The organism is Pseudidiomarina planktonica (assembly GCF_900177775.1).
Taxonomy (GTDB): Bacteria; Pseudomonadota; Gammaproteobacteria; order Enterobacterales; family Alteromonadaceae; genus Pseudidiomarina; species Pseudidiomarina planktonica.
Genome location: NZ_FXWH01000001.1, coordinates 805,357 through 863,027, shown reverse-complemented (window position 1 = coordinate 863,027; position 57,671 = coordinate 805,357). Strand labels below are relative to the sequence as shown.

Annotated in this window: 52 protein-coding genes, 1 tRNA gene and 1 riboswitch (2 of these 54 only partly in view); of the genes, 24 read left to right on the top strand and 29 right to left on the bottom strand. The window is 49.9% G+C overall.

Features of this window, described 5'->3' with window-relative positions; translation table 11 throughout:
- From CCE91_RS04030 to CCE91_RS04020, 3 genes are all read left to right on the top strand, one after another.
- On the top strand, positions 1-1,677 hold the 3' portion of the coding sequence (locus tag CCE91_RS04030) for a TonB-dependent receptor (protein WP_086433963.1). It extends 483 nt beyond the left edge of the window; the window shows 1,677 of its 2,160 coding nt (coding positions 484-2,160); the start codon falls outside the window, past its left edge; the stop codon is at positions 1,675-1,677.
- Between the two features lie 92 nt (positions 1,678-1,769).
- On the top strand, positions 1,770-3,905 hold the full coding sequence (locus tag CCE91_RS04025; RefSeq protein ID WP_159454932.1) for a S9 family peptidase: 2,136 nt from the start codon (positions 1,770-1,772) through the stop codon (positions 3,903-3,905).
- Positions 3,906-3,981: 76 nt separating this feature from the next.
- Positions 3,982-4,380: an acyl-CoA thioesterase gene (locus CCE91_RS04020; protein WP_086433961.1), complete on the top strand. Its 399-nt coding sequence runs from the start codon at positions 3,982-3,984 to the stop codon at positions 4,378-4,380.
- Positions 4,381-4,434: 54 nt separating this feature from the next.
- On the opposite strand, the gene CCE91_RS04015 is transcribed toward CCE91_RS04020, so the two are convergent.
- From CCE91_RS04015 to cysS, 3 genes are all read right to left on the bottom strand, one after another.
- The gene (locus tag CCE91_RS04015; protein WP_086433960.1) at positions 4,435-5,322 is read right to left on the bottom strand and encodes an MBL fold metallo-hydrolase; all 888 of its coding nucleotides are present in this window, start codon (positions 5,320-5,322) and stop codon (positions 4,435-4,437) included.
- A 145-nt stretch (positions 5,323-5,467) separates the two neighbouring features.
- Positions 5,468-7,009: a M17 family metallopeptidase gene (locus CCE91_RS04010; protein WP_086433959.1), complete on the bottom strand. Its 1,542-nt coding sequence runs from the start codon at positions 7,007-7,009 to the stop codon at positions 5,468-5,470.
- Between the two features lie 27 nt (positions 7,010-7,036).
- Positions 7,037-8,431 (bottom strand): cysteine--tRNA ligase, encoded by a 1,395-nt coding sequence (gene cysS / locus CCE91_RS04005; protein ID WP_086433958.1) that lies wholly within the window; start codon positions 8,429-8,431, stop codon positions 7,037-7,039.
- A 209-nt stretch (positions 8,432-8,640) separates the two neighbouring features.
- Here cysS and CCE91_RS04000 point away from each other — a divergent pair, with 209 nt between their 5' ends.
- From CCE91_RS04000 to CCE91_RS03980, 5 genes are all read left to right on the top strand, one after another.
- Positions 8,641-9,144: a peptidylprolyl isomerase gene (locus CCE91_RS04000; protein WP_086433957.1), complete on the top strand. Its 504-nt coding sequence runs from the start codon at positions 8,641-8,643 to the stop codon at positions 9,142-9,144.
- Positions 9,145-9,148: 4 nt separating this feature from the next.
- Positions 9,149-9,889 (top strand): UDP-2,3-diacylglucosamine diphosphatase, encoded by a 741-nt coding sequence (locus tag CCE91_RS03995; protein ID WP_086433956.1) that lies wholly within the window; start codon positions 9,149-9,151, stop codon positions 9,887-9,889.
- A gap of 7 nt (positions 9,890-9,896) precedes the next feature.
- Positions 9,897-10,673 (top strand): tRNA isopentenyl-2-thiomethyl-A-37 hydroxylase MiaE, encoded by a 777-nt coding sequence (miaE, locus tag CCE91_RS03990; protein ID WP_086433955.1) that lies wholly within the window; start codon positions 9,897-9,899, stop codon positions 10,671-10,673.
- 159 nt (positions 10,674-10,832) lie between these two features.
- Positions 10,833-11,435 carry a Yip1 family protein gene (locus CCE91_RS03985; protein WP_086433954.1) on the top strand — a complete coding sequence of 201 codons (603 nt, stop codon included), beginning with the start codon at positions 10,833-10,835 and terminating at the stop codon, positions 11,433-11,435.
- Between the two features lie 158 nt (positions 11,436-11,593).
- Positions 11,594-12,859 (top strand): dicarboxylate/amino acid:cation symporter, encoded by a 1,266-nt coding sequence (locus tag CCE91_RS03980; RefSeq protein WP_086433953.1) that lies wholly within the window; start codon positions 11,594-11,596, stop codon positions 12,857-12,859.
- Positions 12,860-12,903: 44 nt separating this feature from the next.
- Here CCE91_RS03980 and sohB read toward each other — a convergent pair whose 3' ends face one another.
- Positions 12,904-13,914, bottom strand: coding sequence for a protease SohB (gene sohB / locus CCE91_RS03975; protein ID WP_086433952.1), 1,011 nt, complete (start codon positions 13,912-13,914; stop codon positions 12,904-12,906).
- Positions 13,915-13,996: 82 nt separating this feature from the next.
- A complete protein-coding gene (locus tag CCE91_RS03970; RefSeq protein WP_086433951.1) occupies positions 13,997-16,420 on the bottom strand; it encodes a VolA/Pla-1 family phospholipase in 2,424 nt (807 codons plus the stop codon).
- A gap of 312 nt (positions 16,421-16,732) precedes the next feature.
- Between CCE91_RS03970 and CCE91_RS03965 the strand changes: the two genes are divergently transcribed.
- Positions 16,733-17,473, top strand: a complete 741-nt coding sequence (locus CCE91_RS03965; protein ID WP_086433950.1) for a YciK family oxidoreductase — start codon at positions 16,733-16,735, stop codon at positions 17,471-17,473.
- Positions 17,474-17,477: 4 nt separating this feature from the next.
- On the opposite strand, the gene CCE91_RS03960 is transcribed toward CCE91_RS03965, so the two are convergent.
- The 3 genes from CCE91_RS03960 to CCE91_RS03950 all read right to left on the bottom strand — a co-directional run bounded on the left by CCE91_RS03960 (position 17,478) and on the right by CCE91_RS03950 (position 20,173).
- Entirely contained in the window at positions 17,478-18,176 is a 699-nt protein-coding gene (locus CCE91_RS03960; protein WP_086433949.1) for a PepSY domain-containing protein, read from the bottom strand.
- On the bottom strand, positions 18,176-18,919 hold the full coding sequence (locus CCE91_RS03955) for a PepSY domain-containing protein (protein ID WP_086433948.1): 744 nt from the start codon (positions 18,917-18,919) through the stop codon (positions 18,176-18,178). Before CCE91_RS03955 ends, CCE91_RS03960 begins: the two co-directional genes overlap by 1 nt.
- A gap of 69 nt (positions 18,920-18,988) precedes the next feature.
- On the bottom strand, positions 18,989-20,173 hold the full coding sequence (locus CCE91_RS03950; protein ID WP_086433947.1) for an acyl-CoA dehydrogenase: 1,185 nt from the start codon (positions 20,171-20,173) through the stop codon (positions 18,989-18,991).
- Positions 20,174-20,346: 173 nt separating this feature from the next.
- Here CCE91_RS03950 and CCE91_RS03945 point away from each other — a divergent pair, with 173 nt between their 5' ends.
- Positions 20,347-21,294 carry a WD40/YVTN/BNR-like repeat-containing protein gene (locus CCE91_RS03945; RefSeq protein ID WP_126797166.1) on the top strand — a complete coding sequence of 316 codons (948 nt, stop codon included), beginning with the start codon at positions 20,347-20,349 and terminating at the stop codon, positions 21,292-21,294.
- Here CCE91_RS03945 and CCE91_RS03940 read toward each other — a convergent pair.
- The 12 genes from CCE91_RS03940 to CCE91_RS03885 form a co-directional block, all read right to left on the bottom strand.
- Positions 21,291-23,390 carry an aminotransferase class V-fold PLP-dependent enzyme gene (locus CCE91_RS03940; protein WP_086433945.1) on the bottom strand — a complete coding sequence of 700 codons (2,100 nt, stop codon included), beginning with the start codon at positions 23,388-23,390 and terminating at the stop codon, positions 21,291-21,293. The two genes, CCE91_RS03945 and CCE91_RS03940, sit on opposite strands and share 4 nt — an antisense overlap.
- An 18-nt stretch (positions 23,391-23,408) precedes the next feature.
- Positions 23,409-23,621 (bottom strand): (Na+)-NQR maturation NqrM, encoded by a 213-nt coding sequence (gene nqrM / locus CCE91_RS03935; RefSeq protein WP_086433944.1) that lies wholly within the window; start codon positions 23,619-23,621, stop codon positions 23,409-23,411.
- 45 nt (positions 23,622-23,666) lie between these two features.
- Positions 23,667-24,698: an FAD:protein FMN transferase gene (locus tag CCE91_RS03930; protein ID WP_234996256.1), complete on the bottom strand. Its 1,032-nt coding sequence runs from the start codon at positions 24,696-24,698 to the stop codon at positions 23,667-23,669.
- A gap of 8 nt (positions 24,699-24,706) precedes the next feature.
- On the bottom strand, positions 24,707-25,933 hold the full coding sequence (gene nqrF, locus CCE91_RS03925; RefSeq protein WP_086434820.1) for an NADH:ubiquinone reductase (Na(+)-transporting) subunit F: 1,227 nt from the start codon (positions 25,931-25,933) through the stop codon (positions 24,707-24,709).
- Between the two features lie 55 nt (positions 25,934-25,988).
- Positions 25,989-26,597 carry an NADH:ubiquinone reductase (Na(+)-transporting) subunit E gene (nqrE, locus tag CCE91_RS03920; protein ID WP_086433943.1) on the bottom strand — a complete coding sequence of 203 codons (609 nt, stop codon included), beginning with the start codon at positions 26,595-26,597 and terminating at the stop codon, positions 25,989-25,991.
- A 9-nt stretch (positions 26,598-26,606) separates the two neighbouring features.
- Positions 26,607-27,239 carry an NADH:ubiquinone reductase (Na(+)-transporting) subunit D gene (locus CCE91_RS03915; protein ID WP_086433942.1) on the bottom strand — a complete coding sequence of 211 codons (633 nt, stop codon included), beginning with the start codon at positions 27,237-27,239 and terminating at the stop codon, positions 26,607-26,609.
- Positions 27,232-28,020, bottom strand: coding sequence for a Na(+)-translocating NADH-quinone reductase subunit C (locus tag CCE91_RS03910; protein ID WP_086433941.1), 789 nt, complete (start codon positions 28,018-28,020; stop codon positions 27,232-27,234). Before CCE91_RS03910 ends, CCE91_RS03915 begins: the two co-directional genes overlap by 8 nt.
- Positions 28,013-29,215: an NADH:ubiquinone reductase (Na(+)-transporting) subunit B gene (locus CCE91_RS03905; RefSeq protein WP_086433940.1), complete on the bottom strand. Its 1,203-nt coding sequence runs from the start codon at positions 29,213-29,215 to the stop codon at positions 28,013-28,015. Before CCE91_RS03905 ends, CCE91_RS03910 begins: the two co-directional genes overlap by 8 nt.
- Before the next feature lie 2 nt (positions 29,216-29,217).
- Positions 29,218-30,558, bottom strand: a complete 1,341-nt coding sequence (locus CCE91_RS03900) for a Na(+)-translocating NADH-quinone reductase subunit A (protein WP_086433939.1) — start codon at positions 30,556-30,558, stop codon at positions 29,218-29,220.
- Between the two features lie 205 nt (positions 30,559-30,763).
- Complete coding sequence (gene fabV / locus CCE91_RS03895; RefSeq protein ID WP_086433938.1) at positions 30,764-31,942, bottom strand: enoyl-ACP reductase FabV; 1,179 nt, start codon at positions 31,940-31,942, stop codon at positions 30,764-30,766.
- A 95-nt stretch (positions 31,943-32,037) separates the two neighbouring features.
- Positions 32,038-32,361: a transcriptional regulator BolA gene (bolA, locus tag CCE91_RS03890; RefSeq protein ID WP_086433937.1), complete on the bottom strand. Its 324-nt coding sequence runs from the start codon at positions 32,359-32,361 to the stop codon at positions 32,038-32,040.
- 117 nt (positions 32,362-32,478) lie between these two features.
- The gene (locus CCE91_RS03885) at positions 32,479-32,985 is read right to left on the bottom strand and encodes a hypothetical protein (RefSeq protein WP_086433936.1); all 507 of its coding nucleotides are present in this window, start codon (positions 32,983-32,985) and stop codon (positions 32,479-32,481) included.
- Positions 32,986-33,162: 177 nt separating this feature from the next.
- Here CCE91_RS03885 and CCE91_RS03880 point away from each other — a divergent pair, with 177 nt between their 5' ends.
- Positions 33,163-34,596, top strand: a complete 1,434-nt coding sequence (locus tag CCE91_RS03880; protein ID WP_086433935.1) for a capsule assembly Wzi family protein — start codon at positions 33,163-33,165, stop codon at positions 34,594-34,596.
- A gap of 17 nt (positions 34,597-34,613) precedes the next feature.
- On the opposite strand, the gene CCE91_RS03875 is transcribed toward CCE91_RS03880, so the two are convergent.
- The 3 genes from CCE91_RS03875 to CCE91_RS03865 are packed head-to-tail and all read right to left on the bottom strand — an operon-like array spanning position 34,614 to position 38,020.
- On the bottom strand, positions 34,614-35,129 hold the full coding sequence (locus CCE91_RS03875; RefSeq protein ID WP_086433934.1) for a PqiC family protein: 516 nt from the start codon (positions 35,127-35,129) through the stop codon (positions 34,614-34,616).
- Position 35,130: 1 nt separating this feature from the next.
- Positions 35,131-36,765 (bottom strand): intermembrane transport protein PqiB, encoded by a 1,635-nt coding sequence (gene pqiB, locus CCE91_RS03870; RefSeq protein WP_086433933.1) that lies wholly within the window; start codon positions 36,763-36,765, stop codon positions 35,131-35,133.
- The gene (locus CCE91_RS03865; protein ID WP_086433932.1) at positions 36,758-38,020 is read right to left on the bottom strand and encodes a paraquat-inducible protein A; all 1,263 of its coding nucleotides are present in this window, start codon (positions 38,018-38,020) and stop codon (positions 36,758-36,760) included. Before CCE91_RS03865 ends, pqiB begins: the two co-directional genes overlap by 8 nt.
- Before the next feature lie 84 nt (positions 38,021-38,104).
- Here CCE91_RS03865 and CCE91_RS03860 point away from each other — a divergent pair, with 84 nt between their 5' ends.
- A complete protein-coding gene (locus tag CCE91_RS03860) occupies positions 38,105-39,499 on the top strand; it encodes an MBL fold metallo-hydrolase (RefSeq protein WP_086433931.1) in 1,395 nt (464 codons plus the stop codon).
- Here the strand turns inward: CCE91_RS03860 and CCE91_RS03855 are convergent.
- Positions 39,496-41,649, bottom strand: a complete 2,154-nt coding sequence (locus CCE91_RS03855; protein ID WP_086433930.1) for a TonB-dependent receptor family protein — start codon at positions 41,647-41,649, stop codon at positions 39,496-39,498. The genes CCE91_RS03860 and CCE91_RS03855 overlap by 4 nt on opposite strands.
- Positions 41,650-41,824: 175 nt before the next feature.
- Here CCE91_RS03855 and CCE91_RS03850 point away from each other — a divergent pair, with 175 nt between their 5' ends.
- The 3 genes from CCE91_RS03850 to CCE91_RS03840 are packed head-to-tail and all read left to right on the top strand — an operon-like array spanning position 41,825 to position 45,602.
- Positions 41,825-42,847: a Fe(3+) ABC transporter substrate-binding protein gene (locus CCE91_RS03850; RefSeq protein ID WP_086433929.1), complete on the top strand. Its 1,023-nt coding sequence runs from the start codon at positions 41,825-41,827 to the stop codon at positions 42,845-42,847.
- 33 nt (positions 42,848-42,880) lie between these two features.
- Complete coding sequence (locus CCE91_RS03845; RefSeq protein ID WP_234996255.1) at positions 42,881-44,518, top strand: ABC transporter permease; 1,638 nt, start codon at positions 42,881-42,883, stop codon at positions 44,516-44,518.
- Positions 44,505-45,602 carry an ABC transporter ATP-binding protein gene (locus tag CCE91_RS03840; RefSeq protein WP_198678010.1) on the top strand — a complete coding sequence of 366 codons (1,098 nt, stop codon included), beginning with the start codon at positions 44,505-44,507 and terminating at the stop codon, positions 45,600-45,602. Before CCE91_RS03845 ends, CCE91_RS03840 begins: the two co-directional genes overlap by 14 nt.
- Here the strand turns inward: CCE91_RS03840 and CCE91_RS03835 are convergent.
- Positions 45,579-46,538, bottom strand: a complete 960-nt coding sequence (locus tag CCE91_RS03835; protein WP_086433926.1) for a zinc transporter ZntB — start codon at positions 46,536-46,538, stop codon at positions 45,579-45,581. The two genes, CCE91_RS03840 and CCE91_RS03835, sit on opposite strands and share 24 nt — an antisense overlap.
- Before the next feature lie 89 nt (positions 46,539-46,627).
- On the opposite strand from CCE91_RS03835, the gene CCE91_RS03830 reads away from it, so the two are divergent.
- Complete coding sequence (locus tag CCE91_RS03830; protein ID WP_086433925.1) at positions 46,628-47,614, top strand: calcium/sodium antiporter; 987 nt, start codon at positions 46,628-46,630, stop codon at positions 47,612-47,614.
- Positions 47,615-47,675: 61 nt separating this feature from the next.
- Here the strand turns inward: CCE91_RS03830 and CCE91_RS03825 are convergent, their stop codons facing one another.
- Entirely contained in the window at positions 47,676-48,233 is a 558-nt protein-coding gene (locus CCE91_RS03825) for a TMEM165/GDT1 family protein (RefSeq protein WP_086433924.1), read from the bottom strand.
- 12 nt (positions 48,234-48,245) lie between these two features.
- Positions 48,246-48,429, bottom strand: a riboswitch (yybP-ykoY riboswitch).
- A gap of 98 nt (positions 48,430-48,527) precedes the next feature.
- Here CCE91_RS03825 and CCE91_RS03820 point away from each other — a divergent pair.
- From CCE91_RS03820 to CCE91_RS03800, 5 genes are all read left to right on the top strand, one after another.
- Positions 48,528-49,622: an MBL fold metallo-hydrolase gene (locus tag CCE91_RS03820; protein WP_086433923.1), complete on the top strand. Its 1,095-nt coding sequence runs from the start codon at positions 48,528-48,530 to the stop codon at positions 49,620-49,622.
- An 81-nt stretch (positions 49,623-49,703) separates the two neighbouring features.
- Positions 49,704-49,925 (top strand): bacterioferritin-associated ferredoxin, encoded by a 222-nt coding sequence (locus tag CCE91_RS03815; protein WP_086433922.1) that lies wholly within the window; start codon positions 49,704-49,706, stop codon positions 49,923-49,925.
- A gap of 40 nt (positions 49,926-49,965) precedes the next feature.
- The gene (gene bfr, locus CCE91_RS03810) at positions 49,966-50,430 is read left to right on the top strand and encodes a bacterioferritin (protein ID WP_086433921.1); all 465 of its coding nucleotides are present in this window, start codon (positions 49,966-49,968) and stop codon (positions 50,428-50,430) included.
- Between the two features lie 9 nt (positions 50,431-50,439).
- The gene (gene bfr, locus CCE91_RS03805; RefSeq protein WP_086433920.1) at positions 50,440-50,907 is read left to right on the top strand and encodes a bacterioferritin; all 468 of its coding nucleotides are present in this window, start codon (positions 50,440-50,442) and stop codon (positions 50,905-50,907) included.
- 29 nt (positions 50,908-50,936) lie between these two features.
- On the top strand, positions 50,937-51,980 hold the full coding sequence (locus CCE91_RS03800; RefSeq protein WP_086433919.1) for a mechanosensitive ion channel family protein: 1,044 nt from the start codon (positions 50,937-50,939) through the stop codon (positions 51,978-51,980).
- On the opposite strand, the gene CCE91_RS03795 is transcribed toward CCE91_RS03800, so the two are convergent.
- Positions 51,977-53,878 carry an acetate--CoA ligase gene (locus tag CCE91_RS03795; RefSeq protein WP_086433918.1) on the bottom strand — a complete coding sequence of 634 codons (1,902 nt, stop codon included), beginning with the start codon at positions 53,876-53,878 and terminating at the stop codon, positions 51,977-51,979. The two genes, CCE91_RS03800 and CCE91_RS03795, sit on opposite strands and share 4 nt — an antisense overlap.
- A gap of 132 nt (positions 53,879-54,010) precedes the next feature.
- On the opposite strand from CCE91_RS03795, the gene CCE91_RS03790 reads away from it, so the two are divergent.
- A tRNA-Ser gene (locus CCE91_RS03790) sits at positions 54,011-54,101 on the top strand.
- A 114-nt stretch (positions 54,102-54,215) separates the two neighbouring features.
- Here CCE91_RS03790 and CCE91_RS03785 read toward each other — a convergent pair.
- Entirely contained in the window at positions 54,216-55,493 is a 1,278-nt protein-coding gene (locus tag CCE91_RS03785; protein WP_086433917.1) for a DUF2254 domain-containing protein, read from the bottom strand.
- 219 nt (positions 55,494-55,712) lie between these two features.
- On the opposite strand from CCE91_RS03785, the gene CCE91_RS03780 reads away from it, so the two are divergent.
- Both CCE91_RS03780 and CCE91_RS03775 read left to right on the top strand, forming a co-directional pair.
- The gene (locus CCE91_RS03780) at positions 55,713-56,486 is read left to right on the top strand and encodes a ZIP family metal transporter (protein ID WP_234996254.1); all 774 of its coding nucleotides are present in this window, start codon (positions 55,713-55,715) and stop codon (positions 56,484-56,486) included.
- Positions 56,486-57,343: an SDR family oxidoreductase gene (locus CCE91_RS03775; protein ID WP_086433916.1), complete on the top strand. Its 858-nt coding sequence runs from the start codon at positions 56,486-56,488 to the stop codon at positions 57,341-57,343. Before CCE91_RS03780 ends, CCE91_RS03775 begins: the two co-directional genes overlap by 1 nt.
- Here the strand turns inward: CCE91_RS03775 and CCE91_RS03770 are convergent.
- A protein-coding gene (locus tag CCE91_RS03770; RefSeq protein WP_086433915.1) for an FAD-dependent oxidoreductase crosses the window boundary here: on the bottom strand, positions 57,340-57,671 show its 3' portion. 1,084 nt of this gene lie beyond the right edge of the window; only the last 332 of its 1,416 coding nucleotides appear in the window; its start codon lies off the right edge, out of view — the gene reads right to left on this strand; it ends in the stop codon at positions 57,340-57,342. The two genes, CCE91_RS03775 and CCE91_RS03770, sit on opposite strands and share 4 nt — an antisense overlap.

Genomic DNA, 57,671 nt, shown 5'->3' with positions numbered 1-57,671 from the left:
GTAGTTGATAACCGTATTGCCAAGCAGCCGCTGAGCGGCGTAACAGGTCGTTACGGGGTGAGTACTGATACCGCCGCCAACACTGAGAATGTGTATGGTGGAATCAACGCAGGTAACGGCAGTGTCGTATTACACTTAGACGGTTTTACCCGCACCAGCGACGACTACGAAGTACCTGAATTCACCAACAATGAAGGTGAAACCGGGGATACCGTGGAAAATACCTTTATTGATGCCAAAGGCGGCAACATTGGTTTAAGCCACGTAACCGAAACCTCTTATATTGGTTTTTCGTATGGCCGTTTGGAGCAGGAGTACGGTATTCCTGGTCACGCTCATCATGAAGAAGAACATGGCGAAGAAGAGCACGAAGGTGAAGAGCATGCCGAGGAAGAAGCAGGCCCGTTTGCTGACTTAACCCAAAACCGTTTTCAGATTTTGGGTGGCTGGAACTTTAACGACGGTTTTGTACGCCAGTTAGAATTAAAAATTGGTTATACCGATTACCAGCATAGTGAAATTGAAGATGGCCTGCCCGCAACTACCTTCACCAACCAACAACGCGAGTTGCGCTTAAGTGCTCGCCATCAGCCTATTGCTGGTTGGGATGGTGCCGTTGGCCTGCACAGTTTCGATAGCGATCAGGGTGCACTGGGCGAGGAAGCCTTTACACCAAGCTCAGAAACTACCAGACACGGCTTGTTCTGGCTGGGCGAGCAGAGCTTCGGTAACTATAACTGGCAAATTGGTGCGCGTTACGAAGACGTTGACGTAACTACCGCAGCCGGCAGTGAAACCTTCAATCCGTTCTCACTGTCCGCCGGCTTCACGCGTCCGCTCACCGACCACCTGAACCTTGCCGTGAACTTCAGTCACGCCGAGCGCGCACCATCAGCGAACGAGCTATTTTCCAACGGCGCTCATTTTGCTACCCGCACCTACGAGCTGGGACTTGGTTATGAGCTGCACGAGGAAGGCGAGCACGAGTATCATGTTGAAACCGCCCATCAGGCACCACAAATCGAGAGCTCAAACAATGTCGACTTAGGTGTGCACTACGAAAACGATGCGTTTCATTTGCAGTTTAATGTGTTCTACAACCGCGTGAATGACTTTGTATACGGTGCCAACACCGGTGTTGATAACGTTGACTTGCATCAGGAAGACGAACACACAGATGGCCATGACGAGCCAGGTCACGACGAACATAGTCATGACGATGCCTTGCCAGTTATTGCCTATGCGCAGGCCGATGTCGATTTGTACGGGTATGAACTGGAAGCGGCCTGGGACATAACTGATGCCTGGAAACTCAGTGCCTTCAGTGATTTCACCCGCGCTCATTTGCGTGATGGCGGCAACCTGCCACGTATTCCGGCACAGCGTATTGGTACTGATATCACCTATGCCGCAGCGAACTGGGATACCACGTTAGGAATGACCTACTACGGTGCACAAAATCGCGTTGCCGATAACGAAACAACTACGGACAGCTTTAACCTGGTTAATGCCAGCTTTAATTACTATCCGGGGTGGTCTGCGCGGCATCAACTAAGCCTGTATGTAAAAGCTGAAAACCTGACCGATGAGCTGGGCTTTGTGCATACCTCGTTCTTAAAAGACGATGCGCCAGTACGAGGACGTAATCTGACCATAGGTATTCGCGGTGAATTCTAGCGCGTCCTAACCACCTTTTACCGCAGTTCACAGCGGTATCAAGCCGGCTTTGATAAACTCACTATATGATTTATCAACGTCGGCTTTCTTTTATGTCGCTGCTGCGGTGGCCCCTCCTCTTTCTGCTGGCCTGTGTCAGCCTTAGTATTACTGTGCCTGCCGAGGCCAGTGAACAACTTGTGCTGGAGGACTTGTTTCAAGCGCCCGCGCTCGACAATCGCCCACCGCGCAAAATTCAGTTTGTGCCCAAAGCAGAACAAGTTAGCTACTTGCGTGGCAGTGCTGAACAACCGGACTTTCACTCGCTGTGGGTTTACGACATTCCTACCGCAGCCCATAAATTATTAGTAAGTGCCGACACCAATCAAAAAGCGGTTGCCGCTTATCGTTGGTCAGACGATGGCCGCCGGGTGCTAGTGCTCTTCAACGGTAAGTTGCATCTGCTCGACACCCAGTCCGAAACAGCGGAACTTCGTCAGCTAACTGGCTCCGAATATCAAGTTCGTGAAGCCCGTTTTTCACCACGCGGCGATATGATTTCATTCGTTCATAAGCACAACTTTTATACGGTAAAGGTAGCTTCCGGCAAGGTTACTCAACATACCTTTAGCGAAACCAATCAGCATAGCTACGCTAGCGCCGATGCAATCGCAACCACTGAGCTAGGTCGTGAACGCGGCTACTGGTGGTCGCCTGATCAAAAGTTCGTAGCCTTAACCAAAACCAATACGAGTGGCACAGAAGTTCAGCTCGGCGTGTTGGAGCTGGCCAGCAATACCCTGCGTGGGCTACCTTTAGCTGGTGGAAGTTCCGGCTATTTAATTAGCGTTGACTGGCTACCTGACAGCCAGCGCTTAAGCTATCAATGGCAAGCTCGTAATCAGCAGCAACTAGATTTGTGGTTGGCGCCGGTGGCGTCGGCCTTTGCCAAGTCAAATCAGGACGGATTCGAGCAACAACGTCTGCTGGTTAAAGAAACCAGTCCTACCTGGATTAACCTGCATCAGGATTTGTATTTCTTAAATGATAATAAGCACTTCATTTGGAGTTCAGAGCGCAGCGGCTTCAAACACATCTATTTGTATCGACTAGACGGTAAGTTGATTCGCCAGTTAACCAGCGGTGACTGGAGCGTAGATAGAGTCAGTGGTGTTGATGAAGCAACTGGCGTGGTGTATTTCACCGCTAATGAAAAGTCAGTTTTAGAACGGCATTTATACCGCGCTAACCTGAACAACAGCAACACTAGCCAACCCACTCGTTTAACCGCGCCTGACGGCTACCACCGAGTTCATTTCGATGAGCAAATGCGCAGCTTTATTGATTATTTTTCAAGTCCAACTCAGCCGCCACAGGTAAGCATTCACGGACCCACTGGACAGCGTATTGCCTGGCTACATGAAAACAAAGTGACCACCGGACACCCACTGGCACGCTTTGCTGATAGCTGGCAAACCCCCGAGTTCGGCACGCTGGAAGCGGCGGACGGCAGCCCCTTGTTCTATCAATTAATAAAGCCTCCGGCATTTAACTCACAGCAGCAGTACCCAGTGATCATGCAAATAGCGGGCAAGCCCGGAAAACAACAGGTACTGAAGCAGTGGGGTGATCATTTCCCGCAGTATTTGGCCCAGCAAGGTTATTTGGTGTTCACGCTGGATAGCCGCAGTAGCGGCTCACAGGGAAACGAGCTGGAAAGCGGTTTATACAAAAATTTAGCCACCCAGGAAACCTCAGACCACAGCGCTGCGGTTCGCTTTTTACAACAACAGAACTACGTGGATAGCTCTCGCATTGGCTTAATGGGCACGAACTATAGCGGTTTTGTAAGCCTACAGTTGTGGTTGCAGCACGACTCGCCGTTTGCCGCCGTGGCTGCCGGCAATCCGATAACTGACTGGCGCCAGCACAACCAGCATTTAGCCGAACGTTATTTGGGTCACCCAATAGATAATTCACAAGTTTATGCAAACAACAGTGTGCTTGATGGCTTTTCTGCTTTAACGGCTGAGCAAACAGCTGAACGGCCTTCGCTGTTACTGCATTACCGACTGGATGAGCCAACTATTGCTAGCAAGCATAGTACGGATTTGCTGAAGCTGTTACAGCAGCGCGGGGTGATGTTCGAGATGATGGCGTACCCTGAGTTTGATAGCGCCGCAGAACTTCATCAGCTACGTCTGCTTGAGCAATTTTTTGCTGATCACCTGCACCCTACCCGCGATTGATTAGCCACCGTCAGGGCAGACATTTTTCCGACACTTAGGTTATACTGACTGCATTCTCATTGACTGGAGTTTTGCTATGCGGTTTTTGTCACGTCGGTTAGTTATGCCGAACGATCTGAATTTTGCCGGCTCACTGTTTGGCGGAAGAATTCTGGAATGGATTGACGAAGAAGCTTATATTTTCGCCGCCTGCCAGCTCGATTCTAAAAGTCTGGTAACCAAACACATTGGCGCTATTAGCTTTGAAACATCAGCTTTTCAAGGTGACGTAGTTGAGTTTGGACTAGGCGTGAAAAAAGTCGGTCGCACTTCGCTTACCGTTACTTGCGTGGTGCGTAATAAGCACACCAAACAAAATATCTGTGTTGCTGACGACATTGTGTTTGTGCATATTGAGCCAGATTCACGTCAGCCAAGACCGCACAATAAAACCCGTGAGCAATTGGATAGCCTGAAACTAGAAGCGCCGGAATAATCCGGCGCCGATAGTTAAATCTAATTGAGTAACTGCTTCGCGCAAGCGTTGCAGTTACATTCCTGCAGTTGCGTCATGATCGCGATAAAGCGTTTCAATCCAGCGCTTTTCGGTAATAAAGTTCCACGACCAATCCTGCCACTTATCGCTTAAGCCTTGTTCAATCACCTCAGCTTCACTCAATCCCTTGGCTTTGGCCGCCACAACTTCGGCGCGGGTTGCTTTAATCATATCCACCAGACGTTGCCAATCTGATTTGTCAGACAGCGAACCGTGCCCTGGAATAATTTGAGTGTCATCGTCAATTTTGCTGATTACTGCGCTCACGTTATTGATATAACCATCAACGGTGCCGCCGGCGTTCAAGTCAATAAACGGAAACCGATCAACAAAGAACAAGTCACCGGCGTGAATCACATTCGCGCCTGGAAACCAGGTAATAATATCGCCATCAGTGTGACCATCCGGATAGTATTCAAGCTGCAAAGCGCCCTGCTCAGTTTGAATCGCCAATTGCTGAGAAAAGGTGATTTGCGGCAATCCGGCACGATCAAAATCTTCATTCGCTTGTAGGCGGTCATACACATTTTGCTGCGCTATCACGCTCACGCCTGCGGCCGCAAAGGCAGCATTACCGTCGGTATGATCACGGTGAAAGTGCGAGTTAATTAAGGTTTTAATCGGCTTGTCTGACAACTTGGCAATAGCTGCCGTAATTTTGTCTTTCAGCGGCGCATACTGAGCGTCAACCATAATGGCACCGTCAGCTGCGGTGAATACACCAATGTTGCCACCTGCACCGGTCAGCATATAGACATTGTCGGCCAGCTTCGTGGCCTCAATAGATACATTATCGTAGTTGTTCTGAGCAACCACAGGCGGTGCCATTAATAAGACACTGCTAACTATGATTGCGAAGGCCGCAGCCGTTCCTCGTACCATGGATGTTCTCCGGTTGGTTGTCACAAATAAAAAAAAGAGATGTGCTAGGTTATAGCCCATCTCTTGGTTTTTGGATGCATAACGCACCATATTTATTTTCTTACCGCGCTCTGGCTTATTCTCGCCCTGGCTGCGAAACCACCCGTTACTTATGCAAATAAGTGGCCGAGAAACACAACACTGGTGCCGCCGTCGGTTTGCCGTGCTGCCAGTCGCCGCCTTCCACACCACTACCGGCAATATCAACATGCACATAAGGCAATGGCTTGGCTGAATCCGAGCCATGATCTTGTAAGCCACCGGCGATGGTTAAGAATGCCATCGGGAACTGATGCCCACGCTTAGTGGTGGCCGACGAACCATTATTACTGGAAAGTACGTCATCGGCCGAGGTCCGCGAACGGATAATGTCGTAATCCTCACGGCGCGACCAGGAGATTTCGCTCATATCACCGAACTGCTCACCCACTTCGAACAAGCGTTCCGCTACCTTGGTTAACTTTGCCGGACCATTAGGAACCAGCGCAGAATAAGGTCCTTTCGCTAAAGCAGCGTGCCCGGTGAGCGTAGCGACGCTGTAAAACACCGGATTCGGATAATCATGCTGCTCCTGTCGGGTACGCAAATGCGACAGTAAGTCAGCCAGTACCAGGCGACCTTCAGCATCGGTATTACCAATACGGACTCGCTTACCACTGTGACTAACAATAATGTCGTCTGCCACAAAAGCTTCGGCACCAATACTATTACGCACGGCACCAATTTCAGCCACCACATTCAGGTGTTGAGGCTTCATTTCAGCAACACTTTTCACGAACCCTGCTACCGCTGCCGCACCACCTTTGTCGCGACTCATACCCGCCATGTGACCGCCTACCTTCAAATCCGCACCACCGGTATCGTAGACAATACCTTTACCGGCCATAAACAGCGTTTGTTCGGCGTGATCACCATAGTATTCCAACCGAATGACACAAGGACGGTGCCGCTCAACCTGTACCGAGGCGCGGCCAACTGCGTATAGCAGCGGGTACTCGTGCTCCAGTTGTTGGGTATCATCAATAACAGTTACTTTTACATCGGTATTGGCAAACGCCTGTTTGCAGTATTCGGCAAATTTTTTCGGGGCCATGCGTTCAGGTTCAGTACCCGCTAAATCACGCGCCACCCGACGCCCAGCTTCGGTTGCCTGCAACCATTTGGCGCTAACGTCAGTGGCGACCAAACCAACCTCTTTAATCGGCTCGAGTACATCTTCACCACGGGCTTCACGGCCCTCTAATGGCTCATGTAGCGCCTGACAAAATCCAAAAAAGCAGGCACTGGCTGCTTGGGTATAGCGCACATCGTCAGGAATACCGAACGGAATTAGTACCGGCTTTAACGCGCCAGCGTCACGCGCAATGGCAGCTGCGGCATGCGCGGCATCGGTAAAGCTGCGCACATCATCGAAGTCACGTAACAGCGGCCCGGTAGGCGCAAAAATCAATCGCCCACCAGCTACATCGGTGGTTAGCAATAGCGGCTGCTTACCAACGCGCTTGTCCACCTGACCAGCACGCTCAATAGCACCACTGAAAGGCTCCGGAATTTCCGCATTTGCATCGCCGATCAAGATAACGGCATCAAAATCGCCTGCTAAAGCGGCGTTCATTGACTCTATAATCGTAACTTGTGGTGTTGCCATAATAGGAAAATATCCTTCTTCAATAAGTTAAATTCGGCGCCAGCGAGTGCCCTGCGGGCCATCTTCAAGCTCAATCCCCATGGCAGTGAGCTCGTCCCGGGCAACGTCTGCCGCCGCCCAGTCTTTATTCTTACGCGCCTGATTACGACGTTCGATCAGCGCTTCAATAGCTGCAGTATCAACGTCAGTCGAATCTTGTTGCCCGCCACTTTGTTGTAAAAACTGCTCAGCGGGTTGTTGTAAGATGCCTAAAATCTCACCCAGTTGCACCAGTAGCCCGGCGAGCTGTTGGGCTACAAGTGGCGAGTCTGCTTTACAGCGATTCAGCTCACGCGCAATATCAAACAGTACCGGCAAGGTCTCAGGTACGTTGAAGTCATCGTCCATAGCCGCTTTAAAACGCGCGCGGAAAGGCTCAGCCAGTGCTTCGTCAGGCGTTGCTGAATCAACATCACGCAGTGCGGTATATAAACGTTCCAGGCCGGCGCGAGCCTGATCCAGGTTATCTGCCGAGTAATTCAACTGCGACCGATAATGGCTGGACAATAAGAAGTAGCGCACGGTTTCGGCATCGTACTGTTTGAGCACTTCGCGAATCGTAAAAAAGTTACCCAACGACTTGGACATTTTCACTTCATCAACCTGCACCATACCGCTGTGCATCCACACATTCACATAATCGGTTTGGTTGGCACAGCAGCTTTGCGCTACTTCATTTTCGTGGTGCGGGAACATTAAGTCAGAACCACCACCGTGAATATCAAAATGCGCACCCAGGTGACGTTTATTCATGGCCGAGCACTCAATGTGCCAACCCGGACGACCAGCACCCCAGGGTGATTCCCAGCTAGGCTCATCTGCTTTCGCCCGCTTCCACAACACAAAGTCCAGCGGATCTTCTTTACCCGCGGCAACATCAACCCGGGCGCCGGCCTGCAACTGCTCCAGATTTTGCTTACTCAAGCGTCCATAGGCTTTAAACGCCGACACATCGAACAACACGTCACCGGAATCAGCCACATAAGCAGCTTTTTGCGCCAGCAAGTCGTCAATCATTTGAATAATGTCGTCCATGTGCGCGGTTACGGTTGGCTCAATGTCAGGCCGGGTTAAATTCAGCGCATCAAAATCTTCATGCATAGCGGCTGTGTAACGCTCGGTAACCGCCCCAATAGATTCATTATTTTCCGCCGCCCGACGAATAATTTTATCGTCCACATCGGTAATGTTACGCACATAAGTCACGTCATAACCACTGGCGCGCAAGTAACGCACAACCACATCAAAGGACACGTAGGTACGCGCGTGACCAATGTGGCAGTAGTCATAAATAGTGACCCCGCACACGTACAAACCCACTTTATTCGGGGTAATAGGTTTAAACTCTTCTTTCTGCCGTGTCAGGGTATTGTAAATAAGCATTAACGGTGTGGCTCCCACTCATCTAAGCATAGCTGGTTCGAACTCGTTGTTAGCCGCTTATGATACCCAAATTCCATCACAGCGGCTACGTCCGTGCGTATTATGAAGGGCAGTAAAACCACAGAAAGGCTTCTGAGAGCGGCGCGCTAATGGTAAACTGCACGCATTCACCGATTTGATTCACTAAATTCAAACAACAGGATAAAACCATGCAAGTTACTCTTCACACTAATCACGGCGATATCACCATTAAATTATTCGCTGATAAAGCGCCAAAAACCGTTGCCAACTTCGTTCAATATGCAACCGACGGCTTTTACGACAACACCTTATTCCACCGCGTGATCAGCAACTTTATGGTACAAGGCGGTGGCATGACCGCAGGGTTAGAGCCAAAACCAACCCGTGATCCTATTGAAAACGAAGCCGACAACGGTTTGGTAAACAAAACCGGTACTGTGGCGATGGCGCGTACCAACGATCCACACTCGGCCACTGCCCAGTTCTTTGTGAACGTTGCCGACAACGATTTTCTGAACTTCCGTGCCGCCAACGCACAAGGCTATGGCTATTGCGTATTTGGTGAAGTGGTAGAAGGCATGGATGTGGTTGAGAAAATTCGTGATGTGAAAACCACGTCGAACTTCCCGCACCAGGACGTTCCGGTGGAAGACGTTGTGATTGAAAGCACCACGGTTAATAAAGACGCCTAAGCCAATGCCAGTGCGCTTTATTTCAGATTTGCATTTAAGTCCGGCACGGCCTGATATTACCAGGCTGTTTCTGGACTTTTTGCAATCCGATGGCCGGGCCAGTAGCGCGCTGTATATACTCGGTGATCTGTTTGATGCCTGGCTGGGTGACGACGACAATAGCGACTTCGCCACCAGCGTACGTAAGGGTTTAAAAGAGCTCACCGACTTGGGTGTGCCGGTTTATTTTATGGCCGGCAACCGCGACTTTTTAATTGCTGACCGCTTTGCCGACGAAACTGGTGTGGTACTGCTGGAAGAAGGTCATATAGCGCGGTTATATGAACGCCGCGCATTGTTACTGCATGGCGATAGTCTGTGCACCGACGACCACAGTTATCAGCGTTTTCGCCGTATTATCCGTGCCCCTGTTACCCGCGCTATTTTAACGCGACTGCCGTTGCGCTGGCGTATGGGAATTGCCAACAAGCTGCGTGCTGGCAGCAAGACCCAGCAGCCACTAACTGAAGCTAGCGCCCGTATTATGGACGTGAATCAAAGCGCCGTTGAAACAGCCTTAATAGATGCCAATGTCGACTTAGTGATTCATGGCCATACGCACCGACCAGCCATTCATCAGTTACAACTGCCAAACGGCGTTGCTGCACAACGTGTCGTGTTAGGTGACTGGTACGAACAAGGTAGTATTTTAGAAGTTCGCCGCGAATCGCTTGAGCTTATTAACCAGCCGTTGCCGAGTTTATAACCAACCTATGATTTCCAGCCGTACCGAAATAGACACCCTGACTCAACCTATTCAACGTTTTCTGGGCTGCCCGACACCGCCGCAATGGATTGAAGCGGCATGTCGTAGCGAGAACCTTCCGGTACTATTGGTTGACCATCTGATTTGTGAATTAAAAGCGGCGCAATCAGCGGTTTATATTTTACGTCGTTACGTCACCGACACTGAGTCGAGCAATAAACTGCTGGAATTGTTGAAACCCTACGAAGATTTCATTTATCGCAAGTTAGATAACAGTGAATTTCTGACTACCCAAAGCTTTTCGAAAAGCGATTTACTATTAGCACCAGCGACATCGGAACAGCAACAAATCATGATGGATAAAATGGTGCTGCTGATTAAAGAAGAACTTCATCATTTTCGCCAGGTGCTGGAGTTAATGGCACACTATCAGGTTCCGTACGAGAATATATCAGCTAGTCGCTATGCCAATGGCTTATTAAAGTATGTGCGTACCTCGGAGCCGGCCAAGCAAATTGATAAGCTTATTTGCGGCGCCTTTATTGAAGCGCGCAGTTGTGAGCGTTTTGCCGCGTTGGTGCCTCACGTTGACACGCGGTTAGCAAAATTCTACACCTCGTTGCTGCGTTCAGAAGCACGCCACTTTGAAGACTACCTGCTACTTGCCGAAGCGGTTGCCGGTGCCGACATATCAGCACGGGTTGCGTTGTTTCGCGCCACCGAGGCCGAACTCATTCAAAGCACCGACCACGAATTCCGGTTTCATAGCGGCCCAGTCACTTAACCGCGAACTATTACGGCCCTAATCAACCAGAACTTGATCCCAATCAAGCTTTACCGAAGCACCTGAATTACTAAAGCAAAGTGCTTGACTCCGTCGAAAAAAACACCAATATAGGTGCTATAACAATAATAAAACAACGATGTCGGAAGAGGTGTTGCTATGATTTTAAATCACATTTGGGGACTTTACGCCCATCCGCTGGAAGAATGGAAAACTATTGACCAGCGCCATGAAAGCTTTCGTTTTGCCCTCACTCATATTTTATTAATTGCCTTACTGCCCTGCGCTGCAGCCTACTATGCTTCAGCAGAACTGGGCTGGAGCATTGGCGCCCGCGACCCGATTTACCTGACGCAAGATAGTGCCGTAATGATGGCGGTGGCCATGTATCTGGGAATGATAGTGGCAGTATTTGCACTTGCCTATTTAATTCACTGGATGGCGAAAACTTTCGGCGCAACACCTACCTATACACAATCGCTTGAGTTAGCGGCCTACACCGCAACCCCTGCTATTATGTCTGGTGTTGCAGCGCTTTATCCGGAACTCTGGTTCGTTACCATGGCCTTCCTGGCTGGCGTGGCGTACTCGGTTTATCTACTTTACACCGGCGTGCCTATTTTAATGCACATCCCGGAAGAGCGCGGTTTTATATATGCCAGCTCAGTAGTTACCGCCGGCTTAATTATGATGGTGGTGTTAATGGTGGTATCGGCCATGCTCTGGACCAACGGTCTGGGCCCGTCTTATACCTACAGATAACCCACAGGTAGAAAAAATTCGTTCGAAAAAGGTAGCTCCGGCTACCTTTTTTTATGCCCGCAGTGTGCATTCACTGGCGCTTAGCGCTATGGCAACGACAGATTCTCTGGTAGGCTAGGCGAGTTTATTTCTATAACAACAATAGATTCAGGGTTCCTATGAGCACTTCAAAAAAACTTAGCCTGACCAATAGAATCGTCATTGGTATGGTTGCCGGGATCATTCTTGGCACCTTCCTCAAACTGGCCTTTCCTGAGAACGCAATTGTCGATGACTATTTAACCAATGGTTTATTCTATGCCGTTGGCCAAATATTCATCAAATCATTACAAATGCTGGTAGTACCGCTGGTATTTGTTTCATTAGTTGTTGGTACTTGCTCGTTGAGCGACCCCAGTAAGTTAGGCCGGTTAGGCGGAAAATCGGTCGGTTTATATATGATCACCACAGCTATTGCTATTACTACAGCCATTGTACTGGCTATGGTGGTGCAACCAGGCATAGGTATCGAGCTGACCGCTGAAACCTCTTTTGAGAGTGCCGAAGCCCCCTCGTTTGCGCAAGTGGTTGTTGATTTATTCCCGAGCAACCCGGTTGAAGCCATGGCTGAAGGCAACATGCTTCAGATCATTGTGTTCGCACTGCTGTTCGGTATTTCAATGGCGCTGGCAGGTAAAGGCGGCGACCGCCTCAAAGGCTTCTTCGATGACTTAAACGACGTAATTATGCGTCTGGTTATGATTCTGATGAGCCTGGCACCTTATGGTGTGTTTGCCTTAATGGCTAAGCTATTCGCCGAAATTGGCTTTGGCACCATTACCAGCCTGTTGAAGTACTTCTTGTTAGTACTATTCGTGTTACTACTGCACGCGTTGGTTACTTATCCGGTCATTCTGAAAACGCTGACCCGACTAAACCCAATCATGTTCATGCGCAAAATGCGCGATGCACAAATTTTTGGCTTTAGCACAGCCAGCAGTAATGCCACCATTCCGGTAACCCTGGAAGCTGTGACTAACCGCTTAGGTGTGCACAAAAGTGTTGGCTCTTTCACCGTGCCGCTTGGCGCCACCATTAACATGGACGGCACCGCTATTATGCAAGGTGTGGCCACGGTATTTATCGCCCAGGTTTATGGTGTTGATTTGTCCATGGGTGACTATTTAATGGTAGTGCTTACCGCCACGCTTGCCTCTATCGGCACTGCAGGTGTACCAGGTGTTGGGCTTATCATGCTGGCTATGGTGCTAAATCAGGTAGGCTTGCCGGTAGAAGGTATTGGCTTAATTATCGGTGTAGACAGATTATTGGACATGACCCGAACTTCGGTGAATGTAACCGGTGATGCCATGGTTAGTTGTATTGTGGCGAAAAGTGAAAATGAATTTGACGACGAGGTGTTTAACGACCCCGACGCCAAATAACACGTTATCAGCCACTAGCAAGTCAAATGTAGCGTTAGGCATGGTTACCCATGCTTAACGGCTACAAACTCCTTCAGGCTTCTTAGCATAGCCGTAGTATGGCGCCCAAGCCGTTCACCTAAACCTTTCTTGGTCTGATATTCAACTTTATAAATACGATACTCATCTACCCGCTTCAATAACCAGGCATCACTGGTAATTACTTCGTCAACGAGCTTCAGTTCAATAGCTTCCTGGCCCGTCCAGATTTCACCGGTGGCAACCTTATCAATATCCACTTCCGGACGGTGCTCTTTTACAAAGCTCTTAAACTGCTTATGAATATTCTCTAAATCATCTTTAAATTTCTGCCGCCCTTGCTCAGTGTTTTCACCAAACAGCGTCAGCGTTCGCTTGTATTCACCCGCGGTAAGTTGCTCAAAATCCACATCATGCTTTTTCAGCCAGCGGTGGAAGTTAGGTAACTGGGCAATCACACCAATAGAACCCACTATAGCGAAAGGCGCCGCATGAATTTCATGCGCAATACAGGCCATCATATAACCGCCGCTAGCCGCAACTTTGTCGACACTCACATGCACGCGTAAGCCGTGATCGCGTAAGCGTTGAAGCTGCGCGGCACCAAGTCCATAGCCATGCACCACACCGCCACCACTTTCCAGCCGCACGAACACCGCATCGTCGCTAGTGGCAACAGCTAAAACAGCGTTTACTTCGCGCGTTAGGCTGGCTACTTCATGCGCATCCATGCTGCCATGAAAATCAATCACGAACAGCCGCTGCTCAGGCTTGTCGGAACCGCCTTTTGCTTGAGCTTTGCGCTCTTTCTGAAGCTTTTTGAATGATTTCTTGCGCTCTTTTTTGTCCAGCAATTGCAACCGAATTTTGTCGGTCGTATCGCGTAAATCATTCGACAAGTTGCGAATATGCAACTCACCCTTTTCGTCCTTCTTGCGTTGCGCAGCATTGGCAATAACGCCAATGATAATAATTAAAGCAGCAACTAAAATAACTGCCTTTACTAAAAAGCCGCCAACGTCACTAATAAATTCCATAGGTACTCCAGTATCCAGTTAAACAGAGGATATAAAAAAGGCCAGCAATGGCTGGCCTTTCATTCTACGTTAAAAGCTGTGTTTATTCTTGAACCACAGTCTCATTCGTTACTGGTAACACAGTTGAATCGGTAGCGAACCAGGTAAATACCTGAGTTTGCATTTCCGTCGTTGCTTCAATTGAAGCCGCAGGGCTTACAATCGAACCGTGGTCACCAGCGGTGAAGCGAACGGCACCAGAAACTGGCGAACCGTCTTCACTAATCACGGTTTCAGAAACACCAGGCAGTTCCATTAAGCGGATTAGAGGTTCAGTACCTGCTAATGGTTTACCTGCTACTGCATTTGGAATGACTTGGTCAGGCAGTACTTCAGCGCCGTCACCAACTACTTCAATCAAGTGCACAGGGCTTTCTGAGGCGCGTACCACACTGGCGTAGTTAACCGGGTCACCCGAATCCACTACGGTTTGCGCGGCAAAGGCAAACTGCTCAAACAGACCATTTACGGTAGCCAGTTCAGTCGCACTTAGGCCTTCAATGAATTGGCCGTATACCTGAATCAGTAATCCGGCAAACTCATCAGAACCAGGCTCAATACCATTCGCTTCAGCAGCGGCATTTACTGCCGCTGCGAAGTCAGGCTCTGCTGCATACAACAGCTGGCTTTTCACTACTGGCTCGAACGAAGGTGAAGCCAACAGGAAGTTTGCAATGCTGCCACCAGGCATAGCCAGAGTACTAGCATTGGTTGCAAACAAACCATTTGCAGCGGCCAGCGGGCCTTCCATTGGAGTGTTAGTTACGCCAGTGAAAGCAGTACCAGCAATGGCACCCAAAGAATGGCCAACAAACTGCACGTCAGTACCATCAATTGGTGCATTGGAGAAGTTCAAACCAACGCGCAACGCTAGCAAGTCAGCAATTGACTGGCGTAAGTTGTCACGTGTGGTCAGCAAGCTACCCAGGTTCATGTATGCAGTAACATTACCATCAGCCGAGTCAGAAGCGTTGATAGCACCGAAACCGCGATCACCGTGTAACGGATGGTCGATAGCTACAGTTGCGAAACCAGCAACTGACAGCGCACCGGCAATACCAAACGCGTTCGTTTTGTCACCAGTAATACCGTGATAGAAAATAACTACCGGCCAACCATCGGCTGGTTCGCTGATATTAGGCTGACCTTGTGCAGTACGGATTGCATTCACCGTGGCTACGTCAGGAATAGTAATAACTGCCGGAACCGTTTGGTTTGCTGCGTTACCGTTTTGCTCAGCATCCGGAATTGGATTGTACTTAGTCAAATGACGTTCGTTATCAATGTTCGGGAAGTCATAACAAGCATTCGGTGGTAACAACAACGCAGGATTCTCAAGCGCAGCAGGGTCGATACCTGCTTCAGCCGGGTCAATCGCACCAGCACCGATAGCACCTAAAATAGACGCCGGGCTGTCACACGCTGCACGCCAACGACCGGTTAACGGCGCTGTTGGGTTTTCAGCGGTTGGCATAGGCAAGTAGTAAGGTAAGTCAATTTGACCGCCCCACAAACGTGCTGATGAAGCGGCAAGGTAAGCTGGGTTGCTTGGATCCGCTTCTAATGCACCAGCGCCTACTAAGGCGTCAGCTACCGTAATACCCTGGTCAGCAGCCATCAGTACTGGTGGTGCACCTGCACTTGCAGATTGCGCCAGGCCAGCTTTAATAGCACCGAACACGTCAGTTACTGACTGAGTGGTGAAGCTGGACGCGTAAGTTACCGTGTCGGTGTCAACACCGAACTCAGCTAAGGCCGCTTCATGGCTGTTAATCAAGCTTTGTAAACCAACCGCAGAGGCATCACCTGAAACCGGATCTGTGCTCGCTGGACGCTTCATTAGTGCGTAAGTTTGCGAAGGTTTCACATCGCGGCCCATTGAATCCTGAATATTGGTGGTTAATACCGCCAGATAACCAGTTTTCGCTTGCAGTGGGCGTAATGGAATAACAGCCACGCCGTTCGGGCCATTCGCAACCACAGTAAAGTCTTCACCATGCACCAGCTCTGCAGCGACCGCACAAGTAGCAGCCGGACTAGCGGTTGCACAAGCTTCAGGGGTACCTGCTGTACCGCCCATTACCGTTTGGAACAAGCGCACCGAACCGGCAGCTTCCAGGCTGCTTGGCTCAATAGTTACCAGCTCGCCGTTTTCATCTTCCGGCAAGGTAAAGGAGAAAGTTAAAGTGGAATGGGTACCCCAGCCATCTAAGCCATTAATAGCTACCTGCGGGTCGCCTGAATCAGACGGGTCCGCCACCGGAATATTTAAAGTTCCGTCAACGCTGCCACTTAGCAGAATGTTTGATGGCACTGGCACTTCGCCATTACTCGGGTCGAATACAACTCGCGTAGCATTCACAAAGTTTTCTTGTTGCAGTTCTGTTTCTGGCGCTTCATCGCCACTACCACAACCGACCAGACCTAGCGTCGCGCCTATTGCAGTTACTAGCAGAAGTTTTTTCATGAGGCTTCCCCAATCCTTGTTCGTGTTTTTATATGCGCGGAAAACCGCTGTAATTTGAACTAACAGTTTTGACCGCTTTTGTTCGCTTGTCCACTACTCTCTCATAACTGGTACGACAAGACGAACGAAATTAACAAAATTTTATACACCTGTCTGTAACAAGTTAAAAGGGTTTTTATATATTTTCCGTTAAGAATTATTATTCCAAAAGCTGAGAAATGACTATTTTTTCCGTAAACTAGGGGTAATCAACCACATCTACAATCCGAATTTGCTAAATTTGCATTGTGTTCAACCTAACAGCGAGACCTTATGCACATTCCAGAAATAAGCAGCAACGCATTACAAGACAAAGTTATTCTGGTAACCGGTGCGGGCGACGGCATTGGTCGTGAAGCCGCACTGCACTATGCCCGTCATGGCGCCAGTGTGATTCTACTTGGCCGTACCGTTAAAAAACTCGAAGCCGTGTACGATGAAATTCAAGCCGCTGGCGGCCCTGAGCCTGCCATAGTGCCACTGGATATGAAAGGTGCTACCAAAGCTCACTACCAGGGCATGTGTGCCACTATCATGGATCAGTTTGGGCGGTTGGACGGATTGCTGAATAATGCTGGTATTTTGGGTGTGTTGTCGCCCTTTGCTCACATTGACCACGACAGCTGGAACGATGTGATGCAAATAAACGTGACTGCGCAATTTATGCTGACGCAGGCTTTGCTACCGGCATTACAGGCAGCACCGAAAGCCTCTGTGGTATTTACCTCATCCGGAGTTGGCCGCAAAGGTCGCGCGTTCTGGGGGCCCTACTCGGTCAGTAAGTTTGCGACTGAAGGTTTGGCTCAGGTAATGGCCGATGAGTACGAAGGCAGCTCATTGCGGGTAAATGTGATTAACCCAGGCGCTACCCGCACCACCATGCGTTCGCGCGCCTATCCGGCTGAAGACGTGAACAAACTAGCGACACCGGCCGACTTAATGCCGCTTTATCTTTATTTAATGAGCGACGATAGTGCTGAGCTAAATGGCGAATCACTGGATGCGCAGGGCTAAGCTATTATGCTCTGCGGGACTTGCGGGTGCGCCACATGCGCCCGCTACGAACTTCCCGCACTAACAAGATAAAGCCAGACAACGCAAACCAGAACGCCAGTAAAGCGGCAGCCGTCATTAATAAATTATTGAAGTCGCGCTCACCAGTGTAATCCATAAAGTGCAACCGAAACATCCAGTCGCTTAACCACCAACTGCTATTACGGTGAGCCAATAACTCGCCCGAGGTAGCATCAACATAAGCTCGGGTTTCTAATTCATCAGCAAACTGCACCCGATAAACCGCACTCTGCTGACCAATCAACTCTTCTGGCGCAGGCAAATAGTCCACCCCAACAACTGCTGCTGACCCGGTGTACGAAGCTTCGGCAACGGCACGAGCTTGCTCTATCGAGGTTTGCCAAGGTTCGCCATTCGCTTGTAAATAGAGGTCGCCGTCCGGCTGTTGCAACACCCACTGAGGTTGCCCGGCAACCTCGCGCGCACTAACCCTGAGTAAATCAGCATGGTTTTTTAGCTGCGCCTGGCTCAGCGGTTGCAGTGGCTGGCTGATAGCACTTGTCGATACCGGCTGGAAGTAGTCATGGGCGGCTAAACTTTGATGCCCTTGCCAGCTAAAATAAAAGCCACTCACGCACCAGATAATTACCTGCAGCACTAACACTAAACTGGTCCATCGGTGTAACCAACGCAAGAACCGCATCAGGCACCCCCACTGAAACTACTGACACGCTTGTCAGCAGCCTTTCGAATTTTTTTGAAGGTAGGAATAAGCAACACGAAGCCGGTGACTATCAGCAGCATATTGCCAAAAATGAATGCCTGTAGCCACGGCGTGGTGATATCGCTGCGGGTGTCGTAATCCATAATGTGCAGCATCCACATGACGTCGAATAAACGCCAGTAGTCGTGCCTTTGGGTGAGCACAGCACCAGTGGTGGCACTCAAATACAAGGTGGTGCCCAGTGCATCAGCAAAATCTGCACGCCACACGGGTGCTTGCAACATACTCACTTCATCGGGAACTGCTGTGGTTAGTAGCGTTACATTATTCAGCTTACCGGTTCCGGTATAAGACATGTCCGCCAAATCGCGAATGTCCTGCTCGGTCAGCACCATCTGCGATAGCGTGTCCAGATTAACCAAATAGCTCTGATTGGGCTCGCGCACTTCGGCAACATAGCGCCAGCTGTTGCCAATGTGGCGATTTAACAGGCTAACTTCTTGTGCCGACGGGTAGGTTTGCTGAACCTGAGCTAAAGCAGCCAGTGGCGGCTCAACCCCCAGTGGCTGGTCAGTATTTTGAGTTAAGGCGGTGCCGTGAATAAAGGGCAACTGCACCCACACCATATAACTACCAGTTAAACTCCAAATCAGCAGTTGCAAGCCAAACACTAGTGATAACCAGTGGTGCCAGCGGCGAAATTTACTGTAGCGAATCATCATATAACAACTGTATTAGGCTCGATAGAAAATCATCCTAACCGAGCCTCTTTCCAAACACAATGCGACAAATCAGAAGAACGCTTGTAAACCAGTTTGAGCGCGCCCAAGAATTAAGGCGTGAATATCGTGCGTGCCTTCGTAGGTATTCACGGTTTCCAGGTTAATTGCGTGTCTGAGCACATGATACTCACCTGCAATACCGTTCCCACCGTGCATGTCCCGGGCAGTACGGGCAATGTCCAGCGCCTTGCCGCAGTTATTGCGCTTCACCAGCGAAATCATACTAGGGTCGAAACTGCCGTTGTCAATCAACCGCCCCACTCGCAGGCTCGCTTGTAAGCCAAGCGCTATCTCCGTTTGCATGTCGGCCAGTTTCTTCTGCACCAACTGCATTTGCGCCAGCGGTTTATTAAACTGCTTACGATCCAGCGTATACTGCCGCGCCGCGTGCCAGCAAAACTCAGCAGCACCCATGACTCCCCAAGAAATACCGTAGCGGGCCATGTTCAGGCACGCGAACGGTCCAGCCAGCCCCCGCACATCAGCAAAAGTATTTGCTTCAGGCACAAATACCTTATCTAACACAATTTCGCCGGTAATAGAGGCGCGTAAACTCAGTTTGTTCGCAATAGTGGGCGTGCTTAGGCCGGGCATGTCACGCTCCACCACAAAGCCGCGTATGTCACCCGAGCTGGTGTCCTTTGCCCATACCACCAGCACATCGGCAATAGGTGAATTGGTAATCCACATTTTACTACCCGTTAACTGATAACCACCTTCCACGGGCTTTGCCACTGTGCGCATGGCCGCCGGGTCTGAACCCGCATCAGGCTCAGTCAAACCAAAGCAACCCACCAGTTCGCCAGACGCCAAGCGCGGTAGTAAGCGCTCACGTAACTCCTCAGAACCGAACTTAAAAATGGGGTACATCACCAACGAGGACTGCACGCTCATAGCTGAACGATAGCCACTATCAACCCGTTCAACTTCACGCGCAATAAGGCCATAGGCCACATAACTCACGCCGGGGCAGTCGTAGCCTTCAATGGTTGCACCAAGCAAACCGGTGGCGCCCATTTTACGTAAAATGTCGCGGTCAAACTGGCCAGTTTCATTAGCCTGTGCAATACCGGGTTGCAGCTCGCGCTGGCAAAATTCACGGGCCGACTGCTGAATCATTCGCTCTTCATCAGTTAGTTGGTCCTGCAAATGCAGAATGTCGTCCCAGTTTGCATAGAGTCCACTTTTGCTCATGTTTATTCCTCGTCGCTATACCTTGTACAATCCATGATACACTAACTTTTATGTACTCTGGTGAGGGAAACAATAAGGTGATAGCGACTCTGTTTTTTCGGTGTGTAGCCGTTGTAAAATTTAGCTTTTATCTATTCCTGGTGAGTTCAACCGGCATTTATAGCAGCCAGCTTTTGGCTGCCGAATTAAGTGTTAAAGCAACTCAAAGCGAAGTGAGCTGGATTAGCATTAGCGCACCCAGCCGCGACACCATCTGGCTAGCTGGTAGCCAGGGTACTATTGGCCGCAGTACTGATGGCGGTGAAACCTGGAGTTTTTCTAAGCCGGGCAGCAACGAACTTGAATTTCGTGACATTGAAGCGCTGGACGATCAACGCGCCTTTGCTTTAAGTGTTGGTGAGGGTGGTAATTCGCGCGTGTATTACACCAGTAATGCAGGCCGCAGCTGGCAGTTACGTTATCGCGCCGATAGCAACTTGTTTATGAATTGTCTGGCGGTGGCACCCTCTGGTGAAGCTCTGGCCTTTGCCGACAGCTACAACGAACGCTGGCAGCTCATTCGCAGTGCCGATGGCCGCAATTGGTTGAACATTAGTAACGTGGTAGACAGCGGCCCCTTAAGTGGCGAAGGTGGCTTCTCGGCAAGTGGCAACTGCATTCAGTATAAAAACGATGTCTGGGCCATCGGCACCGGTAATGCGGTAACGGCGCGGGTGCTGATAAAACCTAAGTTTGGGATCCGTTTCAAAGTGATGAACACGCCAATGCTGGCCGGCCCTATGCGCGGCATTACGGCTATCTGGCCGCGCGCTGAAAACGATTTCTTCATTGCCGGGGGCGACTTAAGTGAGGCCCAGAGTCAGCCTCAAGTAATGCATTTCAATGCGGGTGAGTTTACCACTTTACCAACGCCGCCGTTGCAGGGGGCTATTTACAGTCTCAGTTTGAACGGCGAGCAACTGCTGGTGAGCAATCCTTCCGGTGCAGCCATTGGCTCGCTAACCGGAGAAAACTGGCAGAAGCTGACCTCAGAGAACGTTTGGGCTACCCAATGTACCGAACACCAACGCTGCTATTTAGCCGGTAAAAATGGGTATTTTGCTAGCTTTGAGCTGCCCTAGGCCAGCTCTTCCTGCAACAATGCCAAACCACCAGTTAAATGCCTTACTTTGGTAAAACCATGACGAACCAGCGCTTGTGCTACCGCCGCGCTGCGATGGCCTGACCGACACACGCATATAACAGTGCGGTCTTTGAGTTTGGCTCGTTTGTCGACAATAAACTGCGCCGCTCTGGTTAGAGGTACATTGAGTACCTCGGCAGCCACCGGCAAAGGTTGCATCAAATGTTCCTGCTGTTCGCGCACGTCAATAACTAAGGTTTCCGGCTGCTGTAATACGGAACGCTCGTCGTCTAAACCTAAATCAAGATCACCACGCTGAGCGCACTCACCAATAACTTCGCACCAGCGCAGTGCGAGCGCATAGTGCGCATCTATTGGTGGGCACACCACACTTTCTGATAACGTCAATTGGCTTAATTGCGACTGCGCCGCTACGGCCGTGTTGGTATTGCCAAAGGTAAACTCAATATGGTTCGGAGCATTTTGTGCAGACAGCACATAAGCCGGATTATCCTGCCCAATACGATACAATGTGCGCTCACCAATTTTTACCTGACTTAACCCTTCAGCTTCAGGTGCCGACTGTGGCCAACCATACTGATCACGAGCTTCGTCACAGCCACTCGCGCACAGCAATTGTGCCAACATGGGTCCGGTGCCCTCCTGATCCTGCGGTTGCGAAGTCACTATCGCCTGCACCCGGTAACCGCGGCATTGCACTAGATTCTCAAGTCGTTCAGCCAAGGGGGCCAGTGGGTCAATAATAATCAGTTGGCGGGCTGCCTTATCAATAATTAAATAGCAGCATTGATCGTCATAACGCCACTGCACTATGCCATTTAAGTCGGTGTCGCTATCGCTGTTCACATCGGTAGGCAGCAGGCACGACTGCTGCAACGCTTGCGCTGCCCTGCGAATACGCGAGCAAGCCGCAGCAATATCAGCCGCACTGGTGGCCGGCCCAAACGACAAACGAATTGCCGACTGACTGCGCCAAAAATCTAATCCCATAGCGTCCAGCACATAGCTGCCAGTGACTTTCGAGCTACAGGCCGAGCCTGAACTCACCCGAATATTAGCCGCATCAAACACATCCATGATGTCGCGCGACGACACGCCCTTCACTGAAAAGTTAAGGGTGGTGGCAACAGATACATCAAAGTCATTATTAAATACCAGCGTAGGAAACGCAGCTTGCAAAGCTTCCGCCAACTGCTCCCGGTAGCCGGCTAACTGGGCGTGTGAACTAAACCGCGGGCTATCTGCCAGTAGCATTTCAAACAAGGCGTGCAGTGCTGCAATACCAGGTAAATTTTCGGTGCCCGAACGTAGCCCTGACTCTTGCCCACCACCAATCATGAGCGGTGTAAAAGGGGCGCCTTTACGCACGTACATAAAGCCGATGCCTTTGGGTGCATATAGCTTATGCCCGCTGAAGGCTGCATAATCAATACTTAAGTTAGCGAGCTGCATATCCAGTTTGCCCAGCGCCTGCACACCGTCAACCAGCCAGGGTATGGTTGGGTTAACTGAGCGAATTGACTGCTCCAACGCTACTAAATCTTGCTGCACACCAGTTTCGTTATTCACAGCCATAGTACAAATCATGGCCGCGTCGGCTACATGCGCCTGAATGAAATCCTGATCCAGTAGTCCTTTGCTGTCGACCGGAATAGCCTTCAACTCAGCACCAAGACGTAGCACCTTATTCCAGTGCTCTAATGCCTGCGGTACCGCTTTATGCTCAGTGGCTCCATACAGCAACCAGCGCGGGTTCTTAGGTTGATTCTCCGGCGGGCAACAAATAGCACGATGCAAACTGGAAAGAACCGCCGTTTGGATTCCCTCAGTGGCACCACTGGTAAATAATACGTCACCATCTTGTACACCGATAACCTGACGCGCCAAGCGGCGGGTGGAATCTAAAATGTAGCGGGCTTTTAAACCGGTGATGTGACTACTGCTGGGGTTGCCGAAAATATCGCCCATAACATGGGTTACGGCCTGAGCTATCTCGGGAAGAACTGGGGTTGTGGCATTACAATCAAGGTAAAGCTCTGCGGCAACCGGGCGAATTTGAACCAACTTGACCATGCAGAGCTCCTAGTAAACTTAGTGAATACGATTTTCCTGCCAACTTTTTTCTTTGGCCATGCGTGCTTTTTTGTCATCACAGGGTTCATCGCAGTCACAGGCTTTTTCCATGCCCATAGAAGCGATACCACCACAGCTGCCAGAAATGGTCTTGCGTTGTAGCAGGTAACCTACTGACATTGCCAGCACCACCAGCAAGAATACAACAAAGACTAATAAAAATGTTTCCATAAAACCTCCTGCTACTACTTAGGACACGCTGATCAAAGTTTGGTTTCAGTCCACCGCAATTTCATCGAACGCAGGAGTAGTATACTCTTTAAATGCATCATCTTCACGCGTCACCAACATCACCGCCAGATTTTTCCGCGTGGCAAAGGCCAATGCTTCTTCAGTTCCCATCACTAACAATGCGGTAGCATAGGCATCGGCGTCCATGCAGGTTTCCGCCAGCACCGTTGCCGAAACCAGTTGATGTTGAATAGGCTTACCGGTGCGAGGGTCGATAATATGCGAGTAACGTACACCCTCTTCCTGATAAAAGTTGCGATAGTCGCCTGAGGTCGCCACCGCCATATTTTTAGGCTCTATAATACGCTGTACGGCACGCTCACTGGATACCGGCTTCTCAATAGCCACACGCCAGGGTTGGTCGCCTGCTTTGGAGCCTTTCACTCGCATTTCGCCGCCAATTTCGACCAGATAGTTATGTATTTCTAACTGCTCCAGCACCCGCGCCACTCTATCTACCGCATATCCTTTCGCTATGGTAGACAAATCAACGTACAGCTCAGGATGGGATTTGGTCAGTTGGTGGTTACTAACACTCAGGTGTTTATAACCAACCTGATCCTGCAAGTCTGCAATAGCTTCTGCCGAAGGCACCTGCTCCGGCTTCGCCTGCGGACCAAAGCCCCACAAGTTCACCAAAGGTCCCACGGTAACATCCAGCACACCACCGGTTTCTTCAGCAATCTCCAGCGCCCTTTTCACCACTTCTTCCAGGCTCCTAGACACTACAAAAGGCGTAATTTGACGTGACGCGTTAAAGCGCGATAACTCTGAGTTCGGATCGTAGGTCGACATTTGCGAATTGATTTGCGCGAGCAATCCGTCAATGTGCGCCTGTATTTCCTCAGGCACATGCTCAGGGTCACCACTGATAAAACTCACATGGTAAGTCGTACCCATGGTTTTACCGGATAAATTTGTTTGTTCCGGCGCTTGGCTACAGGAAACGAAAAAGGCCAGCCCAATAAGGGCCAGCCATAGTTTCAGTATTGCGCTTGATTGGATGAACTTAGGCACTGCCTTCGTTAGCCTCCAAAGTCATCAAGCATAATATTCTCTTCTTCCACACCAAGTTCGTGCAGCATATTGATAACCGCGGCGTTCATTACCGGCGGTCCACACATGTAGAACTCACAATCTTCCGGCGCTTCGTGGTCTTTCAGATAACGCTCGTACAACACATTGTGAATAAAGCCTGTGTCGCCTTCCCAGTTATCTTCTGGTTGCGGATCAGAAAGCGCTACGTGCCAGTCGAAGTTGTCATTTTCACGCGCTAGCATGTCAAAATCTTCAACGTAGAACATTTCTTTCTTCGAACGCGCACCGTACCAGAATGAAATTTTACGGTCGGTTTTAATACGACGCAGTTGGTCGAAAATGTGCGAACGCATTGGCGCCATCCCAGCACCACCACCAACGAAAATCATTTCAGCTTCGGTTTCTTTCGCGAAGAACTCACCGAAAGGACCTGAAATAGTTACTTTATCGCCTTCTTTTAAGCTAAACATGTATGACGACATTTTACCTGCTGGCAGGCTCAAGTTATTTGGTGGCGGAGTAGCTATCCGAACGTTCAGCATAATAATGCCTTTCTCTTCCGGATAGTTGGCCATTGAATAAGCGCGAACCACTTCTTCGTCTACTTTTGATTCAACATCAAAGAAACCAAAACGTTCCCAGTCACCGCGGAAGCGCTCTGCAACGTCAAAGTCGCGATACTTCACGTGGTGTGGTGGCGCTTCAATCTGAATGAAGCCACCGGCACGGAAAGGTACATCTTCGCCTTCCGGTAGTTGCACCACAAACTCTTTAATGAAGGTTGCCACGTTGTCATTCGACTTCACGGTGCAATCCCACTTACGAATACCGAATACCTCTTCTGGTAATTCGATTTTCATGTTTTGCTTCACGTTCACCTGACAAGATAGACGCGTGCCTTCGCGCGCTTCTTTCTTATTAATGTGGTCTTTTTCGGTAGGCAGAATGTCACCGCCACCCTCTTTCACTCTGACCGTACACTGGCCACATGAACCACCACCACCACAAGCTGAAGAAACAAATATTCCAGCGTTGGCTAGTGCACCAAGCAGTTTAGTGCCTGGCTGAGTAATAATTTTCTTGTCTTCATCATTGTTAATCAGAATTTCGACATCACCGCTTGGTACCAGTTTTGATTTCGCCGCCATAATAATGGCAACCAATACCAGTACGATTACAGTAAACATGCCTACGCCGAGAGCGATCTGAATGATCTCTTGCTGTTGCATCGACTGTACCTCTAGTTATCCCGTTCGACCAATTCGGAGCTTAAAGTGATACGCCAGAAAATGACATAAAGCCCAAACCAATAAGACCTACCGCCATAAAAGTTGCGCCTAAGCCGCGCAAACCATCGGGTACATCTGCATACTTTAATTTCTCACGCACCGCAGCCAAAGCAACAATGGCAAGCGCCCAGCCCACACCACTGCCGATGCCGTATACAACACTTTCAGCAAAGGTATAGTTACGCTCAACCATGAAGGCAACGCCACCGAAAATAGCGCAGTTCACGGTAATTAGCGGTAAGAAAATACCTAGTGCGTTGTATAGAGCTGGTACATATTTATCCAGAGTCATCTCCAGAATTTGCACCAATGCTGCAATCACACCGATAAAGGTCAAGAATCGCAAAAAGCTCAAGTCTGCATCAGGAAAACCGGCCCACTCTAGTGCGCCAGGAGCCAAAATACCGTGATAGATAATATTGTTCACTGGTACCGAAATACCCAATACCACAATAACGGCAACGCCCAGACCAAAAGCTGTGCTAACTTTTTTCGATACTGCTAAAAACGTACACATACCCAAGAAGAAGGTTAGTGCCAGGTTCTCTACAAATACCGATTTAATAAATAAGCTGATATATGCTTCCATGACGTTCCCCTACTCCTTCGGTTCGACTTGTTCAGGACGGAAGGTACGCAGTACCCAAATAATCCCGCCGATAATAAAGAAGGCGCTTGGTGGCAATACCAACAGACCGACCGGCTGATACCAGCCACCTTCAGACACTACTGGTAAAATTTGCGTACCAAACAGGCTACCTGAGCCGAATAGTTCACGAATAAAGCCAACTACCAACAACACGAAGGAATAACCTAAACCGTTACCAAGGCCGTCTAAGAACGACATGAACGGCGGGCTCTTCATTGCGTAAGCTTCAGCACGACCCATAACGATACAGTTGGTAATAATCAGTGCCACGAAAACCGAAATTTCCTTGGCCACACTGTATGCATAAGCGCGTAAAACCTGATCTACCACAATTACCAAGCTGGCAATAATGGTCATTTGCACAATAATCCGCACACTCGATGGAATATGGTTACGAATAATTGAGATAAATAAGTTTGAAAATGCCACCACGAAGGTAAGTGCAATACACATTACCAGGGTGTTTTCCATTTTCGACGTTACCGCCAGTGCCGAACAAATACCTAGTATTTGCAGCGCAATTGGGTTGTTCGCGAAAATCGGTCCAAACAGAACCTCTTTCATCTCTTTTGAGCTAGCCATTGTTCAGCTCTCCTTTGCGAATTTTATCCAACATGGGGCCATAAGCCTTGTCGCTGAACCAATATTGGATCAGGTTCTCAACGCCATTGCTGGTCAAGGTTGCACCCGATAAAGCATCAATATCATGCGCTTCGTCAGTAGCATTCTTGGTTACGTCAATTTGCACTTGCTCAAGCTGGTCACCGTAAACTTTCTTACCTTCCCAGTTTGCTGCCCAACGTGGATTTTGAATTTCACCACCTAAGCCCGGAGTTTCGCTGTGCTCGTAGAAGTTAATGCCACGTATAGTATTCAGGTCGCTATCCAGCGCCAGCAAGCCATACATAGTACCCCACAAGCCGTAGCCGCGAATGTGCACTACCAGAGTTTGCAGTTCACCTTGTTCGTTGTTGATGAAATAAACTTGTGCGACATCTTCGCGACGACCAATACCAGCAATGTCTTCAGACTTTGACAAATTAGTGCTCAAATCTGGATCTTGTGCTGCCATGCGCGGGCTGTACTGAGTGGCATTTTTACCATCAGCAGTTTCCGGCGTGGCGAAATCGTTCAAGTTAACCAGACGCGTTGCTACACGCTGCTCGAAGATTTCAACAACATCCATGCCTGGCTCTAAAATACCGGCGGCATCCAAAACGTTACGCTGCATATCAAGTGCGGCATTCTTTTGCTGCAGTGGCTTTAAGCCAACCGCTGCACCGGCCACAATGACAGAGCACACTAAACACAGGGCAACAACGACAAATACCGTTTTACCCAAAGATTCGTTCTTTTTAGACATTGCGCGCCAACCTCCGCTTCACATTCGCCTGAACCACAAAGTAATCAAATAATGGCGCAAACACGTTCGCAAACAGAATCGCCAACATGATTCCTTCCGGATAAGCTGGGTTAATTACGCGAATCAGTACAGTCATTAAACCAATCAGGATGCCGTATGCCCATTTACCACGGTTGGTAAACGAAGCCGACACCGGGTCGGTTGCCATAAACATCATACCGAAAGCAAAACCACCAACCACTAAGTGCCAGTACCACGGCATCGCAAACATAGGGTTAGTTTCGCTGCCAATCAGGTTCAATAAACCTGAGAACAACAGCATGCCGATAAACACACCGGCAACAATACGCCAGGAAGCAATACGGAAATAAATCAGTGCTAAACCACCAATTAAGATCATCAGGGTAGATACTTCACCCATAGAACCTTGGATGTTACCTAAGAACGCATCCCACCAAGCGGCAGTGTTGCTGTAATCAAGTTCGCCCAGAGCTGACTGACCCAGGTAAGTTGCACCCGAGAAACCGTCAACTGCAGTCCATACCGCATCACCAGAAATTGCGGCTGGGTAAGCAAAGTACAGGAATGCCCGGCCGGTTAAGGCAGGGTTTAAGAAGTTACGGCCAGTACCACCAAAGATTTCTTTACCAATAACAACACCGAAGGTGATACCTAAGGCAGCCTGCCACAGTGGCAAGGTTGGCGGTAAAATAAGTGCGAACAGCACGGAGGTAACAAAGAAGCCTTCGTTTACTTCGTGTTTACGAATGGACGCAAACAGGACTTCCCAGAAGCCACCGACAAAGAACACCACGGCGTAAATAGGGAAGAAGAAACAGGCACCGTACCACATTTTGGTAAGCCAACCGGAATCCGCAGTTAACTGCGCACCTATAAGTTCAAATAAACCCACCTGCCAGACATCAGATAACTGATAGCCTTCAGCCAGTGCCATCGCGGCCTGGTTACCAATGTTGTACATACCCCAGAACATAGCTGGGAAGGTCATTAACCAAACGAAAATCATGATACGTTTCAAGTCAATATTGTCACGTACATGGGTGCCGGTTTTAGTCACATGACCTGGCGTATATAAAATAGTGGCAACGGCTTCATAAAGCGCATACCACTTTTCATATTTACCGCCTTTTTCAAAGTTCGGCTCGATTTGCTCGATGTAATTTTTTAAGCTCATGATTAGCCCTCTTTCTCGATCGTGCTGAGCACGTTACGCAGGACCGGGCCATATTCGTACTTACCAGGACATACATAAGTACACAGAGCCAAATCTTCTTCATCCAGCTCTAAACAGCCTAATTTTTGCGCGCCTTCAGTGTCACCAGACAACATATCGCGTAACAACATGGTTGGCAGAATATCCAGTGGCATAATCCGCTCGTAGTTTCCAATTGGAACCATTGCGCGGCTTGAGCCATTGGTAGAGGTAGTCATATCAAATTCTTTCTTCGGCGCTAAATGACCGGCGTAAGCACGCGTAATTGAGTGCTGATTCATGCCCGGTAAAATCCAGCCAAACAGAATTTTTTCGTGGCCTTCACGCAATACGCTAACCTGGTTATGGAAGCGACCTAACCAAGCATGGTCTTCGTCAGCCGTAGTACCGTTCAGAATTGAACCTGAAATAACGCGTAAATCGCCATCAGTTAGCTCGCCTGCTGTTAGGTCGGTTAAGCTGGCGCCCATTTGGGTGCGCAGCAAACGCGGCTGACTAACGCCAGGACCGGCCAAAGCAACAACTCGATCAGTGAACAGCTCACCTGTGGTAAATAATTTACCGTAGGCAATCACGTCCTGATAACCAATGTGCCACACTGGCTTCTTCACGCTAACCGGTTGCAAGAAGTGAATATGGGTTCCAACCAGACCTGCTGGATGAGGACCACTGAAGCTCTCAACTTGCACGTCAGCATCGCCAGTATCAACTTCAGCATCGGCGGCTTTAGTCACAAACACCTTACCGTCAGTTAAGCGTTTCAGTACTTTCAGGCCATCAATGAAGGCTTGTGACTGTTCCTTAACTATTAAGGTAGGGTCGGCGGCTAATGGATTGGTGTCCATTACGCTCACGAAAATAGCGGTCGGCTCAGCATCAAGTGCAGGCGAACGGCTGAAAGGACGGGTGCGAAGTGCTGGCCATTGGCCTGACTCCACCAGTATCTCTTTCACTTTGTCGCGTTCAATGCTGTCTAGCTTGCTGCTGTCAAAAGAGTCGAAGGTAACTTTATCAGTGCCGTCTACTTCAATAACAACAGCCTGTAAAACTCGCTTCGCGCCGCGTAAAACGTCTTTCACTTTACCGGCAGCCGGAGCTGTAAATTTAACACCAGGATTTTTCTTATCTTCAAAAATCAACTGGCCTTTCTTTACTACGTCATCGACTTTAACGTGCATCGTCGGACGCATGCCCACATACTCTTCGCCCAAAACGGCTACTGTTTTCGCAGCTTTGCCGTCTTCGATAGTTTGTTGGGGAGCTCCCTTGATGGGGATATCCAGACCTTTCTTTATCGTAATCATACGCGTTTGCACTACTCGTTAAGGAAGATTAATCACTTCCAGTCGCTGGACTGAAAACCTGAGAAATCATTAGGTTACCGCGAACATTATTGCGAAATTCGCGACACTCAAATTTTGATGTTTCACCTAGGGCGGGGATTTTAGCATTTTTCCCTGTAGGGATGCCACACACTACAGGGAAATTAATCACATTTTCTCTGTGGGATTACCAGTTTACGACAGGATCAACATCGGCATCGTAATCCACCCCGTTCAGGCCGAAACCAAACAGGCGCAAAAAGTCTTTATGATACTCTTCGTAGTCGGCCAACTCGTGGAAGTTTTCCTGCGTGACCTGGTCCCATAACGCCTCTACCCGCGCCTGAGTTTGCTCATTGGTTTCGTGGCCGTCCATATGCAAGCGACCGCCGTCATCCAACGTTGGATTACTTGCATACAAGCCTTCGGTAAACAAGCGGTACGCCTGCTCAATACAGCCTTCATGAGTACCTTCTTGCTTCATCACGCCGTAAATTAGCGAAATATACAACGGCATTACAGGTATAGCTGAACTGGCCTGAGTTACCAGCGCTTTTAACGATGACACATATGCTTTCAGATTCACGTCTTGATAGTTCTCACGCAGTGCAGTGGCAGCGCGATCCAAGTCTTCCTTCGCACGGCCAATAGTAGCGTGACCGTAAATTGGCCAGGTCAGTTTTTTACCGATGTAAGTGTAAGCAGTGGTCTGGCAATTGTCAGCTAATACACCAGCTTCATGCAGTGCCTTCAACCATAATTCCCAGTCTTCACCGCCCATTACTTTTACGGTATTGGCAATTTCTTCGTCGTTGGCTGGTTCAAGCGTAATGTCATGCACCAGATCTTTATCAGTATCGTAGGTTTTGGTGGTATAAGCTTTACCAACTGGCTTTAAGGTAGAGCTATAAACCTCACCGGTTTCCGGGTCTTTACGTTTTGGTGAGGCCAGGCTGTAAACCACCAAATCAATGGATCCCATATTGGCTTTTATACGCTCAATAACTTCAGCCTTGCACTCATTAGAGAAGGCATCACCGTTAATGGTATCGGCATACAAACCAGCTGCTTTTGCTTCAGTATGAAACGCCGCCGTGTTATACCAACCGGCGGTACCGGTTTTACGTTCGGTAGGCTCTTTTTCAAAACACACACCCAAAGTGCTGGCGCCAGCACCAAAGGCTGCGGTAATACGTGACGCTAAGCCGTAGCCGGTGGAAGAACCTATAACTAAAACATTCTTGGGGCCCGGGCTTACCTTCGGTTGAGACTTTACGAATTCAATTTGTTGTTTAACGTTTTCAGCACAGCCAACCGGATGCGCGTTAGTGCAAATAAAGCCTCTGATTTTTGGTTTTATAACCATGTTGTTATCCCTGCTTTTGATTCAGAATTTTATAACGAGTAATACTAGTGTACCTGAGTGCTTAGCAGCAACACATCTGAGTTCCTGACCAAAACTCAACGGCGCTCTCTCTTGCTACCACCCATACATGGCGGTGACATAGGCGCACCATTAAATAAGTCTTTCCATTCTTCTTCGGTATAAGTGTGTAGCGCCAGCGCATGAATATGATTTAACAGCTCATCGGCCAGTACTTTGTTCACCGCGCGATGGCGGTTTAATAAGCGTTCTCCGGTAAACTTCTGGCTTACCAAAACCACTTTAAAATGCGACTCCGCACCTGCTCCGCTACTGTGCATGTGGCTTTCGTTTACCACTTCCAAATGGCTAGGCGTAAAAGCATCCACCAGCTTATCTTCTATTTGTAAATAAATAGACATTTCGTTCCCTCCCCAGGCAACTTAGCTCATACAATAATAGTAGCTACCCACCTGGTTTGGCATAAAACCCATGCACCACTGTGCTAAGTTTTTGCCATGACTCATTATTTAGTTCGGTTAAGCGATGCCCTTTACGGCTACGTAACACAGTCGGCTGTCTCTATTTAAACTAGCGATGGCGGCAAACAGACTGCGCTGCTTCGCACCTTCAGGTGACACTAACCGATACAACTGCGAACTCACCGTGCCGGACTCCTGCCAGAGCATTACGTCGTGCTCGGCGAACAGCCGCTGCAAGGCTTCCAGGCCTTCTGCCCGGTAATCCGGAAACGCAGTAATTTCGCCGCTTAAACGCCATAGCCGCAACTCAGCGCTGTCAGCTAACAAAGCTTCATTGGTACGGTTGCGACAAAAACTTAACTGAATACTCTCACGAGACAATTGCCACTGCTGGTTCGGTAGTATCTGTAAGTCCAGTTCTGCCACGCGATTTTCCGCGCCTGCAGCAACACTGCTTTCCGAGCTCTGCTGCGGCGAACACCCGAGTAATAACAACGCTGTCATTGCTGCGCTAACTGCCGGCACCAACCGGGAATGAATAACTGAGCAAGTAATTTGAGCCACCTTATGTGCCTTTTAGTTTGCTATTTGCGAAGCTGATTATAGCCGCTATGGTAGCGCACAAAGCGTAAGGAATACATGTATCTGCCGTAATTCCCATTCGCAATACTGCCATTTATTCTGAGTTCTGATATTCTTGCGCAACACTGACTAAGGATTGTTCATAGTGACCCAATTTTCATGAAAGCGCTTTTTATTGTTACCTGTATTTGTTTATCGCTGTTAAGTAGCATTCGCGTCGCTCAGGCATCACCGTGGCTGGAAGCCCACGATCCCTACTTGCGTCAAAGCCTGCTAACTCTGGCCAATGCAGGCCTGGTCAGTGTGCCGGTGAATACCTACCCGCTGCCATGGAAAACCATCATGGCGGATTTAGCTGAAATAAATGCCAACAATCTGCCGGAGTCACTGCAGTTTGCACTATCGCACGTGCGTCATTCCCTGCATCAGGCCCGCCATGGTGCGCAAACCTCAATCATGGTGCAGGGTCACAGTGAAAAACTCACCTTAGCTGGCTTCGGCGAGCAGCACCACGAGCGCGCCAAGGTAAGCGTGAAACGCCAGTTCATTGGTCGCAACTGGGCCGCCCGCTTACAGGTAAATCACCGCAATCGTCCGGTTGATAATAGCAATCCGACTTCGCTTGACGGCAGTTATGCGGCGTTATTACTGGGCGACTGGATTTTCAGCGTAGACGCTTTACCACTGTGGTGGGGGCCGGGTCAGGACAGTACTCTGGTGATGTCTACGCACGCTCGCCCGATAGAAAAGCTGCAGCTTTCCCGCTACCAAAGCGAACCCGCGTCAACCCCAGTTCTATCCTGGTTAGGGCCGGTTAGCTTCACTACGTTTATTGGTCAGCTTGACCCCGGTCGTGGCGACGCTGATGACAGTTTATTGTGGGGTACGCGTATTACCAGTCGGCCGTTACCCGCGTTGGAACTAGGTGTTAGCCACAGTAGCCAAATGAATGGCTCACGCGTGGACCGTACCGATGGCGACTTAGTCAGTATTGATGATAACCATTTACTCGGCTTTGATTTCCGATACAGCTTAATGAGCGATTATGGTAACGGGGCAATTTACGCTGAAGTAGCCAACGACACTGCCAGTAACTGGCTGTCCGACAGCGCCTGGTTAGCAGGTATGGAATGGCATCAGGGCTCGGCCAACAGCATGTCCACCTGGTATGTGGAAGCAACCGACACTGAAGCTAAGTGCAGCGATAGCTCCTCGCGCAGTGGTAACTGCTTTTACGAACACCAGGACTTTTTTAATGGTTATCGCCACCACGGCCAGGCCATTGGCAGTATGTTTGATACCGACACGCGAGCCGTTACGCTGGGCTACCGCTGGTTCGACAACACCGGTTTAGGCTGGCACTTCAAGCTGCGGAGTATTCAATTTAATATGGATAACAGCCAGCCCGATAACGGTGGTCACCCGTTCTTTGATGATGCCACCGACCGGCAACAAATTGATGTTGGCCACCGCCGTGGCTTTATGGGCGGGTTATTGGAAATTACCGTACAAAGCTGGCGCGATCGCCAGCTTGGTGGTGATTGGCAGGATACTGAATTTGGTGGCTATTTGCGTTGGGAATGGCGCTTCTAACCAGCTGATGAAATAACTTACAGCTGCGCTTTTTGCTCCTCGAGCACCTGTTGCCAAGCCTTACTAAGTGCATGCACTAATGCCGCATAGCCGTCTGCTGCGAGCACTTTCTGCTGCTCAAACACCCGCGTTTGCCGATTCCCGTTAGCGTCTAACCACTGCCAGTAACCGGCTACCCGCGCCTGATTATCAAGCGTCCCAAAGAAGTCCTGCATAACCAGAGCGCCGTCGTTGGCACACAACCACTGTCTGAGTTTTTGATCCTGTAGCAGCGTTTGTACCAGTTGCTCGCGCAACGGCACCGCCCACTTATGTTCATGCGCCTGATGCCAGTTTACCGCACTAGTTTGTAATACCAGCCCATCGCCATTTAGCAAACGTCCCACCCGAACGTCCGGGAACCCCTGCTCACAAGGCAATGCGACTTCGCCATCGGCCAGTCCGGTTAATTGATAGTTACTGCGTTCCAAAGGAGCACTCGCACAACCACCTATGAGTAGGGCTAAACCCAAAATACCTGCGGCTTGTTTCATCTTAATTCCCCTTCTTCGGTTGTGGATCGGCTACCGGAGCGCGGTCGAAAATCAACGCATTCGGTTGGCGGTTGAGCGTTTCGGCCAATGGCCTTAAATCGCGCAGAACCTCATTTAATTGCTGCAAACTGTCCTGCAATTGTTGATAAGCCGGCGTGTTCTGATCAAAACCGTTTAGCGTTTTGTTAATGCTCGACAGGGTCTCTGTAAGGGCTGCTGGCAACGCCTGTGTATTCTCGTTGGCTAACAGCGAATCCAGGCGGGCATTGGTTTGTTGTAATTGCTCGAATAAGGCGCTGGAATCGGCCAGAGCAGTATTCAATTTAGTGCCAATAGACTCCATTGGAATACTATTAAAGCTATCCAGTAACCGTGATACCTTCTGCTCCAGTTGCGCCAAACCGCTAGATACGCTTGGCATAACAGGGATACCGTTAAGTTCCGCTAGCTCAATTGCTGGCATTTCGTTCTCATAAAAAGCCAAGTCAACATACAGCGAATTGGTTAATAAGTTATTGGCTTTTAAGCTTGCTCGCATGCCTTCATCAAACAGCCCCTGTAAGCGATCCTTCCAACCTTCCAAATCGGTATTGCTAACCAAGCCTTCCAGCCGATCCGGCTCAAATCGAATTTTGATGGGAATGAGTTTTAACGGCAACGCAGTGTCGTCTTCCGGATAAAATTTAAAAGGCGCAGCAGCCACAGTACCAACGCGCACACCGCGATACTCAACCGCAGCTCCCGGAGCCAGACCGCGAATGGAGTCATCAAATAACAATACGTACTCTATAGCGCGGGCATAACCTTGCTGAATAGCGTCTTCGCGTTCACTAAATAACCTAAACTCAGTTTCTGCGGCTACTTTGTCACCACGCGGTTGGTCGCGCGGCACATCGAAGGTGACCCCACCCGACAGCAACGTCTCCAGCGAACCTAAATCGAATTTCACACCTTCCGCGCCAACCTGCACTGACACCCCGGAGTACATCCAGAATCTGGTATTCTCGGTCACTAACACATCGTACGGCGCTTCAATGAATAGCTGATAACTTGCCAGCCGTTGTTCGGGGTCGAATTCTGCTTCTTCCACCTGCCCTACCGGAAACCCCCGAAAAGTAACCATTTCACCCACACCCAGTGAACCCGCTACATCGCTGATTAAGGTAATGCGCAATCCCTGTGTGTCGGATGAGGTTAGTGGCGGTTGTTCCAGCGCCACAAAATTTGTTTCGCGTTGCTCAGCAGTACCTGGTTCCACTTGTATGTAGGCGCCGGACAACAAAGTACCAAGTCCGCTAATGCCGTCACGGGCAATACGCGGTTTCACCACCCAAAACTGGGTATCTTTACGCAATAGGGGTTCAGCGGCTGAATTCATTTGGATAGTCACAATGGCCGAGCTAAAGTCGTCAGAAAGGCGCAAGGAATCTACCCGCCCAATTTCCACATCGCGAGCTTTGACCAGTGTTTTACCCGCTTCAATACCTTCAGCTGAGGTTATTTCCAGCTGCACTTCAGGGCCCTTTCCTGCTTCGCTTTGATACACCATCCAAAAGCCCACTACGGCAGCAATAATAGGAATAAGCCACACTGGCGATAACCAGGATTGCTTAGAAACCTTGGCCTTGTTATTCATCCTTACGCAACTCCTTACTCCACCATAATTGGCGTGTATCAAAACTAAAAGCGGCCAGCATTGTGAGTATCACCACGCCAGCAAAAGCAGCAGCCGCAGGGCCGGGGTAAACTGACATTAAAGCGCCAGCCTGAATCAGAGCAACCAGAATCGCGACCACAAACACATCGATCATCGACCAGCGTCCAATCACATCAGTCACGCGGTACAACAACATCGGCGAACTTTTATCGTGACTCAGCCGGGCGTTATTCGAACGCTGCACCAGCCATAGCAACGCAATTATTTTGGCTATAGGAATAACAATACTGGCACAAAAAATAATGACCGCAACCGGTTGCGACCCTATTTGCCACAACTCAATAACCCCACCGACTATGGTTGATGGCATAGCACCACTTAAATCAACCGTGGTCATTATGGGCAGTAACATAGCCGGTATGTACAGAATAATTGCGCCGGTTAACAATGCCAGCGTGCGCGTTTGCGCGTATTTGTACCAAATGAACAACGGCGAACCACAACGCCTGCAATGACCGCTATGATCACTGTGATTAACGGCATCGCATAAAGTGCAGCCAATTAAATTTTGTGGTGCAGCACTGGCGCCTATGGTCACTTTTTGCGGCTTTGGCGACGATTCGCCCACCAGCGCAAACCACAACCAGTCACGGTCAATGCAACGCCCGGTATGAATAACCAACAGGGCAAAAGCACCATATGCCCAGAAACCAACCTCAAACTCAATTTCAGCCAGCGATGACACTTTAACCAAACTCACCAGGGCGCCAATTAAAAACACATCCGCCATCAGCCAGGGTTGTACCAAACTCACCCATTTCAACATCAATTGCTGGGCCGGCCACTTGCCACCTAACACAACTGTAAGATGCAGGTAAATCAAGCCAATGAGATAGCACCCCGGCAACACCACCATAGTTAAAGTTAGCACTATCGCCAGCCAGGCTTCGCCCCGGCCGAGCATAGCTAACACAGTGTCGGTTAGCGAAATGGTCTCGCCAATACCTCGCGTACTAAAACTAACAAAGTCGAAATACAGTGCCACCGCCAACATCATTAATGCGGCCAGAGCCCAGGCTGTTACGCGCTGCACTGGTTGCCGCTGACGCCGTGCCAGCGTGTGCTGACAGCGAGGACAGGAGGCCTGCGTTCCGGCGGGCAATGGCGGTAATGCAACCACCAAATCGCATTCGGAACAAATACGCATGCGTCTTATTGAATGGAACTGCGTCATGACCTTGGTTCAGCCTAATGTGCTAGCGGTTTAGGTTATCTATTAATAATTCTACTTGTACTCAGTCACTATAGGGAGAATACGTTGGAATTGCTACATCACGGCGCAGTCACGGGCGTCACCGGGTCCTGCCATGAACTGCGGTTGGCTAATAATTTAGCAATATTGGTTGATTGTGGTCTGTTTCAGGGCGAAAACACGAACGACACTGAGCAACCCATAGATTTTCTGCATCCGGGCATTCAGGCGTTAATAGTTACCCATGCCCACATTGATCATATTGGCCGTATTCCTTATTTGCTCGAGGCGGGCTTTAATCGTCCGATTTATTGCTCGGCAGCCACCGCCGCGCTTATGCCTATTATGCTTGAAGACGCCATCAAAATTGGGCTAACCCGCGAAGTATTGGTGATTCGTCGCTTACTGTTGCGCCTCAAGCGATTGTTGCGGCCGCTAAGCTATCAACAATGGACAGCTATTACGGCCATACCCGGCCTGGCGTTTCGGTTAATTCCAGCTGGTCATATTCTGGGGTCAGCCGGCGTTGAAGTTCACTACAGCCCAGCGCATACAGAATCAGGTTCAACTGGCCCTGCCCGGCGCATTGTGTTCTCTGGCGACATTGGCTGCCGGGATTCCCCGCTACTTGGCGACCCACAATCCCCCGACTATGCCGACATCCTGGTGCTGGAAAGTACTTACGGCGACCGCCTGCATGAGGGTCGCGCACAGCGCCAGCAGCAGTTGCAGGCAATAGTAGAGCGCTGCCTGCGCGACCAGGGCACCATTTTGATTCCAGCCTTTGCTGTCGGTCGCACCCAGGAGTTACTGTACGAGCTTGAGGCTATTATTGCAGCTTTCCAGCAACATCAATTAAGCGGCGCCAGCGGTATGTCCTGGCAAGACATTGCCATTGTTCTAGATTCACCTTTAGCTTTGCGGGTTACCGAAGCCTATGACGACTGGCAGCACTGGTGGGACACTGAAGCCAGACGCCGGGTTCGCCAGGGGCGCCACCCGCTGGATTTTACCCAGCTACACATAGTTCCAGATCACGACCGTCATCAGGCTACGGTAGCTTATTTAAAACGCACCTCAGCACCTTGTATTGTAATTGCCGGCAGCGGCATGTGCACCGGTGGCCGTATTATGAACTACCTGCAGGCGCTGCTACCCGATGCACGCACCGACGTATTGTTTGTGGGCTATCAGGCGCAGGGCACACTGGGCCGCGAACTACAACAACAGCCGCATCAGGTAACTATTGGCAATAAAGCCATCACCGTGGCCGCAACTATTCACACGCTGCATGGTTATTCGGCTCACGCCGATCAACAAGGGTTGCTGGATTATGTGGCCGGTATGAATAGCTTACCCGGTGAAATACGATTGGTGCACGGCAACACCGACGCAAAAAAAATGCTCGCGCAAAAACTGCGCGAGCATTTTTCCATTCAGGTTACTCTGCCAACAGCTTAGAAGCTGTACTGGTAACCAATTTGGAAGGTACGTGGTTTGCCCACTTGAATGCCACCATTAGTGCGCGTTGCAACATACTCTTCGTCCAGCACGTTATCGATAGTCGCATAAATAGTTTGGTTTGCATCCAGGCTATATTTAGCGCTGAAATCTACCACAGTGCGAGAATCAATTCGCTCAGTGCCAGTGTAAGAGCCCTGGCCAGCCTGAGTACGCATAGCACCGGTGTGACGCAGAGCTGCATGTAACTGCCACACTGAAGCTTCAAAACCTACACCCAGTTGATATTGGGTATCCGCCTGATAGGCCAGTTCGTCGCCAGCAACCACGTCACCCCAAATACCCAGGTTCGATGAAAAGCTGTTTTCGAACTCGGTGTCGGTAAAGGTAGCGCTACCGTCAACGACCAGCTCACCGCTGGCAAGTGGTAAGCGGTACTCACCCAGTACTTCAATACCCTGCACCGTTACTTCACCGGCGTTGTATTGGTTGCCAATGGTGTCTAAATCACAGCCTTGCGCCGCGGTACAGTTACCATGCATGTTGCTGTAGTCACTGTAGAAACCAATTACTTCGGCGCGACGACCGGCATCGCTAAAGCGAACCCCGGCTTCGTAGTTCCAGCTTTCTTCATTTTCCTGTGCATCATTACCAGGTGCTGCCGGAGCAAAACCTTTTTGTACGCCGGCTAAAACTACCAGAGCATCACTCAGGCGGTAAGTGGCGCCAACAGCAGGCAACAGAATATCGGTTGAATTTTCGACCTGACTTGGAGTATCAGTGCGGCCCGGGTTCGTTTTACCCCAGTCCATACGCTTGGTGTCAACGTTCTCATAGCGCACACCAGCTTCAACATTCAACGCATCAAACACCCAACTGCCGTTTACAAAAAGCGCCGCAGCTTCAGCAGAATCAATGCGGTTTGAGTCGGTGCCAGGCACGCCCGCACTTAGCTGGCTCACTTGATAACTGGCATTCATGTCATACACATCAACCCACTGGAAGCGGTCCATTTCGTCCTGGTGCAAACGACCACCAACAGTGATTGAGTGGGCGCCATAAGGCAAAGCTACGCTCGCTTGCACACCTTCACTGATGTACATACGGTTGTTGGCTTTCACATCAACTTCCAGCGAACCTTGTGGATCGGCATCAAATTCAGAAGCAATTTCTTCGGCACCACCACCTAAGCTGGTGTCGTTAATTTTACTTACTTTGTACCAGTTACGGTCGAACTCGTTGCGATATGCAACAGCTGACAAGACACCACCGTTGCTCAGGCTAAACTGATAGTTCGCCTGCAACTGGCGATGCTCAGTCATCATGGTATCTAACTGTGATGCTGAATAACGTGTATATGGGGTTGCGGCAAAGTCAGCATCAGTAATACCTAAATAAGTTTCATCTGACTCTTCATCGGAATACTTCATTTTCAGAGTTAGTTGATGACGACCAGCGGCATCAAGCAGTACCCGAACTTTACCCATCAAATCGTTTTTATAAAAACCAGTGTCATCACCAGTTGGTAAGTCTTTAAAACCGTCAGCCTGATAACGGAATACTTCGAATACGCCACCAACGCGTTCACCCATGCCGCCAACCCAGCCATGCGCTTTACCATAGCCGTCACTGCCGCCCGCCAAATCCAGGGCGCCAGCAATAGGCGCAGCTGGCACACTACGGGAAACCAGATTCAATACGCCGCCCGTGGTACGTGGGCCATAAGCTACTGATGAGCTACCTTTAATAACTTCCAGTGCCTGCATGCGGCCGAAGGTAGGGAAGTAATAAGCTGCTGGCGACGCATACGGCGCTGGTGCCGCAATCACGTTGTCTTCCATTACGGTAATTTTATCTGAACGCGATACGCCGGTACCACGCATACCAATATTTGGACGCAAGCCGTAGCCGTCTTCTTCCAGCACGTAAACACCCGGAACCTTGCTCAGGGCGCGATGAATGTCGGTATATTCGAACTCAGCCAGTTCGGCTTCACCCATGTAGTAACCGGAACCTGGCAGGTCATTTACTGCCTGTTTAGAACCAAGAATACTTAGGCGTTCAATATCCACCGGCTCATCAGCCGCCATGGCTTGACCGGAAAGAGCTAAAAACACAGCAAGTGCCAATGGGTGTCGGACGTTCTTCATGTTTACCTCTGGTAGATTTCAGTTTGCGCTAGATCAAAAAGAGGAGACTATATGCCGCTCTTTTCTTGATAATAATTCTCATTTGCGGCAAATTATACTCAGCAACAAATGAGAATCAATATCGTTTCTTAATTTTTTTGTTATAATCGAGGCATCTACGCAAGAGGTAACCGTTATGATGAAGTTTGTAACCCTTTCTATTGCTGCGCTAAGCGCCGCAATCTTTACTCTTAATAGCTTCGCAGCGGAAACAGTAAACTTATATTCCGCGCGTAAAGAAGCACTAATCAAGCCAATGCTGGACGATTTCACCAAACAAACCGGCATTGAGGTTCGTTTACTTACCGGCGGTGGCGATGCACTGCTCACACGCTTGCAAGCGGAAGGCGAGAATACGCCGGCCGATTTATTTTTAACCGTAGATGCGGGCAATCTGCATCGCGCTGCACAAGCCGGTGTATTTCAGGAACTGGGCTCGCCGCTGGCATTGCAAGCGGTGCCTAGCCAATATCACGGCGACGGTAATTTATGGCTGGGCCTGAGCTTACGCGCCCGGCCAATTTTCTATGCACCGGATCGTGTGAATCCAGAGCAACTTAGTGGCTATGCTGATTTAGCCGATAACCGCTGGGACAATAACGTTTGTATCCGTTCCTCAGACAACATCTACAACCAGTCGTTAACCGCCGCGTTAATTCAGCACTGGGGTGAAGAAAAAACTGAAGAATGGGCACGTGGATTAGTTGATAATCTGGCCAAGCCACCGGTTGGCGGCGATCGTGACCAAATTAAAGCGTTAGCCAATGGCGTGTGTGATATTGCCGTAGCAAATACCTATTACTTAGGTGTTATGGAAGCCTCAGACGATGCTGCTGAGCGCGAAGCTGCCAGCAAAGTAAAAATCTTCTGGCCGAATCAAGATGATCAAGGCACGCACGTGAATGTATCCGGCATTGGCCTGACTAAACATGCCAAGAACGCTGACAATGCTCGCCGTTTGGTCGAGTTCCTGTTGTCGCCGGAAGCACAGCAATGGTATGCCGAAGCGAATAATGAGTACCCGATTCGCCGTGGGGTTGACTGGAGTGACCGCCTGATGAACTGGGGTGAGTTCAAAATGGATTCACTACCTATGCGTCACTTAGGTGAAAACAATGCCGACGCCGTGCGTTTAATGAACCGCGCTGGCTGGCGCTAATTCATGCGGCAGTGGTGGCGCAAAGGCAGTTTAATGGCAACGGCAGTCTTACTCGGACTGCCGCTGTTTGTGGTGGCCTATGCCGCGCTGCAACTGCTGCTCAGTGGCGACCACAGCACCCTTAGCCACCTCTGGCAAACGGTCGTACCTGAGTACATCCGTAATTCACTAATCCTGCTTGCCGGCGTTGCCATTGGCGTCATGACACTCGGGGTAAGTACCGCCTGGTTAACTACCTGTTGTCGTTTTCCCGGACAACGCTATTTCCAATGGGCACTGCTGTTACCACTGGCCATGCCCGCCTATATCACGGCCTATACCTACACCGGCATGCTGGACTTTTCCGGGCCACTGCAAAGCGCGATACGCGACTTCACCGGCTGGGGCTACGGCGACTACTGGTTTCCGCAAATCCGCAGTATTGCCGGTGCGGTTATGGTGCTTAGTTTAGTACTCTTCCCTTATGTGTATTTAATTACCCGTGCCGCGTTTTTACAGCAATCAACCGCCACTATGGAAGCCGGCCGTTCACTCGGCCTAACCCCGTGGCAAAGCTTCTGGCGACTAGCGTTACCGCTGGCGCGTCCGGCTATGGTTACCGGTACAACCTTAGCCTTAATGGAAACCTTAGCCGACTACGGCACTGTGCAGTATTTTGGGGTGACCACCTTCACCACTGGTATTTTCCGTACCTGGTACGGGCTTGGTGATTTACAGGGCGCCTTGCAGTTAGCGGCCATGCTACTGGTTGCCGTAATTGCACTGATTATGATTGAGCGCTGGTCGCGGCAAAACGCCCGCTATGAGCAAAGCAGTCAGCGTCAGGCACAGCCATTTCAATTAACCGGAAGCAAAGCCTGGTTAGCGACCGCCGCTTGCGCGCTACCACTAACCCTTGGCTTTATACTGCCCGCGCTGCAACTGGCCGCCTGGTCATTGGATCGCTGGCAAGTGTGGACCCAGCCCGACTTCTGGGGCCTGGCATTTAATAGCCTGATGCTGGCGTTTATTGCCGCTATTATTACCGTGCTACTGGCGCTATGGCTGGCCTACGGAAAACGCCAGTTCCCGACCCGTCCGATTCGCGCTACGGTAAGCTTTGCCGGCATGGGCTATGCCATTCCGGGCATCGTTATTGCCGTGGGCGTTATGCTGCCGTTGGCGGCGTTAGATGCCGGCTTAATAGCGGTCGCTAAGAGTTGGTTTAACTGGAATCCGGGATTACTATTTTCCGGCACCCTGGTGGCATTATTGTTTGCCTACACGGTTCGCTTTTTAAGTGTCAGCCTGCAAACCGTGAGCGCTGGCTTAGCCCAAATTCGTCCAAGCATGGACGAGTCGGCCCAAATTTTAGGGTACCAACCACCACAGGTGCTGCGTAAAGTGCATTTTCCACTGCTACGCACCAGCATCTTAACGGCAATTATTCTGGTGGGCGTAGATGTGTTAAAAGAACTACCAGCAACTTTAGTGCTGCGCCCGTTCGATTTTAACACGCTGGCGGTGCGCGCCTATGAAATGGCCGGCGACGAGCGTCTAGCCGACGCCGGTCCGCCAGCATTGATGATGGTTATGGTTGGGCTTATCCCCGTTATTTTACTGTCGCGCGCCATGTTGGCGTCACAGCATGTGGTTTTAAAGGAGCACGAACTTGGCCCTGTTACACCTTGATCACGTTCACGTACAATTAGGTCAGCATAACGTTGTTAAGGACGTAAATCTGAGTCTGCAAGCAGGCGATATTGGCTGTTTGCTGGGCCCAAGTGGCTGTGGCAAAACCACCTTGTTGCGGGCTATTGCCGGGTTCCAAACCTTAACTCAAGGTAGCATTAGCATTGCCGACCGTATTGTGTCTAACCCGAAAACAAGGTTGGCACCTGAGCGCCGCGGAGTGGGCATGGTGTTTCAAGACTTTGCGCTGTTTCCGCACCTGAATGTGGCCGACAACATTGCTTTTGGCTTACGTAAATTAGCCGCGCCCGAGCGCGAAGCCCGGGTGAACGAATTACTTGAGCACATTGGTCTGCCTGGCTATCAACACCGTTTCCCGCATGAATTGTCCGGCGGTCAGCAACAACGCGTGGCGCTCGCGCGAGCGCTGGCACCTAAGCCGGCATTGCTGTTACTGGATGAGCCGTTTTCCAGCCTCGACGCCGAACTACGCGAGAAGCTTGCGCTGGAAGTACGCCAGTTACTGAAGAAAGAAAATATTACCGCTTTGCTGGTTACCCACGATCAGCAGGAAGCCTTCGCCATGGCCGACAAAGCCGGCATGATGTATCAGGGGGAACTGCTGCAATGGGAAACGCCCTACCAGTTGTATCACCAACCCAGTCATCAACTAGTGGCCGACTTTATTGGTCACGGCGTGTTGCTCAGCGGCATTGTAAATGCCCCGGGCTCATTAGCCAGCCCTTTAGGTATGTTGCAGCATCAGTCACTACAACACTATCCTGCCGGCACGCCAGTAAGCTTTTTGGTGCGGCCCGACGATGTAGTGATAGATCCGAACAGTAAATTGCAGGCCACTATTACTTCGCGTGGCTTCCGGGGCGCACACAATTTATACGGCGTTGGCTTACCCGATGGTACTGAAATTCTGACCCTGAGCCCCTCCCATGAGCAGCTCAGCGTCGGTAGCAAAATTGGCTTACGCCCGGAATTTGATCATCTGGTAGTATTTGCAGCCGATCACTGCGAATTGCCGGGTAATCAGGCTAGTCCGTTACCCTTACCAGAAGCGCAATCGGCGTAGTAGTAAGAATTCGAAGAAGGCAATACCGGCCAGCACCGAACAGAAAATCCAGAACGCATTGTCGTCATCCACGCCAGGCATGCCACCAATGTTAATACCGAACACCCCGGTTAAAAACGAGATAGGCAAGAACACCCCGGCAATCATGGAAAGCCAGTAGGTATTACGGTTCATCTTTTCTGCCACGGCTTGTTGCAAATGCTCGCGCAGCATCCAGATTTGCTCCAGCATCATGTCCAGTGATTCCAGCAACCGCTGTGTCGTATCGCGTTCGTTTAACAGCCATTGATGTAATTCGGTATCCATCCATTTGCTGGCATCAACAGCTAATTTGTCCAGCGCCGCTACTTGCGGACGAATAAAACGACTGAGCCGCAGTAAGCGCTTATGCAAGGCCGTTAGCTGCTGCTGACTTTTCGAAGTGTCGTGCAGCTCGTCCAACTCCAGAATTTCCAGTCGCTCTTCGGCTACATCAAGTAACTCCTCAATGCGCACATTCAGCTGTTCAATCATCATCACCAACAAATCGTCCAGGGTTTCCGGACCTTGCTGGTCATGCAGCCGCTCGCGAATAACCTGCAGCGCTTTAAATGGCCGCCGGCGGAAACTATAAATGTTCCCTTTGTAATACAGTATACGCAAACTCAGCATGTCTTCCGGCGCACCACCAGTAATTAAATTCACGCCCCGTAAAATCAATAAGAAACCGTCTTTTATACGATCAAACCGCGGTCGAGTGTCTTCGGTGAGCACGGCGTCTACCAGTGGTTCTGGTACGCCGCACGTTAGCAGCCAGTCACTCACACCCTCGACATCGCGCTGCACATGAAACCACGCCTTTTCGCTCTGGTTAAAGTCAGACGTAATCTCCTGCGCCGGGTGCTGGGTGAAATCCCAGCTATCAATCATAAACTCTGGTCGCTGTGTGGTGCTCATACTTCTACTCTCTTTTGCGTTGAGTGATTCACAATCGAATAACCTTGCCCTAGAATAGCGACAAATTCACCGTTTACGAAGGGAAATCAATGTTACTTGCTGCTGTTGCCGTTATTGTTGGTCTTGCGCTACTGGTTTGGAGTGCTGATAAATTCGTTGCAGGTGCAGCTGCAACCGCCCGTTACTTCGGCATGGCTCCCCTATTAGTGGGTATGGTTATCATTGGTTTTGGCACCTCGGCACCGGAAATGGTGGTGTCGGCATTAGCGTCACTGCAAGGCAACCCGGGGCTCGCACTGGGAAATGCATACGGTTCAAACATTACCAATATCGCCTTAGTGTTAGGTATTACCGCCGTATTGGCGCCTATTACCGTAGCGTCTGGCGTGTTGCGCAAAGAAATGCCGTTGCTGCTGATGGCCACGCTGCTGGTGGGTTGGCAACTGATGGACCTACAAATTACCCGCTTAGAAGCCATCGTGTTGTTGGTGGTATTCGCGATTTATATTGGCTGGTCTATTTGGCAAGGCATGCGCAGCAAAGACGACGTGCTGGGCGCAGAATACGAGCAGGCGCTAAATGAAGCTGGCAATCAGTCCATCAAGTCGTCTGTTATCTGGCTGATCGTTGGTTTGATATTGTTGGTAGTTAGCTCGCGCATACTGGTTTGGGGCGCCGTAGAAATAGCCGTGACGCTGGGCGTAAGTGACCTGGTTATCGGACTTACCGTAGTCGCTATAGGTACATCGTTGCCTGAACTGGCGTCTTCCATTGCCGCCGTGCGCAAGAATGAACACGATTTAGCGCTGGGTAATATTATTGGCTCGAACATGTTCAATACCCTGGCAGTAGTTGGTATTGCCGGTGCCATTCACCCAATCTCGCTGGAGCCTCTGGTATTAAGTCGCGACTGGATTGCCATGTTCGTACTCACCATTTTACTGGCGGTGTTTGCCTTCCGCTGGCGTCGTCAGGGCCGCATTAACCGCTGGCAGGGAGCTATTTTTATTCTGTGTTACGTAGGTTACACGCTCTACCTGTTAAAAACCGGCTTTGCGCCCGTCGTTACTGTTTAGGCGCAAGTCAGGTTGACCAAAAAGGGCTGCTCTATATGACAGCCCTTTTTTATGCCTGCAGCTAACCCCACACCATAGTGGCAACGCCCAACCCAATAAATAGTGCGCAGGCGCTGTAATGAATTAAAGTCATAGGAATGCGTTTTAATAACCAACGGCCGGCAAAAACCACAGGTACATTGGCAATTAACATACCTAAGGTCGAGCCCATCACTACCATGGTAAAATTGTCGTATTTGGCGGCTAAAACTACGGTGGCAACCTGTGTTTTGTCTGCTATTTCGGCAATAAAGAACAGCACCAGTGCCGACACAAAGGCACCATAACGGAATATACCAGTAGCAACCGGCTCTTCTTTGTCTGGCACCAATAACCACAGCCCCAGCAGAATAAAAATCCCACCAATAATATACGGGTACCAAAGTGCCGGAATAAAGTCATTTAACCACTGCCCCAGCCATGCCGACAGCGCGTGATTAACCAAAGTGGCAATAAAAATACCAGCAATAATCGCGCCTCGCTGACGAAACCGCGCGGCCAGTAATAAAGCTAACAACTGTGTTTTGTCGCCCACTTCGGCTATTGCAATAGCCAGGGTTGACGAGAGAAAAGCATCCATTTTTGACTCGTTGAGGGCAGACTGTGAACACTAAGGCATAGCCCACCCCTGCCCTACAGCAGATGCGCTAAGCCTTAAGTCTCGTCAGTCCGAACTTCGGATACACACACCATGAACCGTTCTTAGTTAAGTTCAACTATGTTGATGTGTGTCTTAATTGGGTAATTAAGCGACTACTCCCCCAAGACCCGGCTAGTATATAAAAATGTGTAAAGCCTGTCATCTGCTTGTTGCCACTGTGCGTAAAATTACTGGTATTCACCTGATTCACCAATTTGTAGCGAGCGAAAAACCATGCGAAAGAAGCTGTTGTTGGTATTACTCATTCTGATATTGGCACTGGTGATTATCTACGTCACCGGCTGCAGCAGCAATTACAGTATGTTGCGCGCAAACTATCAGAATAAGGAACTACCAGCGCATTATGGCGAACACGGCTTTCGCAATCCCCATACCGATGAAATTGATAAAAACGCACTCGACTTTTTTAAAATGCGTTTGTTTGGCGATGACCAGTGGGCTGACCAGGAACAAGAAGTGGGTTTGATCCCGCAACAACCACTAGCTGCCGATCACTTTCAGACTATTCCGTCACAGCCGCGTTTAACCTGGCTGGGCCACGCCTCGTTTATTATTGAATTGAACGGCAAGCGCATTGTCACTGACCCAATTTTAACCGACCGCGCGTCACCAGTTTCCTTTTCCGGGCCCAAACGTTTGTCTGAACCACCGTTAACACCAGAACAATTACCGCAAATTGATGTAGTGATTATTTCTCACAATCATTACGACCATTTAGATGAAGCGACTATTAAGGCTTTAGCCAAGCAGCCACGCCAGCCTAAGTTTTTAGTCCCGTTAGGACTATCGGACTGGCTGCTGGAGCAAGGTGTTGCGGCGGCAAATATCGAGAGTGCAGATTGGTGGCAGCAAATTAAAATTGATAGTCTGACGTTTACCGCCACACCCAGCCAGCACTGGTCAGCAAGATCACTATTTGATCGTATGCAGAGCCTGTGGGCGAGCTGGTACATTGAAGACAGCGCCAGCAAGAAGCGAGTTTGGTTCGCAGGCGACACCGGCTACAACAACATTCAGTTTAACCAAATACGCGAGCGCTTAGGTGCGGTCGACTTAGCGCTGGTTCCGGTTGGCGCCTATCAACCCGAGTGGTTTATGCAACCACAACACACCAGCCCGGCCGATGCCATGAAGTTACATCAGGACTTGCAGGCAAAGCAGTCGGTGGTGATGCATTTCGCCACCTATCAACTGGCTGCAGAAGGACTGCAGGAAACACTTGATGACATTGCTGCCGCTCGTGCCAAACAGCAAGTCAGTGGCGATATTTTCCGGGTAATTCCCATCGGCAGCTCGACGAGCTTTTGAACATAAAAAAACCAACTTCTTAATATTGATAACTGTTCTCATTTGTATTAGACTTAATTTCTATTGCAAGTGAGGGCTACTATGTACGTTTGTTTATGCAAAGGCGTTACTGACCACACCATTCGTGAAGCTGTTGACCAGGGTGTGACATCAATGCGTGAACTCCGCCAGGAGTTCGGCGTGGCAAGTCAGTGTGGCTGTTGTAAGCAATGTGCAAAAGATGTGCTTGGTGAAGCTTTAACCGAACGCAATAAGCGCTTTTTAGATAACACTTTGTTGCCAACGGCGGTGTGCTACACTTAAATCTTGTTGTTAAGATTTACTTGTTCAGGAGCACCCGTTTATGAAAGGCGATGCCAAGGTTTTACAAGAACTAAACCGTATTCTCACCCGTAAGTTAACCGCTATTAACCAGTATTTCCTGCACGCCCGTATGTATAAAAGTTGGGGCTTAACGCAGTTGAATGAGCACGCCTACAAAGCTTCCATTGAAGAAATGAAACACGCCGACGTGATTATCGAACGCATTTTATTTCTGGAAGGTTTACCCAATTTACAAGACCTAGGCAAGCTCTACATTGGTGAAGATCCCCGTGAAATGCTGGAACTGGACTTAAAAGTTCAGAGCGCCGATATTCAAGCTATTCGCGAGTCTATTGTGTTGTGCGAAACCGCACAGGATTATGTTACTCGTGGGCAACTGGCTGCCATTTTAGATGGCCAGGAAGAATATCAGGACTGGTTAGAAACCCAGCTCAGCCTGGTTAATAAACTAGGTGTCGAAAAATACTTACAAACCAAGCTGTAAGGAATCATTATGGATGCTAACGCACAAGTTATTGCGCAGCTGAATCGTCTGCTTGCCTATGAGCTAACCTCAATCGATCAGTACACGTCGCACTCTCGTCAGTACGAAGACATGGGTCTGAATAAGCTTTATGAGCGTATCAACCATGAAATTGATGACGAACGCCGACACGCTGATTTATTGATTCGACGGATTCTGTTCCTTGGCGGTGAGCCAGACATGAAAAACCGCGAAACAGCCAGTATTGCCAACGAAGTTCCGAACATGCTGAAGAATGATTTAGCACTGGAACATGGCAATGCAAAAACGCTTCGCGAAGTTATTAACTTCTGTGAAGAGCAGGAAGATTTTGTCAGCCGCGATATGCTGGTCGGAATTTTACAGGATACGGAAGAAGACCACGCCTACTGGTTACGCCAGCAGCTTGGCTTAATTGAACGTTTGGGTTTGGAGCTGTACCTGCAAAGCCAAATGTAAGTCATACAATTTAATTCTGCTGGTGGAACATGATGATGGAAGATACCGCGCTGACGGTTTGGGAACATATACAGACTGTCTTGTCGATACGACTATTCGGTGTTGATGAAACCGGTGTAACCATTGGCGGCATTCTCCAGGTCGTTATCATCATTATTGCGGCCTGGTTAGTCTCCTTCGTTTCGCGCAAATCCTTACAACGCTACGGCCGTGGTGAACAGCGCATGGCCGCATCATCGTTGTATATGCTTACGCGTATCTCCCATTACGTCATTATGTTGATCGGTTTCGTGCTGGCCATAGCGTCACTCGGAATCGATTTAACCAAGTTTGCATTACTCGCCAGTGCCGTGGGTATTGGCGTTGGCTTCGGGTTACAAAACCTGATTAGCAACTTTGTTGCCGGCATTATGCTGTTGTTTGAAAAAACACTGAAAGTGAAAGATTTCGTCGAACTGGAATCCGGTGTTACGGGTGAAGTTAAAGAAATCAATATTCGCAGTACCATTATTACCACCAACGACAATATTGATATTGTGGTGCCCAACTCTGAATTTGTGAACGGACGGGTTACTAACTGGACCATGCGCGACACTTACCGCCGCGTACATATTCCTTTTGGCGTTGCCTATGGTAGCGACAAGAACCTGGTAAAAGAAGCGGTACTTGAAGCCGCTAACAAAGTGCCGCACACGCTTACCGGCACCAGCCACAGGCCTCCTCAGGTGTGGCTTACGGAAATGGGCGACAGCGCGTTAAATTTTGAATTAGTAGCCTGGCTAAAGCCAGAGGCAGTAAACCGCCCTGGGGCCGTTAAAGCAGCCTTTAACTGGGAAATTCATACCGCACTGGTAGCAGCAGGTTTAGAAATTCCCTTTCCACAGCGCGATTTGCATATTCGTAGTTGGTCCAAGCCAAGCGACGTGGATCTTGATGAAGCCCCCGCCGACCAGATTGACGAGAAAACAGAAGAGCAAACGGACGAACAAACGAAGAAGCAGGAAGACGCCAAAGCTGAAACCGCAGATGCCGACAGCGCCGCCAGCGATAACGACGCTGCCAAAGACATTTAAGCCGACAGTGGCCGTTGTTGCAGCACCTGCTTAAGCTCCTCAACGCAAGCTGGGTCATCAATAGTCGAGGGAATACTGATATCGCCACCGGTTTCATCGGCATCGGCTATCTGGCGCAGTAACTTCCGCAGAATTTTACCCGACCGGGTTTTCGGTAAGCGTGATACCAAATGCACTACTTTCAAGCTGGCAACCGCGCCAATGTCGCTGCGCACCAGTTCCACTAATTCCTGCTGTAACTGCTGCTCACCCACAGTATTGTCGTCTCTGGTAATCACCAAGGCTACCGGCACCTGCCCTTTTAGTTCATCGGCAATACCAATAACCGCACACTCGGCCACGGCCCGGTGCTGAGCAATCACTTCTTCCATTTCACCGGTCGATAACCGATGTCCGGCTACATTAATTACGTCGTCGGTACGGCCCATAATAAACACGTAGCCGTCGTCGTCCTTGTAACCACCATCACCGGAGGTGTAGTACCCCGGATGCTCGTTAAAGTAGCCCTGCTGAAATCGCTCGTGATTGCCCCAAATGGTGTATAAACACCCCGGTGGCAGGGGTAATTTAATAGCTATATCACCCTGTTCACCTACGTCAGCTTCGCTACCGTTAGCGCGCAAAATCCGAATGTCATAGCCGGCCAGCGGCAAGGTGGCCGAGCCAGGTTTCACCGGATATTCGGTAATACCAACCGGGTTGGCGCATACCGCCCAGCCGGTTTCCGTTTGCCACCAGTGATCAAATACAGGTTTGCCAGTTACCTGGCGAGTCCACTCATAGGTGGGTGGGTCCAGTCGCTCGCCCGCCATAAATATGCGTTTCAGGCTAGTCAGGTTATGGCGTTTTACCATCTCGCCTTTAGGATCTTCTTTTTTCAGGGCTCGAAATGCGGTGGGTGCGGCAAATAACGCAGTGACCTTATGTTCCTCACATACCCGCCAAAATGCGCCAGCGTCTGGTGTCTTAACCGGCTTACCTTCATACAGCACCGACGTTGCGCCATAAATAAGTGGCCCGTACACAATGTAAGAGTGGCCAACTACCCAGCCAACATCAGATGCGGTAAACATCACATCGCCCGGCTTTAAGCCATACACCACCCGCATAGAGTAATTCAGTGCAACCGCATAACCGCCGCTGTCACGCACCACGCCCTTGGGCTTCCCGGTGGTACCAGAGGTGTAAAGTACATACAGCGGATCGGTGCCGGCCATAGCAACACAGTCGGCCGGCTCAGCCCCTTCCATTTCCTGCTGCCAGTTTAAATCGTAAGCTTTATCCAGCTCAGCTGGTTTAATGTCGCGTTGATACACAATCACTGTGCGCGGTTTGTAATTCGCTTGCTCAATAGCTGCGTCTACCAGCGGTTTGTATGCCAGAATTTTGCTTACCTCAATACCACAAGATGCAGTAACCACAATGGCCGGCTTAGCGTCATCAATACGAATCGCCAGCTCATGCGCGGCGAAACCACCGAATACCACCGAGTGCACCGCCCCTAAACGCGCACACGCCAGCATGGCAATAGCAGCCTGCGGAATCATAGGCATGTAAATAACTACCCTATCGCCTTTGCGAATGCCCTGCGCCCGCAACACACCGGCAAAGTTGGCCACTTGTTCCAGCAGTTCCCGGTAACTAAATTTTTGTTGTACCTGGGTTACTGGTGAATCGTAAATAAGCGCCGTTTGCTCGCCGCGGCCGTCTGCCACATGCGCATCCAGCGCCAAATACGACAGGTTCAGCTCACCGTCGGCAAACCAACGCTGCTCGCCACTGGCGTGCTTACTCAAAGCCTGGCTGGGCGCTTCAAACCATGCCAGCTTGGCTGCTTCGGCTAACCAAAAGGCTTCTGGGTCTTCTAACGACGACGCATAGTGGCCGGGATAACTCATGAGTAAGTACCTCTTCAATAAATACACTGCAACTACTCTAGCCTAACCCCGTAATTTGCCAATAAGACCAAAGTCCAATTCATGTTTAGCATTGACTCCACCCCCGCTTTTCCCTACTATAGCGCCCGTTCCGGAGAGGTGTCCGAGTGGCTGAAGGAGCACGCCTGGAAAGTGTGTATACGTTAATAGCGTATCGAGGGTTCGAATCCCTCTCTCTCCGCCAAATACTAAAAAACCGCCCCTGTGGCGGTTTTTTGGTATTTGATGGGTAGTGAGAACTTGATGAGAACCCTTTCGGTTCGACCAAACGGCAGGATCGCCGTTTGGCACAGCGCTATCAGATAGTAGAACTGCCGACTTTTTCTTTGGTAGCTTTCGGTACCAGTTGTGCCGCGGACTCAATGGCCGCTACGTCGGACGCCAAACAGGATGACTCCTTAACTCGAACCAGCGCCTCCTGCGACATCTTCGTAGCCGGTAATTCAAAAGCTTCCGGTACTATCACAGCCAATGATGCCAGTGCTTTTTGTAATCGGATTTGAACTTCCACCACCGCAGCGCCATCGCGGGCAATTGGTCGGAAAGCGTCCTCAAACACGTCATGCGCGGTAATAGGTGGCACAAAAATACGCGAGAACTGAACCTCGGTGTCCTTAGCTTCTTGCCACGGTGACAGAATACGAATCAAACGCCCCAGCACATCAATAGCAGTACCAGGATCATTCACCGCCGGCGACAACGCTTTTGAGGCAATTTCGGTTAACACAATCAGACAAAAACGCGGGTCACTTTCGAAGGTGCGCCGCGACCCCAGACTTACTGCACGTCGCATTGCGTCTATTTTGTCATCCTCAATAGACTTGGCGGTAACCGACAACAGCACTTCACCGCAATGCACAAAGGCTCCGGTAAGGCGCCGAACATAAACTTCAATGTCAGCTTTATCTGCACACTTTTGCAATTCCTGCATATCAATATGCTGAACATAACCAGTTTCAGTACTCAGAATATCAATCGCGTTGTCGGCCACAGTTCCGGTATAAAGGCGCCCGCCAAGATAAGGATTTTTCAGTCGTTCTGCTAACGACTCGGTGGCTGCATTCTCCACTCTGTCCAGCGTATCGCCCATTCGTCCAAACTTCATCAGGTGCCCAATCCAGCGAATTAGAGCAACAACCACCAGCCCTATTACAGCTACCGTAAATAAGAACACCACTACCCGGCCGGACTCATTATAAAGCTCCGCATGTAGTGCAATTAATCCCACCAAGCCAAACAAAAATGCCCCCAGAAAAGTCGCTAGTACGTTCTGCGTGGTTCGATCTTCCTGCAGTAAAGTTGTTGCACGCGGTGTGGCTGACTGGGTGGCCGCAGCAAAGGCTGATACAGCAATACCCAACGAGAAGGTTGTTACGGCCAGCATCGACGAGGTTAATATGCCAAGCATATCCGCCACCGTATTCTCGTCAATTTGCAGGGCAATAGCTTCCGGTAAAAAAGGCGATAAAACGCGAGCCAGCACCACCGACACCAGTGCCAGTACCGTAAAGCTGATAACACGTACCCAGACTTTCTTAAAGAACTCATGCAGATGCCAAATATAACGGGAATTCATACTGTGCCCTGTTGTATAAGAAGTTAGCGGTAACTAAACTCACCAAAGAATAGTTCTAGGTTACATCACTCTTCGACTAAAAACTGAAAGTTTGCAGGTTTTACCCTAATCTAGACTGTAGTGAACGATAAAATACGGATTCTTTACTAAACTACAGATCCAAACGCAGTGCATACCAGTTAGTATTAATAAAGCACTTTCAACCACCAAGGGATTTTAGTGGATCTTATACTTCTAGCTTTGTTGGCCAGTACCATTACCGGGTTAATGACTGCCGTAGGCGCTGTGCCAGTTCTATTTGGGCGCCTGCCTTCCGAGCGCTCGCAGGACACACTGCTGGGCTTTGCTGCGGGCGTTATGCTGGCAGCCTCGTTTTTCTCGCTAATCATCCCTTCCATTGATATTTCCACCGAGCTGTATGGCGAAGGCCCCTGGCCTGCGGCTATTGCCGTTATAGGTATTTTATTGGGCGCCCTGGCCATTGCCATGTTAGACCGCTGGCTACCGCACGAACACTTTGTGATGGGTCGCGAAGGGCCAGAAAATGCGCAAATTATGCGGGTATGGTTATTTGTATTTGCCATCACCATTCACAATGTTCCCGAAGGCTTAGCCGTAGGTGTGGCTTACGGTAGCGGTCAGGAAACCACTGCCTTATCGCTGGCCATGGGTATTGGCTTACAAAATATACCTGAAGGTCTAGCAGTAGCTGTTGGCTTACTCAGTGTTGGTTATTCAAAATGGCGTTCATTCATTGTTGCCGCCGGAACCGGCATGGTTGAGCCCATTGGTGGCCTGCTTGGTGGCACCTTCGTTAGTATTGCGCAACCGCTGTTACCTTGGGGACTAGTGTTCGCCGCTGGTGCCATGTTATTCGTGATCAGTCATGAGATTATTCCCGAAACCCACCGGCGTGGGCACCATCAGCGCGCTACGGCGGGTTTAATGATTGGTTTGGTGGTTATGTTATTTCTTGATGTATGGTTGGGCTAATGGCTAACACGCTACTTTGTATTGGCTTTGGAGATATTGCTGCCCGGGTTGCCCGCGAGCAGTTAGCGAAAGGCTGGCAAGTTATTGGCATGTGCCGGCAGCCAGAGCACAAGCAAGCCCCGCCAGGCGTTACCTTAGTAGCAGGTGATGCTAACAACGAGCAGGATTTAAAACGCCTGTTGCTGAATAGCCAACCTGCAATCACCGCCATTTTAGTAACCCTAACGCCAGCCCGCGGCGCGGAGGACTCATACCACCAGGGCTATGTGGTGCCTTGCCGTCACTTACAACAAGTACTGGCGCAATCCACTAATCCGCCCCAGCTGATTTATGTTTCCAGCACCGGTGTTTATGGTCAGCGCGACGGTCAGTGGGTAACCGAAGAAAGCCCAACCGAACCTGACACGCACAGTGGCGCTATGTTGTTGCAGGCCGAACAGGTAATTGCCGCATGTAACGCCCAGGTAAGCATTCTTCGCTGTAGCGGTATTTACGGCCCCGGCCGCACCATGCTGATTGATCGGCTGAAAGAGGCCAAAGTGACAGTAACCCCGGCCTGGACCAACCGTATTCATGCCGATGACGTAGCAGGTTTTATTGCGCACTTGTTTGCTTCAACCAAGGTTGAGCCGCTGTATTTGGTAAACGACAATGAACCCGCGCTACAGGCCGATGTATATAAATGGCTGGCAGCAGAACTTGAGGTGGACTATCAGAACTTAGCCAGTACCGATGAAGTTGGCTCCCGCGGTAGTAAACGCTGTGACAACAAGCAGCTAAAATCCAGTGGCTACAAACTGCAATATCCAACCTTTCGTGATGGCTACAAAGTGTTGGTGGCAAACCACCAGGATTAAACGCCCAGGTAGTCTAAAATTCCACTGGCGGCATCGCGCCCCTCAGCAATTGCTGTTACTACTAAATCTGCGCCGCGTACCATGTCGCCACCGGCAAAAATTTTCGGGTTTGAGGTTTGCATGGAAAACTCACTGTCGCCAACAGCCAATACGGTTCCCCAGTCACTTAATTTCACGCTTTGTTCCTGTAACCACGCAGGCGGATCAGGCTGATAACCAAAGGCAATAATCACCGCATCGGCCGGCATCACAAACTCGGAATCTGGCACCTGTTGCGGCCGTTGCCGCCCCTGCTCATCTTTAGGGCCCAGCTCGGTTCTAACCAGCT

Excerpts from the sequence above, each read along its gene's own strand:
- CCE91_RS04025 (WP_159454932.1), top strand. The coding sequence starts at position 1,770 with ATGTCGCTGCTGCGGTGGCCCCTCCTCTTTCTGCTGGCCTGTGTCAGC.
- CCE91_RS03900 (WP_086433939.1), bottom strand. The coding sequence starts at position 30,558 with ATGATTACGATAAAGAAAGGTCTGGATATCCCCATCAAGGGAGCTCCC.
- CCE91_RS03795 (WP_086433918.1), bottom strand. The coding sequence starts at position 53,878 with ATGAGTTATCCCGGCCACTATGCGTCGTCGTTAGAAGACCCAGAAGCC.
- cysS (WP_086433958.1), bottom strand. The coding sequence starts at position 8,431 with ATGCTTATTTACAATACCCTGACACGGCAGAAAGAAGAGTTTAAACCT.
- miaE (WP_086433955.1), top strand. The coding sequence starts at position 9,897 with ATGATTTCCAGCCGTACCGAAATAGACACCCTGACTCAACCTATTCAA.
- CCE91_RS03970 (WP_086433951.1), bottom strand. The coding sequence starts at position 16,420 with ATGAAAAAACTTCTGCTAGTAACTGCAATAGGCGCGACGCTAGGTCTG.
- CCE91_RS03880 (WP_086433935.1), top strand. The coding sequence starts at position 33,163 with ATGAAAGCGCTTTTTATTGTTACCTGTATTTGTTTATCGCTGTTAAGT.
- CCE91_RS03820 (WP_086433923.1), top strand. The coding sequence starts at position 48,528 with ATGCGAAAGAAGCTGTTGTTGGTATTACTCATTCTGATATTGGCACTG.
- CCE91_RS03845 (WP_234996255.1), top strand. The coding sequence starts at position 42,881 with ATGGCAACGGCAGTCTTACTCGGACTGCCGCTGTTTGTGGTGGCCTAT.
- CCE91_RS03915 (WP_086433942.1), bottom strand. The coding sequence starts at position 27,239 with ATGGCTAGCTCAAAAGAGATGAAAGAGGTTCTGTTTGGACCGATTTTC.
- sohB (WP_086433952.1), bottom strand. The coding sequence starts at position 13,914 with ATGGAATTTATTAGTGACGTTGGCGGCTTTTTAGTAAAGGCAGTTATT.
- nqrM (WP_086433944.1), bottom strand. The coding sequence starts at position 23,621 with ATGGAAACATTTTTATTAGTCTTTGTTGTATTCTTGCTGGTGGTGCTG.
- CCE91_RS03985 (WP_086433954.1), top strand. The coding sequence starts at position 10,833 with ATGATTTTAAATCACATTTGGGGACTTTACGCCCATCCGCTGGAAGAA.
- CCE91_RS03960 (WP_086433949.1), bottom strand. The coding sequence starts at position 18,176 with ATGCGGTTCTTGCGTTGGTTACACCGATGGACCAGTTTAGTGTTAGTG.
- CCE91_RS03965 (WP_086433950.1), top strand. The coding sequence starts at position 16,733 with ATGCACATTCCAGAAATAAGCAGCAACGCATTACAAGACAAAGTTATT.
- CCE91_RS03855 (WP_086433930.1), bottom strand. The coding sequence starts at position 41,649 with ATGAAGAACGTCCGACACCCATTGGCACTTGCTGTGTTTTTAGCTCTT.
- nqrE (WP_086433943.1), bottom strand. The coding sequence starts at position 26,597 with ATGGAAGCATATATCAGCTTATTTATTAAATCGGTATTTGTAGAGAAC.
- CCE91_RS04020 (WP_086433961.1), top strand. The coding sequence starts at position 3,982 with ATGCGGTTTTTGTCACGTCGGTTAGTTATGCCGAACGATCTGAATTTT.
- CCE91_RS03800 (WP_086433919.1), top strand. The coding sequence starts at position 50,937 with ATGATGATGGAAGATACCGCGCTGACGGTTTGGGAACATATACAGACT.
- CCE91_RS03995 (WP_086433956.1), top strand. The coding sequence starts at position 9,149 with ATGCCAGTGCGCTTTATTTCAGATTTGCATTTAAGTCCGGCACGGCCT.
- CCE91_RS04000 (WP_086433957.1), top strand. The coding sequence starts at position 8,641 with ATGCAAGTTACTCTTCACACTAATCACGGCGATATCACCATTAAATTA.
- CCE91_RS03865 (WP_086433932.1), bottom strand. The coding sequence starts at position 38,020 with ATGACGCAGTTCCATTCAATAAGACGCATGCGTATTTGTTCCGAATGC.
- CCE91_RS03910 (WP_086433941.1), bottom strand. The coding sequence starts at position 28,020 with ATGTCTAAAAAGAACGAATCTTTGGGTAAAACGGTATTTGTCGTTGTT.
- CCE91_RS04015 (WP_086433960.1), bottom strand. The coding sequence starts at position 5,322 with ATGGTACGAGGAACGGCTGCGGCCTTCGCAATCATAGTTAGCAGTGTC.
- CCE91_RS03815 (WP_086433922.1), top strand. The coding sequence starts at position 49,704 with ATGTACGTTTGTTTATGCAAAGGCGTTACTGACCACACCATTCGTGAA.
- CCE91_RS03835 (WP_086433926.1), bottom strand. The coding sequence starts at position 46,538 with ATGAGCACCACACAGCGACCAGAGTTTATGATTGATAGCTGGGATTTC.
- CCE91_RS03905 (WP_086433940.1), bottom strand. The coding sequence starts at position 29,215 with ATGAGCTTAAAAAATTACATCGAGCAAATCGAGCCGAACTTTGAAAAA.
- CCE91_RS03875 (WP_086433934.1), bottom strand. The coding sequence starts at position 35,129 with ATGAAACAAGCCGCAGGTATTTTGGGTTTAGCCCTACTCATAGGTGGT.
- CCE91_RS03785 (WP_086433917.1), bottom strand. The coding sequence starts at position 55,493 with ATGAATTCCCGTTATATTTGGCATCTGCATGAGTTCTTTAAGAAAGTC.
- bfr (WP_086433921.1), top strand. The coding sequence starts at position 49,966 with ATGAAAGGCGATGCCAAGGTTTTACAAGAACTAAACCGTATTCTCACC.
- CCE91_RS03940 (WP_086433945.1), bottom strand. The coding sequence starts at position 23,390 with ATGGTCAAGTTGGTTCAAATTCGCCCGGTTGCCGCAGAGCTTTACCTT.
- CCE91_RS03830 (WP_086433925.1), top strand. The coding sequence starts at position 46,628 with ATGTTACTTGCTGCTGTTGCCGTTATTGTTGGTCTTGCGCTACTGGTT.
- CCE91_RS03775 (WP_086433916.1), top strand. The coding sequence starts at position 56,486 with ATGGCTAACACGCTACTTTGTATTGGCTTTGGAGATATTGCTGCCCGG.
- fabV (WP_086433938.1), bottom strand. The coding sequence starts at position 31,942 with ATGGTTATAAAACCAAAAATCAGAGGCTTTATTTGCACTAACGCGCAT.
- CCE91_RS03980 (WP_086433953.1), top strand. The coding sequence starts at position 11,594 with ATGAGCACTTCAAAAAAACTTAGCCTGACCAATAGAATCGTCATTGGT.
- CCE91_RS03825 (WP_086433924.1), bottom strand. The coding sequence starts at position 48,233 with ATGGATGCTTTTCTCTCGTCAACCCTGGCTATTGCAATAGCCGAAGTG.
- CCE91_RS03955 (WP_086433948.1), bottom strand. The coding sequence starts at position 18,919 with ATGATGATTCGCTACAGTAAATTTCGCCGCTGGCACCACTGGTTATCA.
- CCE91_RS04010 (WP_086433959.1), bottom strand. The coding sequence starts at position 7,009 with ATGGCAACACCACAAGTTACGATTATAGAGTCAATGAACGCCGCTTTA.
- bolA (WP_086433937.1), bottom strand. The coding sequence starts at position 32,361 with ATGTCTATTTATTTACAAATAGAAGATAAGCTGGTGGATGCTTTTACG.
- pqiB (WP_086433933.1), bottom strand. The coding sequence starts at position 36,765 with ATGAATAACAAGGCCAAGGTTTCTAAGCAATCCTGGTTATCGCCAGTG.
- CCE91_RS03950 (WP_086433947.1), bottom strand. The coding sequence starts at position 20,173 with ATGAGCAAAAGTGGACTCTATGCAAACTGGGACGACATTCTGCATTTG.
- bfr (WP_086433920.1), top strand. The coding sequence starts at position 50,440 with ATGGATGCTAACGCACAAGTTATTGCGCAGCTGAATCGTCTGCTTGCC.
- CCE91_RS03850 (WP_086433929.1), top strand. The coding sequence starts at position 41,825 with ATGATGAAGTTTGTAACCCTTTCTATTGCTGCGCTAAGCGCCGCAATC.